Here is a 57,671-nt window from a genome sequence, read left to right as displayed (position 1 = left end):
GTATTAAGCAGTACTTACTTTTCAGAAGTAACTGTTTTTATTACTGAACATTCCTGCAAACAACTCCAATGCATTATTAAACCCTTACATTTGTCCTTAAGAATAAACTGGGTTGTACAGGGTAAGGAATCCAACAGGGCCTTTATACATCAATTTTTCCGTCATATTTTCCAGTCTTCATATACCCACCTGCATATTGGAACATTAGAGCACAATAAGCTGTTGTTTGCCTGGCATTTGCGTAAACTCCGCCATCTGCAGTTAAGCATGACGGTACATTCCATTAATGACTATAAAAGTGTTTTATTCAGAAATATCCGGGATGTTTCTGAAACGATGGCAAAGAAGATCTTGCACAATAGCATTCAGCATTACAGGGTACTTGCGCCGGCAATGGTAAATACATTTAAACAGGCTTTTCCATCAAAACAAGTATGTTTTATTCCCGGTAACTTCAATAAGCCAACGGATCAATTTATTTTTTCAAAAAACGTTTTTACCATTATCATTCCAGGCACAGTGGAGGCCAAACGAAGAAATTATAAAATGGTAGTTGACTTTTTTAAAATACATATAAAGGATCTTTTAACCTATACTCCCCTTCATATTATTCTTGCGGGCAGTGCAGATTCTTCTTTTGGAAAGGATATAACGGAAGCATTGCACAAACTTACTGATCACGATTTTTTCAGGGTAAGCGCTTTTATGCATATTTTAGAACAACAAGAATATGAAACACTTTATCAGCAGGCGGATATTGTATGGGCGCCTGTAATTTTACACACTAACGGAATGCGGGGAGTAGAAGAAATAAATGCTGTAACCCACTCCCCTGGCTTTATAACGGATCAGATCTATTTTGGAAAGCCTGCAATTATTCCCAAAGGGCTGCAATTGCCACCACAGTTTGCCGGCTGCAACTGGGAATATGAAAATGAAAACGACCTGCTTGCCATTTTTACTTCTATCTTGTCCAACAAAAGCACTTTAATGGAAGCAAGCCGCAAAATAAGAATTGCCTGTAACTATTTTAGAGCGGAAAACTTCACAGGAGCTCTTAATAATTTGTTAGCCGAAGATTGAGCGATGCTCTTACTTCAGGGCATCAATAATCTGCGTGAAATCGGCAGCAATTAATGAAGCACCGCCTACCAGGCCACCATCTACATCGGGTTGAGAGAATATCTCTTTTGCATTATTGCCTTTTACACTGCCTCCATATAAGATCGGAATTTCACCTGCAATAATATCGCCATACTTCCCCGCAAGCACTTTGCGAAGATGCGCATGCATTTCCTGGGCTTGTGCCGCAGTAGCCGTTTTGCCGGTGCCTATTGCCCATATAGGCTCGTAGGCAATCACAACTTTTTGAATCTGCTCTTCGTGCAGGTTAAAAAGACTTTCCTTCAATTGTTTTTCTACATATCCGTTTTGCGCGCCCGATTCCCTGATTTGTAACGGCTCCCCGCAACAGAAGATGGGCGTTAAACTATAAGTTAAAGCCATAGCTACTTTTTCCTCGAGCATGGCATTGGATTCTCCAAAATATTCGCGCCTTTCCGAGTGGCCCAATACAACATATCCCACACCTATGGATTGCAGCATTTCGGCCGATGTTTCACCGGTATATGCACCCCTGCTCTGTGTATAACAGTTTTGCGCAGCAGTAAAAAAGTTCCGTATTTCCGATATTTTATTTTGGGCAAATTGCAGGTAGGGAAAAGGAATGGCAAAAACTACTTTTTGATGTGCCTGTAAATCGTGTGGCACTTTTAATATTTCATCTAATAAATTTTCAGCCTGATCAAACGTCAGGTTCATTTTCCAGTTGGCTGCGGCTATTTGTTGTCTCATTATATGGTTTGTTTATAAAGATGTTCCAGAATTTGTATGTCGGCCGATGTTAAATCATGCTGTTTCAGTTTTTTCCAGTTGGCAATATGTTCAATTGCTTTATCAAAAATATATCGCTGCGTATAACCCCAGGTAAAATTGGGGAGGTGCTTTGGAGCAAATCCCTGTCCAAATATATTAGAGGCTATTCCTGCAAAAGTACCGGTATTAAACGAAGTATTAACAGCACTGCGGCTATAATCACCCATTAATAATCCACATTTTAATCCAACGGCTACACTATTTTTTTGTCCCTTATTTATATAAACAACAGAAGCATCATTTCTTACATTGGAATTGGATGTGCCTGCGCCCAGGTTACACCATTCCCCTATTACAGCGTCACCCAGGTAACCATCATGCGCTTTATTGCTATAACCCATCATCACAGCGTTTTTAATTTCGCCCCCGGCCGTACAATAAGGGCCAATGGTAGTAGCACCATATATCCTGGTTCCCATTTTTAATACACTTCCCTCCCCTGTTGCAAAAGGTCCGCGAATCATACAGCCCTCCATAATAATGGTATTCTTTCCCAGGTAAACAGGTCCTTCCGATGCATTAATGAAGCAGTGCGATATTACCGCCCCATCTTCAATAAAAATATTTTCCGGTGCAGTCCAACCATTCATGTTAGTAACAAACTGCTGTAACCTGTTTGCAGTGATCAATGTAAAGTCGCTTCGGATCAATTCATCATTTAGCTGAAAAATATGCCAGGGGGATATCAATTTTTTTAAAGGAAGATCATATGAAATGCATTTCCTGAATTTTTCAGGAATAATAGTGCCCATATTCCATTCTTCCTTACCGGCCGAAACTCCCGCAATGACCTCTCCATCCTTAACGATAGCTTCATTCAACTGCAAATTCATGATAAGGGCTGTCAAATTTTCATCCGCAATAACAGAGGCATTTACTAATATATTTTCCCCGCCCGGCAGGCTTGCATATACCGTCTGCAGGTAGGGTTCCGTAAGGATATATACTTTTTGCTTTGTAAGCTTTTCCCATCTTTCCCTGATTGTAAGAATGCCCACCCGTATATCGGCTATGGCGCGGATATATGTAAATGGATATAAGAGGTTTCTCTGCGATGTGTCAAATAATATGATCGGCATGCCGGAAGAATGGATTCAAATTTCCTTTGTAATATCTGAAATCTCAAATTTGATTGGGATTTCAGGATGCTAAGATAGCAAGGCTATGTGAAAGAAATACAGCAGCAGGTCCAAAGCGCAAAATGTTTGTTCGTTCAATGTGGTGCTACTGTGAAGAACAAAAAATCCCCCCGGCAAAGCGGAGGGATCATCATTCGTTTGGACGAAGAAATTATTTTTTCGCGTATTTCTTTTTGAATTTATCAATACGTCCTGCTGTGTCAACCAATACCTTTTGTCCTGTAAAGAAAGGATGCGAAGTATTAGAAATTTCGAGTTTGATCAGCGGATATTCATTTCCGTCTTCCCATTTAATGGTTTCTTTTGAACCAGCTGTTGAACGGGTAAGGAATGTATACCCGTTGCTCATGTCTTTGAAAACTACAAACCTGTAATTTTGCGGATGGATACCTTGTTTCATGATTATCAATGTTTTAAGGTCGCACGGATTTTGCCGTACTGTTTAAAAGAAGCGCAAAGGTAAATGGGAACAGGTTAAATGCAAAATTATATTTGTTTCTGCTTTTTTGCTACCCTGAGGTTGAGCACTTCTACAAAAACCGAGAATGCCATTGCGAAATAAATATATCCTTTAGGGATGTGCTGGTCAAGCCCTTCAGCTATTAATGAAATACCTATCAGCAACAGAAAGGACAGTGCCAGCATTTTTACCGTTGGATGATGGTTTACAAAGTTGCTGATGCTTTCGGCCGAAACGAGCATGATCAATACCGCAATAACCACAGCCGCTACCATTATTTCTATATGATCTGCCATGCCTACAGCAGTAATTACAGAATCAAGTGAAAAAACAACATCTAATAATATTATTTCTATGATAACCCTGCTGAAAGAGATGATCTTCGGGGTTTTAACCACTTCCCCTCCATGACCCTCTACTTTGTCATGAATTTCAGTTGTGCTTTTGTATATCAGGAACAATCCCCCCACAATAAGTATAATATCCCTGCCTGATATTTTTAATTTTTCGAATAAAGCGCCTTCCTCCATACCAAACCATTCGCCTATACTAAAAAGAGGAGAAGTTAAGGTCATTACCCAGCTAATGGAAAGCAGTAACAATACTCTTGTAATCATGGCAAGGGCCAATCCTACTCTCCTGGCTTTTTTTTGCTGATGTTGGGGAAGCTTCCCGGAAATGATAGAAATAAAAACAATATTATCAATGCCCAGCACAATTTCCAGCACAGTAAGCGTTAGCAGCGAAATCCATGCTTCGGGGTTAGTTAACCATTCCATATTTGAGTGAAATTATTCAAAAATAAGTTCGGTAATCTGATCTTCCTAAAAAAGTTGAAAGATTCATAAAAAGATATAATGGTTACCCACCGAAACCGGTTGATGAGGAGGATGTGCCGTAAGTATTCCTCATTCTAAATTACCTGGGGTTTCGCCTTCTTTAACAGGAGCAGAAATGCGTCTAACCCCGCTTTCTTGTTGTCATCAAATACATAACTGACGTTATACTTATAGTACTGCTTTAAATCAAATAATTTATAGGGATTTTCCTGCACTACTTCGTCAATATGCATTAAACCAAAAGCATTGGCCTCATTAAAAGCATGGATAAATCCATCCGGCAGGGGTTTATTGGATATCCATGCAGCAAATACAAAAGGCAGCCCGGTAAAGTCTTTCCAGGCCTCGCCAAGATCATAGATATAAGTTGATTTTTTTCTTTGTTCAAATGCCCTGTCGCCTATCACTACTCCTGCGGTTGTGCTTGTTATCCTGTGGCGGAATTCCTCTTCTTTAACATCTTCGAATACCGGCGAAATTTTCCAGTATTTTTCCAACAGGATCTTTGCCAGCGCCACAGATGTTTTAGACTGGTAGTCGAGCAAAACCGTTTCAACGCGATTTATGGGAACTTCACTGAACAAACAAACCGTAGCCACCGGTCCATTGCATCCGATACAATAATCCGAAACCATGTAATACTCCTTCATTTCCGGAATAATTGCTACCGGCACTATTCCCAGGTCCACTTCGCCGGTTAGAAGCATTTGTGCGAGTTTTGAAGGAAAAGTTTCTACGAGCTTTATATCATTGATAACAGAGGAATGTTTAATACCGTATAAAAAAGGTTTTACATTCAGATAATCAATTATTCCAACGCTTATTTTATTTCTCATGTTCGTTTTTCAATTAAAAATCCCATATACACAATCCATTCAGCTCCGATAAAAAAAACTCAACTTTTTCATGTAGGTTTGCCCGCAAATGTAGGGCAATCCCGTTTTATTATTTCTTCAAATATTACAGAGAATGGATTTATCAGCGCTTACTGCAATTTCACCTGTGGATGGCAGATACAGAAACCAGGTTCATCATTTAGACCAGTATTTTTCTGAATTCGCATTAATCCGCTACCGTGTTCTTATTGAAATAGAATATTTTATTGCTTTAAGCGAAAAGAAATTTTTTGCACTAAAGCCTGCCCAGGTTAAATTATTGAGAGAAATATACCTTCATTTCAGCACCGACAAAGCAACGGAAATAAAGAATATAGAAAAAATAACCAATCACGATGTAAAAGCAGTGGAGTATTACCTTAAGCAGGAGCTGGATGCATTGAAGCTCGGGCGCTTTAAAGAGTGGATACATTTTGGGCTTACATCGCAGGATGTAAACAATACCGCTATTCCGCTGCTGTGGAAAGAATCCTTAGAAAATGAGTATTATCCTGCAATAGCCACGCTTATGCTGCAAATAAAAAAAACAGCCGCAACCTGGAAAAATATACCCATGCTGGCCCGCACACATGGACAGCCCGCTTCGCCTACCCGCTTAGGTAAGGAGTTTATGGTATTTGCCGAACGGTTAAGCCAGCAATTGCAATTGCTGCAATCCATACCTTACTCCTGCAAGTTTGGAGGCGCTACCGGTAATTTTAACGCACATAATGTGGCTTATCCCAGAACAGACTGGATAAAATTTGCCAATGATTTTTGCAGTAAATCGCTGGGTCTGCAACGCCAGCAATTTACCACGCAGATTGAGCATTACGATAATATAGCTGCTCATTTTGATGGCATAAAACGCATCAATAACATTTTGATTGATTTTTGCCGTGATATATGGACCTATATTTCTCTAGAATATTTTAAACAGAAGGTAAAAAAAGGAGAAGTAGGGTCTTCCGCCATGCCTCATAAAGTAAACCCTATTGATTTTGAGAATGCAGAAGGAAATCTTGGAATGGCAAATGCACTACTGGAACACCTCTCGTCAAAATTGCCCATATCCCGCCTGCAACGCGATCTTACCGATTCAACAGTACTGAGAAATATAGGCGTTCCCTTTGCACATACTATACTTGCATTAAAATCTTTTGATAAAGGAATGGGGAAATTGCTGTTAAATGAAGCTAAAATAAAGCAGGACCTGGAGCAGAACTGGGCAGTAGTAGCCGAAGCCATACAAACCATTTTGAGGCGCGAAAACTACCCCAATCCTTATGAAGCATTAAAACATCTTACCAGGGGCGCAGAAGATATCAATCAAAAAACCATGCACCGTTTTATTGATAAGCTTAAGATTTCTTCATCGCTCAAAAAGGAACTGAAGTCCATCACTCCTTTAAATTATACCGGAGTGAACCCTGATTTCTAAAACTTATTGCTCACCTGCCATTTCCATGATGATTTTCCATTCTTTTTCTGTAACGGGTTGCACCGAAAGGCGGCCCAGTTTTACCAATGCCATGTCGGCCAAACGCTTGTCGGCCTTGATTTGAATAAGTCCAACAGGCAATTTTAGTTTTCTATACGGCTTTAAGTCCACTACCACCCATGTATCATCATCAGCCGTAGGGTCGGGATAATGCTCCTTTGCTACTTTGGCTATCCCTACAATTTCCAACCCCTCGTTACTATGATAAAATAAAACTTCATCCCCTTTCTTCATCGCTTTAAGGTTATTGCGTGCAGCATAATTGCGTACACCGTCCCAGAAGGTCTGCTTATCTTTTACAAGCTGTTCCCAACTGTATTTAAAAGGTTCAGATTTTACAAGCCAGTATGCCATAACGGTAATATAAATTATAAATTCAAAATAGCAAGAAACAAATAAAAATACAAAGTTCGAAATCTAAAATTCGAAATCCGAAGGAAACGCCAAGAACCAAATCGCAAAAAACAAATAAAATTAAATTTCAAATCCCGAAAGCCCTGCACCCTGTAACCTGTAACTCTTACCCTTACCATCCACTGGCCAGTACATCGGCAATGTGCATGGTTTGAAGCGATAATCCCTTGCTTTTAATGACTCCGTCAATGTGCATCAGGCAGCTCAGGTCGGTTGATATAATAAAATCAGCGCCGGTATTTTTGGCATTTACAACTTTCTGATCACCCATCGCAACAGAGATTGTTTCAAATTTAACAGCAAAAGTGCCGCCAAATCCACAACAGGTTTCCACATCGTTCATTTCTACCAGTTCCAGGCCTTTTACATGATCCAGCAAGCGGCGCGGGCCCGATTTAATATGCAATTCACGCAGGGCGGCGCATGAATCATGATAAGTAGCTTTTCCATGCAATGCTGCGCCCAAATCCTCAACTTTGAGTATTTCGGTAAGAAATGCACTGAATTCAAACATCCTTTTGCCAGTGTCTTTTACTTCGTTATGAAGGGAAGAATTATCAAATAAACGGGGATAGTAATTTTTTACAAACCCTGTGCAGGATGCACTTGGTGAAACAATATAATCAGCGCCTGAAAAATCTGTAATAAATTTATTGCAAACATCGCGTGCATCATCCCAAAAACCAGCATTAAATGCCGGCTGTCCGCAACAGGTTTGACTGGTATTGTACTGAATATTACAACCCAGCTTCTCCAGCACTTTTATCATATTAAAAGCTGTTTGCGGATACAACTGGTCTACAAAACAGGGTATAAATAATTGAACATCCATATTGCCATTATTCCTCCTGTATCATCAGTTTAAAGGTTCTTATCAAATGATGCCTTCAATGCTATCATTTTTAATGCAGTAACAGCAGCCTCCTCTCCTTTATGACCATGCCTGCCGCCGGATCTTTCCTGTGCCTGCTCATCCGTGTCTACAGTAAGCACGCCAAAAACAGAAGGAACGGGTAAAGTAAGATTAAGCTGAACAATACCATCCGTAATTCCTTTGCATACATAATCGAAATGCGGTGTGCCGCCTCTTACCACGCAGGCCAACGCAATAAATGCATCTGGACGATTTTTTGCCTGCAGGTGTGCCTTCCAGTAACTTATTATTCCGTAAGGCACTTCAAAAGCGCCGGGAACGGTAACTACCCGGTAAGCTACCTGGTGCTGGTTTAAAATACTTTTGCACCCCTCTTCCAGCTTGTCTACAACAGATGCATTCCACTCGGTGCGCACAATAACAACACAGGCACCCTTTGGTAGAATGCCTGTATCTAAAACATATAAATTACTGTTGGTTATTTCAGCCATTATCAAAGTAAATAATAAGAACCAAAAAACAAATCACAAAAACAAATCCGAAGCCGGGAACCCGAAATTCGAAGGAATACAAAAACCCAAAGAACAAATAACAAGAACCAGACCTGTCCGCCGTGGCGGATAAAATTCAAATTTCAATCCGAAACTCACCCCTAACCACTCACTATTCAAGTATTCGTCCTATCGTTAATAGTTATTCACTTAACAGCTGACAACTGAAATCTGAACCCATCTCAAATCTCAAATTTCGAATCTCCAATTATTCGGTTGCTCCTAATTTTCCAAGATACTTTTCGGCCGTAAAGCCTCTTTCCGTTCTGGGATATTTATCTTTTAACTGGCGGAAAAGCTCAATTGCCTCTTTATTTTTTCCCATTACTTCGTACAGGCTGGCTGCCCTGAACAAGTATTCCGATGACAATGCCTGGTTTTGTTCAAAAGTAGTGCTTGCTTTTTTATAGTTCTCCAGCGCTTCGGTATTCTTTTTTAATTCCGAATAAGCATCTCCCATAAGTCCGTATACCAAAGCCTGTGTTTGCACAGAACCGTTAGCATCAAAATCTTTCAGATATTTTAATGCATTATTATAATCTCCCAATTGCAGGTAAGTTTCACCTGCATATAATTTTGCAAGATTACCAGAGGGCGTTCCTCCGTATTTGCTGATCACTTTTAAAAAACCCGCATTTCTTCCATCGCCGTTCAATGCCAATTGCAGTGAGTCGCTGGCAAAATATTCCTGGGCTTTGGCAATAGCTTCAACTGCCTTTTTTTCTTCAGGAAGTTTAAACCAATATTTATATGCAAAATAACCACCTACCAGCACTATAACAGCACTTAAGAGAATAAGGATGCTCTTATTATTTCTTTCCCAAAAATCCTGTGCGTTTAACAGCCTGTCTTCGTGCTTAACCGCTTCATGTTTTTTTATTGCGCTCATTTTATAATTCAGTATTCTTTTAGAATTGTAATTTTGACTTGTTTAGTCCATTATAAATGGATAGTCTTTTTGTATGTAAATGTCTTTTAATAACTCATCATCATCCGGCCAAGGGCTTTCTTCAGCAAATTTTACTGATTCGTCCACTTCTTTTTTCACTCTTTCATTAATAACTTCAATCTCCTCTTCCGTAACGTTGAAAGCTTTGATCAATTTACTTTTTGTGTATTCAATAGGATCGCGCTGTTTGTATTCCTCTACTTCCTCCTTAGTACGGTATTTTGCAGGGTCACTCATGGAGTGGCCTTTATACCTGTAGGTTTTTATTTCAAGTAATGTTGGCCCACCGCCTTCCCTGGCTCTCTTTACAGCACGTCCAACAGCTTCATGCACAGCTTCGGGGCTCATTCCGTCTACCGTATCACCGGGCATATCATATGCATCAGCCAGCTTGTAAATATCCATTACATTGGAAGTTCTTTGCACTGAGGTACCCATTGCATAGTTGTTGTTCTCACAAATAAAAACCACAGGCAGTTTCCATATCATAGCCAGGTTAAAGGTTTCGTGCAATATGCCCTGGCGTGCGGCTCCGTCTCCAAAAAAAGTAAGAGATACATTATCGGTACCCTTGTATTGTTCAGCAAAAGCCAACCCTGCTCCTGTTCCTATTTGTGCGCCTACAATGCCATGCCCCCCAAAAAATCGTTCCTTCATTCCAAAGAAGTGCATGCTGCCGCCTTTTCCTTTTGAACATCCTGTAGCTTTGCCGAATAATTCGGCCATGCACGATTTGGCACTTACTCCTTTTGCGATAGCCAATCCGTGATCACGATAGGCTGTAATAAAAGGGTCTTCGGGTTTGGTAGCTGTCATACAACCTGCCGCTAACGCTTCCTGCCCGATGTATAAATGACAAAAACCACGGATCTTTTGCATTCCATACAATTGCCCGGCTTTTTCTTCAAACCGGCGCAGCAAAAGCATCAATTCATACCAATACAGGTAGGTTTCCTTTGTAAATTTTACAGTTTCTTTTGTTGTAGCGCTCACGTTGCAAAATTGAGCGGCAAATATATGTGTTAAATCTCAAATTCTGAATTTCAAATTCTAAGACTGATCTCATCAAAATTCTTATTTTCAGCTTTATTTTCAGGATTCAATATAGATTTGCGCCTTGTTTAAACTGGAGAACATATCATTAGCACAATTCCGGAATTACGGGCAGGCCACTTTTACCTTTTCTCAAAATGTAACCGGCTTTTGCGGTAAAAACGGCAGTGGAAAGACCAATCTGCTGGATGCAATTTATTATATGTGCTTTACCAAAAGCTATTTTGGAAAAACGGATATACAAAATACACAACAGGGAAAATTGGGCTTCCGGCTCAACGGGCAGGTTACCGTAGATGGCAAAAGTCATAATATAATATGCGTGCTGCGCGAAAACGGTAAGAAAGAATTTGGCGTGGACAATGAAAATTATACAAGATTTGCTGTTCATATTGGTAAATTTCCATGCGTAATGATTGCGCCCGACGATGTGGCGATTATTACGCAGGCAAGTGAAGAGCGGAGGAAGTTCATAGACTATACCATTTCACAGTTGGACGCTGCTTACCTGCAAACCCTGATTGACTATAATAAATTATTGCAGCAGCGGAACAGTTTACTGAAGCAATTAGCAGAATCAGGAAATATGGATGAAAGCCTTATGGAGGTTATTTCTGCCCAGCTTGTAGTTGCCGGTAATTTCATTTACAGGAGTCGCAAGGCATTCCTCGAAACATTTATACCTGTTGTTCTGGAATTGTATCATTCGATTGCAGAATATAAAGAAAAATTAACAATAACCTACAAAAGTCATTTAGAATCAGCAGACTTTAAAGCATTATTAATAAAAAACAGAACCAAGGATATAGCGCTTCAACGCACAAGTCAGGGAGTGCACCGCGATGATCTTGAGTTGGGCCTGGAAAATTACCCGTTTAAAACAACCGCTTCGCAGGGGCAAAGAAAAAGCCTGTTGTTTGCATTAAAGCTCGCAGAGTTTGAAGTGCTGCTGAAACATAAAGGATTTCCCCCGCTTTTACTACTGGATGACGTATTTGAAAAATTAGATGAAGCACGTATGAAAAACCTGCTTGTTAAAGTATGCGTGGAAAATAAGGGGCAGGTTTTTATTACAGATACCCATTGTAGCCGCTTAAAAGAAGCGCTGGAGCAATTGCAGGTAAGCCATGAAATTAGATCCCTGTGATGGTTACCCGAACAGATCACTGCTCAGATACCTGTCGCCCCGGTCGCAAACAATAAAAACGATAACGCCGGAGGAAATTTCTTTGCTCAATTTTAGTGCAGCCGAAGCGGCTCCGCCGCTACTCATACCGGCGAATATGCCCTCTGCTTTAGCGAGCTGCCGGGTAACATCTACTGCTTCGGATTGAGAAACATCCATAATCCGATCTACCCTTTGCGGTTCAAAAATTTTAGGCAGGTACTCTTTTGACCATCTCCGGATACCGGGAATAGACGACTCTTCGGTAGGCTGACAGCCGATTATTTGTATTGCAGGATTTTTTTCTTTTAAATACCGCGAGCATCCCATGATCGTTCCCGTGGTTCCCATGGAACTTACAAAATGAGTAACAGTGCCTTTTGTATCATTCCATATTTCCGGGCCGGTTGTTTTATAGTGAGCCATTACATTATCAGTATTGGCAAACTGGTTAAGCAGATAATAATCTCCTTTGGCAGCCTTTTCCTCGGCATAATCCCTGCACGCTTCTATACTTTCGAGCAAAGTAACTTTTGCACCATATGCTTCCATAGTCAAAACCCTTTCCCGCGTAGAGTTAGAGGGCATCGCCAGCTCAACTTCCATTCCAAACAGGTTAGCGGTAAATGCCATAGCTATGCCGGTATTTCCGCTTGTTGCTTCTATTAGCTTTGTGTGTTTATTTATGTCCCCCCTGTCGAGCGCGCTTTTGATCATGTTAAATGCCGGACGGTCCTTTACGCTTCCACCGGGGTTATTGCCTTCGAGCTTGGCTAATATTTTTACACTGCTATTGACATTTAATTTCTGGAGTTCAACAAGGGGGGTATTGCCTATTAAATCTGCTACGCTTGTCATTATACATTATTTTTGATCTTTCTTTCTTCTATTATTATTTCAGAGTTGTGGTATACAAATGATCCGGCGGGAACACTGTGCGTAAGCCATACGTTGCCACCAATAATACTATTATGACCGATAACGGTATCGCCACCCAATACCGTTGCGTTGGAATAAATAATAACATTATCCTCTACGGTTGGATGACGTTTCATGGAAGCCATGCTCTTATCCACACTTAAAGCTCCCAGGGTAACGCCCTGGTATAATTTCACATAATTACCAATAATTGCTGTTTCTCCAATTACTATCCCGGTACCATGATCAACATAAAAATATTCCCCGATCTCTGCGCCCGGATGTATATCAATACCCGTTTTTGAATGTGCATATTCCGTGAGTATCCTGGGCAATAGGGGTACATCGAGCGTTAACAGCAAATGTGCAATACGGTAGAAACACAAAGCATAAAAACCCGGGTAAGCCCTGATCACTTCAAATTCACTTTTTGCCGCCGGATCTCCATTTAAAATTGCTTCTACATCCGTATTTAGCACGCGGTACAGCTCAGGTGCACCTTTAAAAAACTGGTTGGATATTAACTCATTATTGCAATCGCAGCAGGCTTTTGTTGCATTCAGCATATGGGTCAGTGCCGTTTCTAATCGTTTAAATTCTTTATCAATATCTTCCGCAGTATTATAATTGCAGGCAGACAATTCGGGGTATAATAAGCAAATAAGTCCTGACGCCCACTGTGCAATGGTTTCATTGGGAGGAACATCTTCTAAAACCTGTTGCTTATCAAAAATATGCTGACTCAGTTTTTTTGTCATTGAAGTGTCATGCTTAAAATTGTAAAAATACACCTGTGAACCTGCTGGCAGACAAAGGTAAGCGCAATTGATAGTATATTAAACAAAGGAATATGTTTAACGCTTATTTTAATAATTAAGGATGTCATTCTGAACTTAAAAACTTAAGCCAAATTTCATAGATAACCTTGCCTGGATTATGTATAAATCTTATCTTTGCGGTTTGGGTTTTAATTGATAATAATGATCGTTATTTTAGTGTTCTTTTTCGCACATTGGTTTTTATCGTTGTTTTTTCATTCTTTCTTTTTGCACCGCTATGCCTCTCACCAGATGTATACCACATCAAAATTCGGAGAAAAGCTGATTTATTTTTTAACCTGGTTTGCCCAGGGGTCTTCTTACCTTGTTCCCAGGGCTTATGGTGTAATGCACAGAATGCATCATACCTTCAGCGACACGGAAGAAGATCCTCATTCGCCTCATTTTTTTAAAGATATATGGCAGATGATGATGCATACGGCAGCAATTTACAGTGCTTTTATTACGGGTAAAAATGTTCCTGACAAACAATTCACTAAAGAATACCTTCCCGTGTGGGACAAACTCGACCGGTTCGGTACCAGCATGATTACCCGGACCGCGTTTGGTGTTGCCTATTTTGCAGTATATTTTTTCTTCGCCCCCAGTTGGTGGTGGTTCTTATTACTGCCCATACATTTTCTTATGGGGCCTATTCAGGGCGCTATTGTTAACTGGTGCGGGCATAAGTACGGCTACAGCAATTTCGATAATGGCGATCATTCTAAAAATTCCTCTCCCTGGGGAATATTACTGATGGGTGAATTATTCCAAAACAATCATCACTATGCAAAAGACAGCGCCAATTTTGCAAAAAAGTGGTTTGAATTCGATCTTACTTATTTTATTATGCGTGGGTTGAACAAACTTAAATTGATCAGGTTGAAACCCGTTGCAGCAGTTACCGTGAACAGCGGCACGAGGGGTAGTGAAGTGAGTAGTCGGCAGTCAGTAATGATTGAATAATAATAATCAACAATCGGGCATGAACTTGATCTATCAGGTCATAAACCGAAGAGAGGTCTTTGTTACCCTGACGAAGGAAGGGAATTCATCAGCTAACTAACCATTTTTTCTTTTTTCTTCAGCCATTCTTTTTTCCCGGTTCCTTCAAATACATGCCTTTCACTGTGATAGGAAGAGCGTACTAACGGGCCACTTTCAACATAGTCGAAACCCATATCATAACCTGCTTCCGTATATTCGGCAAACTCATCGGGATGCACAAAACGAAGAACCGGCAGATGCCTGTTGCTGGGCTGGAGGTATTGTCCCAGTGTAATTACATCAACACCATTTGAACGAAGATCGCCCATGGTTTGTAATACTTCTTCTTTCGTTTCACCCAAACCCAGCATGATGCCCGATTTGGTTCGCATACCATTTTCTTTGAGATGCTTAAGCACTTCCATACTTCTCCAGTACTTGGCCTGTATGCGCACCTGCTTTGTCATTCGTTCAACCGTTTCAACATTGTGTGAAACCACTTCGGGTGCGGCTTCAATAATACGCTGAATGTTTTCTTTTTGTCCTTTAAAATCAGGAATCAGGGTTTCCAGTGTAGTACCCGAATTCAAGGCTTTCACAGCCTTGATGGTATTGTACCAGATAATGCTTCCCCCATCCTTCAGCTCATCCCTGTCTACCGAAGTAATTACGGCATGTTTTACTTTCATCAGGTATATAGCTTCGGCTACCCGCTGAGGTTCATCCCAATCTACGGCTTCAGGGCGGCCCGTTGCCACAGCGCAAAAGCCACAACTTCTTGTACAAATATTACCCAGTATCATAAAAGTAGCAGTGCCTGCGCCCCAGCATTCGCCCATATTTGGACAATTACCGCTTTCACAAATAGTATGCAGTTTATGGGTATCTACTAAATTCCTTACATTTTTATAGCTTTCACCAATGGGCAACTTCACCCTTAACCAATCTGGTTTTTTAGTGCGTTGCGCTGGTTCCTGGTTAGTAACACAAGCTCCACTCATAATTTAAATTGTAAACGTTTTCCAAAATGCAAAAATAACCGACTTACTTCCGTTTGCCAAATAAGAAGGATACATAGGCGTTAACGAAGAATTTCCTGGAAGGGTTATATGCCATTTGCTCAATATCTTTAAAATAATATTCCACATTTATTCCACCTTCTATTGCAGATACAATAGTGTTAAAGCGATTGTAATCAAAACGCAGGGCTGTTTTAGCATGTAAGCCGGGGGCAAATTTCATTTCATTCCACCCCTTACTTAAACCCGATCCGCCAATGATGTTGGCGGTGCTCAGGAATAAGGAACTGTCTGGGGAATCGTATTTAACATACCGGGTTTCATTTGCCTGGTCCTGTACTTCCACATAATAGGGTCGCAAAAAACCTAGTGACAATCCGCCTGCGCCAATACCGTATACCGAAACACCGTTTTTGTTATTTTTACCACCAATCAGTATTTGTTGCCCGGCGGCAAGCTTTAACTGGTAGAAAATATTTCTCTTCCCATATACAAAAGGATTACCGAAAAATATAAAACCACCGGCATCCGTTTGACGATTGGCTTTTTGCTCTTTACGGTGTTTTTTTTCGTTAAACTCTACCTGGAATATGGTGGCGCGTGTTACGGAATTGGCACGACCCAGTTCATAGGATATGCCCCACCCGTCTGTATTTACTTTTATGCCAAAAGCATTCTGTTTATGAAAAGAAGGTACTCCTTCTTCTTCCAGGCGCATCAGTTCATTTATTTTTTCTCTCTTTGCTCTCCGCTTATCCTCTTTCCTTTGTTCAGCCGTTCTTTGCTGGCTAAAAGCTCCAAGGGTTATACAAATACATATAATTGCTGCAATGATTTTTTTCACCTGGAATATTTTATTGTTCTTTAAACGTAAATTTAAACAAAAATAATACAATGACTTCAACTGTAGTTTACGAAGAAAATCTTCGTACCGTTTGCACCCATTTAAAATCAGGTACCGTTATTGAAACAGATGCTCCTCCGGACAACCAGGGGAAAGGTGAACGTTTTTCTCCGTCCGATCTTGTTGCCACCGCGCTGGCAAGCTGCATGCTTACTATTATGGGCATTAAAGCAAGAGACATGGAAGTTAATCTCAAAGGCGTAAAAGTGGAGGTTGAAAAAATAATGGCCAGTAATCCAAGGAGAATAGGGGGCTTAAATTTAACATTTCATTTCCCCGCCGGCTTTGAGGCAACAGATAAGGAGCAAACGATACTGGAGAAAGCGGCGCTTACCTGTCCTGTATTCCACAGCATTCATCCGGATATAAAAATAAATGTGGTCTTTAACTGGAAAAAAGAAACAGTGCAATCGTGAAATGGTAAAGGTGAGACGTGAAACGAACTCTCACTTCTCACCTTTCACTATTCACCACCATTCACACAGATCGCTTTAAAATAGCAGCCCCTGCAGCACAGTTCAGGCAGCTTTTATTGCAGCAATATGCTTTGGTTAATTCAATGTAAGCCTGCGAATCGTGCGCCGATGCATTTGTCAATCCTAATGCAGTCCATTGGCGGGTAATGTTGTTTTGCTCTGCGGTGGTTTCTTCGAGCCATTGCAGGGCTTTATTTTTATAAGATTGTTCCTGCTTTACATAACCATAAGCAAATACCACCGGAACAATGGTATTAATAATAATATTCTCTATCATTTGCCTGCCCAGTACTTTTTCTTTAAAAGATGAGGTTTCATCAAAGCGGTAGTGATAATGCCAGTAATCATTGGCTGTTACGGTTAATAATGTTTTTAACTGTGCAAGCACTGAAGCCGATTTGACTTTAGAAAAAAGACGGGATGACCGCTGAATAAGCTTTGCCAGTTGGGCCAGCCGGATGCAGGGAAAATTGCCCGGCCGCATCCGCAAAAAATGAACAGGCTGATGTACAGGAAGGAAATTGTATTTCTTCCTGTAAAACAGGTATTCCTTTTGCAGCATCCGGGGATACTCTTCTTCAAAACCGGCATCTAATAAACCTGCCTGCCCCAATAAAAAAGATTCTAACTGATGTATCTGATTTTTATGCTTTGTCAAAATACCAACAGACAACGACCGGGCGATGGCTTCAAAAGCATCACTGTTAACGGTTGCGCCAAAATTTCTTGCCAGCATCCACCAAAACACTTCTTCCCAGTGTCCGTTGGTTTCTTTTAAATAATGTTCAACTGTTTGCGTTTTGCGCTGCAACCGCTCTGCCACCAATCTGGCTTTCCAACTGCTCCAGATCAATTCAGGTACCATGCTTATACTGCCGCTGCAGGGAATGATGGTTTGGGCATACATCAATTCTTCATATCGCTGTAACAGGATTTTAGAAACCCTGTTCTGCAAAACCAACGCGGGTGTATCATTACCCCATTCATCCTGTACGGTAAAGTCATTTTCCCATACCACGTGCAGGATAATATTTTTGTAATTTTTATCCTCATCGTGGCGATGCAGTTTCCAGTCGGAAGCTTTTACATGTAATTCGATATTGCCCGCCCAGGTAGTTGTATTGATCCTGATACCCGCCTCCTGGAAATCAGGCCCCTGGTTGGTATTAAGATGTCCGGGATGAATGATCTGTAATGATTCATTGGCAGTGGTATGCAGATCAGTTTTATTAAAATACTGCATCTGCCAGATAAATTGAAGCAGGCGCTCTGTCATAGGTTATGTAGTGATGGTGTATGATGGTAAGATACAAAGAAATATAAAGAACCAAAAAACAAATCACAAATAAATCTCAAATCAAATCCGAAGCCGGATCCCGCACCTGCGGGACGAAATTCAATATAAAAGCATCAAGAACCAAATAGCAAGAACCAAATTATATACAGATGGTTCGCTCCTTAACATGACAAGCAAATCGGAAGTCATAAATCCGAAATCCGAAGAGAAGAGAAAGGTGAGAGGTGAAAGAAGCTGTATTCATCCCGATGTTAGCAGTTACTCACCTGATAGCTGACGGAAACCTGATACCTATCTCAAATTTCAAATCCTTCCCTGAAACCTGTAACCTGCAACTCATCTCAAATCTTCCAACTCCCTCACTACCCTGCTCACCGGCAAACCCATTACATTATAAAAATCACCGTTAATGCGTTCTATACCCACAACGCCTATCCATTCCTGTATGGCATACGCACCGGCTTTATCGTAGGGCTTGTATTTTTCCACGTAAAAAATAATTTGTTCCCGGGTTAATGTATGAAACCATACTTCTGTAATATCCGCAAATGTTTTTTGTTCTTTACCATTTACTATGACTACTCCTGTAATTACCTCGTGTTTTTTGCCCGACAACATATGCAGGACCCGGATGGCATCTTCCTGGTCTGCCGGCTTGCCGATGATTCTTCCTTCGCATACCACTATTGTATCCGCCGCCAGTACAGGAATATGCTGCTCATATCTTTTATACACCTGGCCTGCCTGTACCGCAAGCGCTTTTTGCCGGGCTATATGAATGGCAGCTTCTTTGGGTGTCAGGTGATCAGGAAAACTTTCATCTGTTGCCTCAGCAATGATATCAAAATCAACTTCCGCCCATTCCAGCAATTGTTTCCGTCTTGGCGATTGCGAAGCAAGCACTATTTTTTTCATGATTGATATACTTTAAAGAAGATCATAGACAGGATACCGGCAAGCATGACAAACTTTACCGCACCGCTCAGGTAATGGTAATCTCCGGCAACCGATGCCACATATAGTTTCCTTGCAATCCATAGCAGTGGAACAATGATCAGCAGTGTACAATATAAAATACTCCACCACCAGCCCAGGTACATGGCATAAAATTGTATGGCCAATAATGAACCTGTAAGTACCATCAGCCATGCGCCTGTAAATGCTTTCGCCACGGGTATACCCCATACCACAGGCATGGTTTTACATCCATAACGGGCATCACCTTCCATATCTTCCATATCTTTTATTACCTCGCGTATAAGTGAAATAACAAAAGCAAAACCCGCGTATAAAAAGGCCAGCCGCATAATCCGCCGGTGTACCTGTTCATCAATGGCAGCCGGCATTTGCCGGCCGGGAATAATACTTGCAGGAAAATAATCAACGAAAAAGAAAACCACGAGCACTACCCATGCGGTAAGCAAAGAAATAATGATATTGCCGGACAGCAGTTTTTTTTTGAAAGTGGTGGAGTATACCCACAACAACAATACACATATTACATTGGAAAAACCAATAAGCCAGTTGCGGGTTATAAAAGAAATATAAAACCCCATTACCACGCCGGCAGTAGAAAATACCCAATGCCAGATAATGGCCCATCTGCGGTGAATATGTTTTTCTACCACAATACGTTCGGGTTTATTTACCTGGTCAATATTCAGATCAAAATAATCATTTATCACATATCCCCCCGCGGCAATGCTAACAGAAGAAGCAACAAGGAAAAGCAACAGGCTGAATTCGTCTGCAAAAAACACTTCCGGATGTATGGCAGGAAAAAGAATGCAGAAATAAAAAAGAAACTGTGTAATACCAATAAATATAAGATTGGGATACCTGATAAGTCTTAAAAATGCGCCAGCCAGTTTCATGGCGTGAAGATAAACGTTCTTTTTACTTTTTGCTTTATCAGAGTTTATAGTCCCAACTGCTATTTGCTCAACACAAAAAAGTTAAAGCACCATAATGCTTTGCGGCTGATCTGCGAGATCCTAATTTAGAATTTGAATTCAACCCGCCTTTGGCTCAGCATAATAGTCCGAAATACTGCCTGACAGCTCAGCATATAATCTGGAGAGCGCCGGGTACGCTTTTAATAGGTATAAATGTTTTGCTATGGTATCCTTGTCGTTCCGTATCGCCGGGCCGGTTTGCATCAATTTGGCAGGATATTGCTCCAACCTGTCAACCGTTTCATGCAGCAGCGGCAATAAGAGTGAAAAATCAAGCGATTCCTTTGCACAAAAATCCTGGGTAAGCGTATACAGGTAATTGGTAAAATTATTAGCGATAACCGCACTCAGGTGCAGCTTCACTCTTAAGGCATCATCCGCAAATTGTACTTTGCCGGAAAGTGATGCTGCAAAGGTTTGAATACTTCGCAATGTGCCTGGTGAGTCCGCATCTATTAATAAAGGCATTTCCGGAACAGCCTGCCTGTCGCTCCGCAAGCTTTGTAAAGGGTATAATACACCATAACTGCCGGCAACGTTTTTCAATACCATCTTACTGACGGAACCTGCCGTATGCACTGCTATACCTTTAATTTTTACCGGTAACCAATTTTCTATACCTGTAAGGACAGTATCGGAAACCGCTATTATATATATATCAGCACCATCGGCAATCTCATAAAAATTATCAATGTACGGTGTATGCAACAATACCCCCAGGGTTTGGGCATGTGCTGCGTTTCGACCAGCAACTTGTACAATATGGTGTCCGCACTGCACGATCTTTCGTCCTAATGCTGTTGCTACATTTCCGGTGCCTATTATAACAATTTTCATTATTGCAAATTAGCGCTAAACTCCTTTATTTTTGTTGTTTGTCATTGATATTCACGCACAAATGAAACTGTCACATAAAATTGCATTGACATATCTCAGGGCCAGGTTACAACTGATCGCTCTTATCTCACCTCAAAAAGCAGCCAAAAAAGCTTTTACATTATTTTGCACCCCGCAACGGGGAAAGCAGCAAAATCCATCTGCCATCATTAAAAAAGCGGAGTTGGTTTCGTTTAGCATGAACAACCTGTCCATTCATGGCTACAGATGGAACCATCCTTCGCCAAAAAAAATATTGATAGTCCACGGCTTTGAGTCTTCCGCACGAAACTTTGATGGATTTGTTCTTCCTTTAACAGACAAGGGGTATGAGATTATTGCTTTTGATGCTCCGGCACATGGCAAAAGTGACGGGAAAGAAATTACTTTACCCATATATGTGCAGGCACTTCAGCATATTGTAAGCGAATACGGGCCATTTGATGCCTATATTGCACATTCCTTTGGTGGATTGGCCATTGCACATCTGCTTGAAACCGTTCCGCATAACGAAAAAACCAGGATCGTTTTGATTGCTCCTGCCACGGAAACCACAACTGCTATAGACGGATTCTTCCATTTACTTCAACTGGATGGAAAAGTAAGACAGGCATTTGACAAATTAGTCAGGGATAAAAGTGGCATACCACCTGAATATTTTTCTATACGAAGGGCCGTGCAAAACATAAGCGCTAATGTATTATGGATGCACGATGAACAGGATGATATAACCCCTTTGCGGGATGTTGAAAAAGTTAAAAATGACAACCATCCACATATTAAATTTATCATTTCCAATGGCTTGGGTCACCGTAAAATATACCGCGACAAGCATACCGTAAACCACATTCTTCACTTTTTATAAATGATGGTTTTTTTTGTTTTTTAATGGTTTACTTTAATATTGCATCAATTAATCATCGAGTTTAAGCAATACCATGGCAAAGAATTTATTGATAGTAGAATCACCGGCAAAGGCAAAAACCATTGAAAAGATCCTCGGCGAAGATTTTGAGGTTAAAAGCTGCTATGGACATATCCGCGACCTGGAGAAGAACGATATGGGCATTGATGTTAATAATCACTTTGAACCCCGTTACATTATCCCGGAAGAAAAAGAGAAGGTAGTAAAAGAACTGAAGAGCCTGGCAAAGAAAAGCGGTGAAGTGTGGCTGGCAACGGATGAGGACCGCGAAGGAGAAGCCATAAGCTGGCATTTATGTGAAGTGCTGGGATTGGACCCCGCAACAACCAAACGGATTGTTTTTCATGAAATAACCAAACCTGCTATCCAGGCTGCTGTTCGATCGCCACGCACACTGGATATGAACTTAGTAAATGCCCAGCAGGCCCGCCGGATATTAGACAGAATTGTAGGATTTGAGTTGTCGCCGGTGCTCTGGCGCAAAATGAGTATGCGCAATAACCTCAGCGCCGGGCGGGTGCAAAGTGTAGCGGTGCGTTTAATAGCCGAGCGGGAAAGAGAGATCAATGCATTCAAAAGCATTAGCACTTTTAAAATAGAAGCATTATTTGCTGCAAAAGACATCAGCAACAAGCCGGTAACTTTTAAAGCCGAAGGCAGCCGTTATTCCGTGGCGGATGATGCCGTAAGTTTTTTACAAACCTGCATTGGTGCAAAATATACCGTAAGGGATATACAGATAAAACCAGCAAAAAAATCTCCTGCCGCTCCTTTTACCACCTCTACCCTGCAGCAGGAGGCTTCCCGCAAATTGGGCTATTCGGTAAGCCGAACGATGCTGCTGGCGCAGAAACTGTATGAAAACGGGCATATTACTTATATGCGTACCGACAGTGTAAGCCTGAGTGAAACAGCGGTAAATGATATTTCCGCTAAAATCAAGTCGCAGTACGGCAAGCAATATGTGCAGGTGCGGAAATTTAAAAATAAAAACGAATCGGCACAGGAAGCGCATGAAGCTATTCGCCCTACCGCAATGGAAACACTTGCTGTTGACGATGCAGATTGCCGTAAGCTGTATGAACTGGTATGGAAACGCACAATGGCCAGCCAGATGGCAGATGCTGAACTGGAAAAAACCATAGCAAAGATCAGTATCTCAACCAATAAAGAGGACCTTACTGCACAGGGAGAAGTGCTGAAATTTGAAGGATTTTTAAAAGTGTACCGCGAAGACAGGGATGAAGAGGATATGAACGAAGATGAAGCTACAGAAGGCATGCTGCCACCCCTTGAAGTAAATCAACAGGTAGAATTTAGGGAAATGAAAGCTGTTGAGCGGTTTTCAAGAGCCGCTCCACGCTTTACCGAAGCGTCACTCGTAAAAAAATTAGAAGAGCTGGGCATTGGACGTCCTTCTACCTATGCACCCACCATTTCTACTATTTTAAAACGCGGGTACGTTGAGAAAAGAGATAAAGAAGGCGTTAAAAGAGATTACCGCATAATGCTGCTGAAAGCGGATAAAATAACAAAACTTACTGAACACGAAACAACGGGTGCAGAAAAATCCAAACTCTTTCCAACCGACCTTGGGCTTGTTGTAACAGATTTTTTGAAACAGTATTTTGATGACATTATGGATTATGGCTTTACCGCCAGGATTGAAGAAGAATTTGATGAAGTAGCGCAGGGAAAAATAAAGTGGAACAAAATGCTGGGCGATTTTTATGCCCCTTTTAAAAAAGATGTAGACAATACTATTGAAACTGCCGAACGCATTAGTGGAGAAAGGGAATTAGGCGTTGACACCCAAAGCGGAAAACCTGTAATAGCCCGCATGGGGCGCTACGGACCAATGGTGCAAATAGGCAGTGCAGCCGCAGAGGGTGAAGAAAAGCCCAGGTTTGCCAAATTGAAAGCTACCCAAAGCATTGAAACCATATCGCTGGAGGAAGCTATGGATCTGTTCAAGCTGCCACGGAACATAGGTAAATTTGAAGATACCGATGTAACGGTAAGTATTGGAAAGTTCGGACCATATATAGCTCACGATAAAAAGTTTTATTCCCTTAACAAAGAATTCGACCCCTACAGCATAACACTGGAAGAAGCCACGCCTATTATTGTTGAAAAAAGAAAAGCCAAAGAGGAAAGGACGGTTAAAGTTTTTGAAAAAGAAAAAATACAGGTTTTGCGCGGACCTTACGGACCTTACCTGAAGCAGGGATTACGCAATTATAAGCTCAGCAAAGAACAGCAGGAAAGAGTTGCGGATCTTACAATAGAAGAAGCCCTTAAAACGATAGAGGAACTTAAGGCCAACCCGCCGAAGAAAACGGCAAGGAAGAAAAAAGCATAATTAAGGGTAATGTCATTACTTTTGATATATGCTTAAAACGCTCCAGATATTAGCTGCCAGTTTTCGGTTAGCCTGGCAGGAATTAAGAAATAATAAATTACGTACGTTCCTCTCATTATTTGGAGTAACCATTGGTATATTTTGCATAATAGGTGTGCTAACCACCGTTGACAGCCTTGAAAAAAATATCAAGGAGGGAATCAACAGTTTAGGTTCTAATACCATTTATATTGATAAATGGGATTATTCCGGAGGTGGGGATGGCGAATACCCCTGGTGGAAATATGTAAAACGGCCTTCCCCCAAATACGATGAAATGCGTTTCATTAGCGCTAAAACCAATGCTATAGACAATATGGCTTTTACCCTCCAGGTTCAGGGGCAAAATGTAATACATGAAAAAGATATGATCCAGAATGTTGCTTTGTACGGAGTAACAGAAGAATTCAATTCCATCCAGCCGTTTGAAATTGAATATGGACGTTATCTGACCTTATCGGATATGGAAAGAGGATCGGCAAACAGTGTAATGGGTTATGAAAATGCTGCTAAACTTTTTGGCTCAGCAGAAAGAGCGCTGGGTAAAACCATAACTATAAAAAACAAAAAAATAAATGTTGTAGGGGTAATAAAAAAACAAGGGAAAAGCTTATTGGTAAGCGGGTGGAATTTTGATGACTGTGTAATTTTATCTTACCGGTTCTTCAGAACCATATTTGAAGAGCGGTACTCGAACCCTACCATTATGGTACAGGGCAAACCCAATGTAACTACTGAAGCTTTTAAAGATGAGCTTCGGGGAACACTAAGGGCAGTTCACCGTTTAAGTCCAGGAACGGAAGATGATTTTTCATTAAATGCAGTAAGCGATTTCAGCGATGCAGTTACCAACCTTTTTTCCAGCGTAAAGCTGGGCGGATGGTTGATAGGGCTATTAAGCCTTGTAGTGGGTGCTTTTGGAATTGCCAATATTATGTTTGTAACGGTAAGAGAAAGAACACCGATAATAGGCTTAAAAAAAGCCGTTGGCGCCAAAAGCAGAACTATTTTATCAGAATTCCTGCTCGAATCGGCGTTTATCTGTTTCATTGGTGGCGCTATTGGTCTGATACTGGTATTTTTAATGGCCCAACTTTTAAGCGGCCCGCTTAATTTTAATGTTTATATTTCTTATAATATACTGGCACTTGCCGTAAGTATTTGTATTGCCATTGGTGTGCTGGCCGGAATAATCCCTGCCACTATTGCGGCCCGTATGGATCCCGTAGTAGCCATACGGTCTAAATAAGCTTTGTTTTCAAATAAACCGGTATCGTTTAATGCCTTTCAGCCTTAGTGTATACCATTATATACTATAGTTGCACTTTTTTCGTTATCGGAACAGGACCATTTTAAAAATAATATTAAAATTATCCTATGATAAAATTTTTATACGTAATGTTCCTTGGCATTACTTCTCTTCTTTTATTCATTTTTTCGAAAGAAAAAGATGACTTTGTTTGCAATAACCAGGCTTCAGGCAAAATAGAACTTATTACAGATTCGTTGGGAAGCTATTTGGGCATAATAACTGAGCACAATAAAATATTACAGCCATCTTCCATGAATGAAGACATTATATTAGCCGCCGGTCAAAGGGTTACGATCTGCTATAATGTGGATTCTTCAAAATATACTCCGGCGGCTGTTTCTGTGCCGGTTAGTATAAAATCAATCAGCTACGTAGAGCAATAGACCGATGCCTTTTATTAGCGCTGAATAGCTGCATAATCCATTATTTTTGCACATGCAAAAAGTTACCGGTGATATTTCCATCCTGGCTATTGAATCCTCATGCGATGAGACTTCCGCAAGTATTTGTTTGAATGGAAAAATACTTTCCAATATTATCGCCTCTCAAAAAGTACATGAACAATACGGTGGCGTAGTGCCTGAACTGGCGTCAAGAGCGCATATGCAAAACATAGTGCCGGTAACGGATACGGCAATACATGAAGCCGGACACCGCCTGGAGGAGATGGATGCCATTGCGTTTACGCAATCGCCCGGTTTGATCGGCTCGTTGCTGGTAGGATCGCAGTTCGCCAAATCATTGGCACTGGCCTTAAACAAACCATTAATTGCTGTGCATCATATGCAGGCACATGTACTGTCTAATTTAATTGATGACCCCAAACCTTCCTTCCCGTTTTTATGTTTAACCGTAAGCGGCGGACATACACAGATCGTTTTGTGCAAATCGCCCCTGCAAATGGAAGTAATAGGTGAAACCATAGATGATGCAGCAGGAGAAGCTTTTGATAAATCGGCTAAATTATTGGGACTTCCTTACCCTGGTGGTCCATTAATTGATCAATATGCAAAAAAAGGAGATTCCAAACGATTCCCGTTTCCTGAACCTCAGATACCAGGTTTTAACTTCAGCTTCAGCGGGGTTAAAACAGCCATTTTATATTTTTTACAAAATGCCGGGAAAAGCTATGTTTTTAAAGAAATATTTTCATCTACTGAAGCAGAAAGAAAATCATTCATTGACGACAACCTTGCAGACATCTGCGCTTCCATACAGGCCCGCATCGTTTCCATTTTACTGAATAAGCTTAAAAAAGCAGCCATTACAACCGGCGTTAAAAATATTTGTTTGGCCGGTGGCGTATCCGCCAATAGTGGCTTACGCAAAGCTTTTAAAGAGATGGGAGAAAAGCAGCAATGGAATACATTTATTCCGGCCTTTGAATACTGCACTGATAATGCCGCCATGATTGCCATTACCGCCTATTATAAATACCTGGAAAAAGATTTTTCAGATTTATCGGTAACTGCAAATGCAAGGGCGGAATGGTGAATGGGCGCCAAAGGAGTTGGATTATTTATTTCTTCCTGAAAAACACCCTCACCGGCACGCCTTTAAAATCAAAATTTGCTCTTAGCTGGTTTTCCAGATAATTTTTGTAGGGCTGTTTGATATCATCGGGGTAATTACAGAAAAATGCAAAACTGGGTACAACTGTGGGTAATTGGGTTGCATATTTTATTTTTATAGAATTGCCTCTTACAACCGGGGCATGATAAGATGCCACAGCTTTCAGCATCACATCATTGAGTTTGGAAGTAGGTACCTTGCGCTGCCGGTTTTCATATACCTGCAGTGCAGTTTCAATTACTTTAAATATCCGGAGCTTATCTTTTACCGAAATGAATAATACCGGCACATCGGTAAATGGAGCCAAACGATTCTTTAATTCTTTTTCATAATCCCTGGCTGTATGCGTTGCTTTTTCCATGAGATCCCATTTGTTCACCAGCAATACAATGCCCTTTCCTTTGCGTACCGCTAAGGAAAAAATATTAATATCCTGTGCCGTAATGCCTTTAGTGGCATCCAGCAACAACAAACATATATCCGCTTCATCCAGCGCCTTTATGGCTCTGATCACAGAATAAAACTCAAGGTCCTCCTCTACTTTATTCTTCCGTCGTATACCGGCAGTATCTATTAATATAAATTCTTTCTGAAATAAATTATAATGCGTATGAATGGTATCTCTTGTGGTGCCGGCAATATCACTTACAATCGTTCGCTCCTCGCCCACCAACGCGTTAAGGAGAGATGATTTTCCCACATTGGGCTGACCGATAATAGCGAATTTGGGCAGTGCATTTTTATCACCCGCTTCGTCATCATCCACATCCGGTATCAGTTTCACCAGGTCATCCAGCAGTTCACCTGTGCCACTGCCGCTGATGCTGGAAAGGAAATGAATATGTTCAAAACCCATACTGTAAAATTCCGTTGCATCCAGCATGCGCTCGGGGTTATCCACTTTATTCACCACCAGGAATACGGGTTTTTTTGACTGTCGCAACATATTAACCATGGCTTCATCCAGCGCGGTAATACCGGTTGCCGCATCGCACATAAATACAATAGCATTGGCCTCATTTATGGCAATGGTTACCTGCTTGCGAATTTCGGTTTCAAAAATATCCGTACTGTCGTGCACAAAACCACCCGTATCAATAAGGTTAAAGCTTTTGCCATTCCACTCAGCCACCCCATATTGCCGGTCGCGTGTAACACCACTTATATTATCCACAATGGCTTTTCTTTCTTCAAGCATACGATTAAAGAAAGTGCTTTTGCCAACGTTTGGTCTTCCTGTTATAGCTACTGTAAAACTCATAAAAATTCAGGTTTCAGGTCTCAGGTTTCAGGTCTCAGGGTGCAAGTTGCAGTCTGCACCTAATACCCGTATTCCTTTAAATGTATATCATTGTCCCTCCATTTGGGCCGCACTTTCACAAATAATTCCAGGAACACTTTGCTGCTCAGAAATTTTTCTATCTCCTGCCGGGATGTTGTTCCGATTTGCCGGATCATTTTCCCTTTTTCTCCCAAAATAATAGCTTTCTGCGATTCCCGGTGAACAATGATCTCCGCTGTTATTTTAATTAAACTTATTTTTTCCTTAAACTCCCGTACTACCACTGCCGTATGATATGGTATTTCATCCTGGAACAGGTCGAATATTTTTTCCCGTATCATTTCACCTACAAAAAAGCGGGTAGGCAAATCCGTTAGATCATCTCCGTCATAAAAAGGCTCCCCTTCCGGTAAGAACTCCAATATAGCACTAAGCAGGAGGTCTGTATTTATTTTTTTAAGCGCTGAAATAGCGATCGTTTTTTTACAATATGCTTTCGCATCAAAAAAATCCGATACCTGCTTTATTTTGTCTTGCTGCGTACGGTCAATCTTATTCAGTACCACAAAAGCGGGAACTTTTAACCTGAGTCCCGAAAAAATAATGTCTGCCTCTTCAAGGTTTTCATTTACGTCTACCAAAAGCAATGCAAGATCTGCATCTTCTAAGCTGCTTTTTACCGAATGCATCATTTTTTCGTGCAATTTGTACCGGGGTTCTATAATACCCGGCGTATCGGAAAAAATAACCTGGTAATTTTCACTGTTTAAAAAGCCTTTGATGCGATGGCGGGTAGTTTGTACTTTAGGCGACACAATGGCCAGCTTCTCCCCTATGAGTGCATTGAGCAAAGTGCTTTTGCCGGCATTGGGTTTACCAAAGATATTTACAAATCCAACTTTCATCAGCATAAAAAATTCCTGCAAAGGTAACAGAAACAAAAATTGTTTGGCTGATTAAATACATACACCTACCTTTGCGCCTCCTTATTACTGAAGCGGATGAGTGAAATAGAGATTTTAACAGTATGCGGGAACAGGGGCTTGGAAAATTTATTATCTTAAAGTCTCGGGGTAGAACAGTCCGCCGCGGCGGATCGGGCTCATAACCACAGAAGTTCTAAAAAATATTAAACTTATATCGCGAGGTAGAGCAGCGGTAGCTCGTCGGGCTCATAACCCGAAGGTCGGTGGTTCGATCCCATCCCTCGCAACAGTTGAAGCGTCACTTAAAGTGGCGCTTTTTTATGCATATTGTTTTATACAGGTCTTATTTTTTGGAAACAGGCCAACTTGCTCTGTTATCACTCTGGTAAAGCCCGATTTTTCCAAAGGGAACCTGCTTAAATCCCCGCTCCAAAGCTGGAGAATCAGCGCTAAGCTGATACCCGCCTTGTTTAGGATTTTTTTGATTGGTAAATAACGGATCAACAATAACAAAACTTTCGGATAAACTATCCTTAACTGCTGAATTTGGCGCAACAACATTATCGTTCATTGTTACATAAGGACGGGCTTTATCTTCAATAGACGTTCTCCAGAAGCCTACGTTTTTATCCCAGGCACCACCCTGGCAAACATTATGTGAAATAACATTGCCTTTGGGAGCTTTAGGTTCATCATTAATGATATTGATCAATTTCGGATACCGTGTACTATATGGAGGTTTGTTATAAGCAATACCTAAAATAGTACCCTTTTCTTTTTCATCCTTAATCCATTCCTCGGGATGATCATGCATCCATCCCAATCCTCTTGCATCAACATGCAGGGAAGGAACACAATCAATAAAGATGTTGTTTAAAACGTTATTATCTCTGCCTCCGCCAATCATCATTGCACGTGTAACCTTATCAAACACATTCCCTATAATATCAACTCCGCAAAATGCATCATCAAGATAAACACCTACGCATCCTTTTCCTTCAAAACCCGAAATATCGTGAAGATAATTGTAGCGGATTATATTCCCCCGCATCGTCCAGTTCCTGCCTGCATATACTGCACCTGCATCGTTCGATTCATAGCAAACATCAGATATTTCATTGTACTCCATTAAATGATCGTTTCCATTGAAATATATGGCCATGTGTGGAATTTGTTTTATAAGATTGTGGGTGGCACGGTTGCCAACTCCGTTAAGAGAAATTCCCGGAAAATATACCCGTTTAATTCTGGCGATATGGTGTATATTATTATTATCTGCAAAACACTCTGCCGGTGTTAGTGTGCTGCGGTCGCCGGCATCAATTTTGATCCCTCCCGAACCCACACCGTATATATCGCAGCCCACCACACCGTTGCGAATTCCTCCGTTAATAACAATACCTTCATCTCCGGCGTTCCTTACGGTACACCCCACAAGTAAAGCCTGATTGCAATCTTCCATTTTAACCACAGTTTCACGGCAACCTTCAAGTATCACACCCTGTATGGTTAGAAATGAAACCTTATTCATGCTTATGATATTTTTATTGACGGAAACAAAAGCATGTCCTTTTTTAACTCCTGATGGTGGATAAAAATAGAGGATACCTTTTTCTCTGTCTACATAATACTCCCCCGGCTCATCTATTTCCGAAAGAAGATTAAACCCATAGAACCATTGACCCAGGCGATATCCATAGGTATGATATGGAGGTGCTACTTCCATGATCTTTTTCTCCGTATCAATTTTGGAAACTTTATGTGATTGTTCACTCCAATCCCAAAACCAATACCCGCTAACCCATGCATCTTTCTCATTTTTCCATTCATTTATCCGCTGGTCTTCATAATTGAACTTACCCACTTTATCGCCTTTTGTTCCTCTTATATCTACCGGATCTTCATTGAGTAACCCCGTTATTTTGACAAATCCCTTATTGGGGTATCGCGAAAGCCACATCGGTTCGTTATTAAAAAATAATTCTATACCCCCACCTCCCGGAGACCCAAAATCATTTATACCTATAGCTGCAAGGTCTGACTGATATATCTTTCCGCGAACATCAGAACTAAATTTATTTAAAACAGCTTCATCTGTAACCAGATCCCATTTCGTTAAATTTTTACCACCTGACAATCGTACTTCTTTACCTTTTTGCCCAACATATATAATACGTGAATGAGCGTCTGCACCACCATCTTCGGCTTCTAACTCAAATGTTCCCGGTAGTTCATAAACACCTGCCCGAATCTCTACGATTATATCTCCTTTGGGAAGCTTTTTTTGCTTTTTCAATATACGAATCGCATCCCGGGTTCCCTCTATGGTTGCAAAGGGACCATCCGTTTTATTTCGGTTGGGCTGGCTAAGCTTTCCAGACCAGTTATCATTTCCAACAGTAGAAACATACAATTTTAAAACAGGTTTTGGTGATGAATTACCTGGGGCACTTATAGCCAATATATTTATTCCTACAAGTGCGATCAATGAAAAACAGAATTTCCATGTTGAAAAAATTTTAGTCCTGGAAAACAACGCTCTCATTTTTTTAATTTTAGTTCCTGATAATTTGTTATTTTAAATAAACACCAAAATGCAACATTCCGGATAAAAGACATGGTGTCATGCCGTTTCATTTGGAAATCCGGAGTCAAATTACGTGGATTTTCAAATAAATAAAAACTTCCTTCAATCATGCCTTTTTGTGGTTTGCCGTTTTGCAAGTATTTTCGCAGATCAATTCAGGTAACGAAAGGGCGATCCCATTTTTTGCCTGGATCCATTCTTTATCAAACACAATTCTGTTATGGCATACGATGTAATTGTTTTAGGCAGCGGTCCCGGCGGATACCCGGCAGCTATCCGTGCTTCACAGTTAGGATTTAAGGTAGCGATCATTGAAAAAGAGAGTTTGGGCGGCATTTGCCTCAACTGGGGCTGTATACCCACCAAAGCGCTGCTGAAAAGCGCACAGGTATATGAATCTATGAAGCACAGTAAAGACTATGGATTAGAGGCCACAGATGTAAAGCACAATTTTGAAGCTGTTATTAAACGCAGCCGTGGCGTAGCCGATAAAATGAGCAAGGGTGTGCAGTTTTTAATGCGGAAGAATAAGGTAGATGTGATCATGGGGTATGGAAAAGTAAAAGCGAAAGGACAAATAGAAGTAAAAGCAGCGGATGGAAAAACGCAGGTAGTAGAAGGCAAATACATCGTTATAGCCACAGGCGCACGTTCACGCCCGTTACCGAGCCTGCCTATTGACGGTAAAAAAATAATTGGCTACCGCGAGGCCATGTCTTTGCCACAACAACCCAAAAGCATGATCGTTGTGGGCAGCGGCGCCATTGGTGTTGAGTTCGCTTATTTTTACAACAGCCTGGGTACTAAAGTAACTCTTGTTGAATTTTTGCCCAGGTTAGTGCCGGTTGAAGATGAAGAGATTTCAAAAGAACTTGAAAAGCAATTTAAAAAACAAGGTATAGAAGTTTATACCAGCAGTGAAGTGACCAGTGTTGATTCAGGCGGTAGTGGTGTAAAGGCCAAAGTAAAAACAGGCAATGGTGAAATTACCCTTGAAGCAGATATTGTTTTGAGTGCAGCAGGTATTGTAGCCAATATAGAAGACATCGGGCTTGAGCAACTGGGCATTAAAACAGAGAAGGGTAAAATAGTAGTAGACAAATACCAGCAAACCAATGTGCCCGGCATTTATTCTATTGGCGATTGCAGTCCCGGCCAGGCATTGGCGCATGTTGCCAGCAAAGAAGGAATTGTGGCTGCCGAACACATGGGCTACAACGAAAAGAAATACCCGCATCTTCCTGAACCATTGGATTATAATAATATTCCCGGTTGTACCTATTGCACGCCCGAAATAGCATCCATTGGTTACACCGAAAAAGCTGCAAAAGATGCCGGTTATGAAATTAAAATAGGTAAGTTCCCATTTATAGCCTCGGGCAAGGCAAGCGCCGCGGGCGCCACGGATGGTTTTGTTAAAGTAATTTATGACGCCAAATATGGGGAATTCCTGGGCGCACACATGATCGGTTACAATGTAACAGAACTGATCGCCGAAGTATCTGTTGCACGTAAATTAGAAACCACCTATCATGAAATACTGAATGCTTCGCATCCGCATCCAACCATGAGCGAAGGCGTTAAAGAGGCAACTGCCGCCGCTTACGGGGAGGCGATAGATATATAAATAAGGGGGAAGAGGCGAGTAGTAAGTGGTAAGTTGCAAGATGCGGTTGGTACCCGAAGTAAGGAGGTTCAGACCGCATCTTTGCGTTGCTCCCTCTCAAGGAGTGAAAGGTGAAAGATGACCGGTAAGAGTGAAACACTATTCACTATTGACTATTCACTTTTTCACAAAATATAAAGCGGTTTCATCACATCAAACCCCGCTTTCATCACATTTTAATAATAACATAGCTTATCTGTTTTACTATTGCAAAAACTTAACGGTTTATGCAAATAAAAAAATTAGAGCCCTGGGGAGCAGTAACCCTTCTCCTCATTTATATGTTTGTAAAAGCATATGAAAGTGTAAGCTTTTCTTCCGATGCTTTATTACATAAATATGGACAGGCGGCTATCCGCTATCATCTTGTTTTTGATTATTACAAGTATTACCTGATCCCACAGCTTGCAATTGTTGTTGTTATTGCGGCTATCCTTTTTGCATTGAATTTTAAAATCATTCCACATCAGCTTGAGAAAAAAAACTACCTGGCTGTTGCCGGTTCACTTTTCACATCGTTTGTGGTGGTATTCCTGTCAGCATTTATCTGCAATACCTGGTTACGTTATTCCCTGTATGCCGTATACGCTACAAAAAAGGGAGCCGATATGCAGGTAATGAAAGAATCATTTGGACAAACCTTACTCATTTTCCTGTTATTTATCGCTTATTACCTGTGTAAAATGCTGGCAGTGTGGTTGCACAATGAAGTATTAAAAAACAAACCAGTCTATAAAAAGTTATTCACCGAAGTTATTGCAACGGGTTGGTCATGGATAATGCTGCTCGGCTTTTCCTTTGTTTTCAGGGAATATATTTTTCGATGGGTTCCTTCGTTTGTTCTTGTGCTTCTCCCCTTTTATATCACCCTTTTCTTTTTATCGGCTTATTTTTTTTTACCGCGGTTCGCTGTACATGCCAAAAGAAGAAAGCTGCTATTCCCTTCTTTGCTCATTATTATTGTTTTTGGCCTTCCATTGTTTGTATTATTTGTTGAGCTTTCCGGCGCAGCCAGAAATGAAGGAGTATTTTTTTCCGTTGTCTTTTTTATTTTAGGCTTACTGATAGTTACCTGGTTTTTAGCCAGGTTCCATTTTGATCAGCAAAGAGAAAAATTAAAAGAAATACAATTCCTTAAAAAAACCGTTTCCCAAAAAAGCGCCGATATAGATTTCCTGCGCTCTCAGATCAACCCTCATTTTTTATTCAATGCCCTCAACACCATTTATGGTACTGCCCTGCAGGAAAATGCCGACCGGACGGCTGAAGGTGTGCAGAAGCTGGGAGACATGATGCGGTTTATGCTCCAGGAGAACCAGGAAGAAAAAATACCGCTGGACAAGGAGATCAATTATTTAACAAATTATATTGATCTCCAAAGACTCCGTACACTTACATCGCCTGATATAGCTATAGATCTGACCATAAAGGATAAGGATTGCCGTCACTACATTGCTCCCATGCTGCTCATTCCTTTTGTAGAAAATGCCTTTAAACATGGTATAAGCCTCAAAGAAAAATCATGGATAAAAATTAACATATCGTGTGATACTGAAAATCTTTATTTCGATGTTTATAATAGCGTTCATCTTAAAAAGGAAGATGATCCCGAAAAAGACCGGTCCGGAATAGGACTGGAAAATGTAAAACAACGTTTATCACTTTTATATCCCGGGCAACATGAATTACATATCAGATCAACAAACACAGAATACTTCGTCCACCTCACCATCCAATTATGACAATGAAATATCTTCATGGGATAAAATATTGTGGTGGATGGCTGCAGCCGACGCCAGGCTAATGAAAGATTGCGGACCAGACAGGTTTCGTTATACCGTAATTGGTTACACGGTAATGGCTACCTGGATCTTTGCCACTTTGGCCTGGGGCTATTTCTTTTCTACTTTATTTGATGATATCCTGATCATTTTACCTGCTGCCATTTTTTTTGGATTTGTGATCCTTACTATAGACCGCGGACTCATTGCCGGCATTAACAGCAATGGCGGGAAGAACCGCTGGCTATCGCTATCCGTAAGATTGGTACTTGCGCTTACCATCGGCTTCTTTTTATCGCAGCCTGTAGTATTAATGCTTTTTAAAAAAGATGTGGATGCGCACCTGCCTGTGGTAAAAGAAAAGAAAATTGCAGCATATACCAAACAAATACGAGAGGAAAATACAATACCGCTACAGGAAGCCAAATCAGAAATTGACCGTATCCGCAATGAGCAAAAAAACCGGGAACAGGAAATTCTTGATCTGAAGAATGCCTATATCCGTGAAACAGACGGCACCGGTGGTTCGGGAAAGATTGGCGAATACACAATAGCTCGTGTAAAGAAAATGGCCCACCTGAAAGCGGAAGAAGATATGATAGCCTGGAAAAGAACGATGCAGGCGCCTTTAGACAGTGCACTGGCACAGGAAAAGAAATTAGAAAACAACATACAGGCACGTATAGGCGAATTTGAAACAGGATTGTCAGACGGCTTTCTGACCCGCATAGAAACCTTAGACGACCTGATGCTAACCCACCCTCCTGTAAAATACCGGTACAGGCTGGTGATCATGCTGATTATGCTGATAGAATTGATGCCCCTGCTTACCAAGCTCATGATGCCTTCGGGATTGTATGAAGAAAAAGTGCAGGACGCCGTGTTGCAGAAGAAACTGGCCTGGCAAAACAAAAGAGCAGCCTTTCATGAAGTAGAAAAAGAATTTTATGAAAAAGCACTGGCCTCCGACAAACAATTGCAAATTGAGGTAATGGCTGAAATTGACGCATACCGCCGTAAAGAGGCTGAAAATTATTTTAACCAATGGAAGCAAAATCCGGGCAAAGTGCGGCAGTTCTGGGAGCAGTTGAAAAGCAAACTATTGTATTTCAGCAGAAATTAAACAGAAAGGGAGTCCTTTTTTACGGGTAGTGCCAACGCTACTATATCAGGTAACAGCAAATAGTGCCATGACAAACGCGAAACCTGCCAGCCGGCTGGTGCGAGACGTGAAAGTTCATTTCACATCTCACGATAATATACAGACATAATTTGATTGACTAAACACCAGGATGCTATCGTTTGCTGTTATCCTCATTAAAAATCTTTACACATATTATTTATGAGACAATTTTTTACTACAGTCTTTATTCTACTTATTACTACAGGATCAAACGCGCAAACCTGTACCTTATCCGGACGTGTAATAAACTTTAAGGATACTACCCTAACCCTGAACCTGTTGTACGCAGGCGCCCATTACCACAACCAGTCTGTTGAAATAAAATTAAACGCCGGCGGTAAGTTTAAGCAAACCATCGCTTTACCCTACCCGGTATTTGCATTGTTGAAGTATAATGAATTTGAACGAAGACTATTACTAAGTCCGGGCCGGAATTTGCATCTTTCATTTAATGCTTTGCAAAGCGAAGAAAATATACTGCTGGCCGGAACTGCAGGTAAAGAAAACAACTTGCTTAATCAATTAAAAATCGAAGATATCCCCTTTTTTATGCAGGGTAAATGGGAAGAAAATGTGTATGCTAAAATGCCGATAGACTCCCTGGAGGCAGGTGTATTGCAAGTGGTGCGTAAGGAATATGCAGCAGCCAGAATAAAAATCGAATCAACCCCTGTTCCTGGAAATCTTCAACAAATTTTATTAAAGGAATACAAGTATGTTAATCAATGTTTTCTGTACGATTTTGCCGGCAACTTTATGCGATGGGCCAAAAATAAAGACCAGGAACAATTTTTAAACAAGGTAATCAGCCTGGAACCTTTGCCTGACAGCGCTACTTTAGTAAGTTGTTTATACGCGAATATGATGCTGGACAACTATACTAGGTACCAGCTAATGAAAGCGGGAGAGGATTTCCGGAAAGACTCCGTGACGGCAAAGCACCGTATTGAATCGCTACTGCAAATGCCATTCGCGGAAATCAATAAACAGGCGGAGCAGTATGGCGAACGCTATATACTTTCCTGGTTATATGCCAGGCAAAACCTTCCGGAAAAGATACAGGACAAAGTATTGTTCAATAAGATAATGGAAAGCTGTAATAATAAATTATTTTCAACCGCAAAAGCTTTAGAAGATACACTTCAGCGTTATTATCCAACCAGCAGCTATTTTTCAATGGCAAGGCTGGAAGTAAATAAATTGCGGCAATTATTTGAACAGCAATCGGGGAATACGAAAATCGTTTTTCATACAGGAAAAAAAATAAAATCTTTGAAGGAATTTGTACAGGCATACAAAGGGAAGGTGGTTTATCTTGATATTTGGGGTACATGGTGTGGTCCCTGCCGCGTGGAAATGGGATATGTACCTGAGCTTAAGAAAAGGTACGCGGGAAAGGATATCGTATTTGTTTACTTAGATATGGATGATGACAATAAAGAAAACTTATGGAAAGAAATGGCTTACCTGTATGAATTGGAAGGTGAGCATTACAGGCTGAACAATGACGAGATACAAAGCTGCTGGAAAGAAATTGAAAATGAAGGAGGAGTAACCAACCGCTACCCTACTTATGTGTTGTTTGACAGAGATGGAAAGATGGTAAAAGCCAATGCGGAACGGCCGGGCAGCAGGGAGAAATTGTACAAGCAGTTGGATGAAGTTTTGTAGTTTTATTCAACAATTCAAAATGAAGATACCGGCTGCATCAAACCTTTAGGCTTACATTCTTAAAATGCTTCACACTATCGCCATAGACGATGAACCCATTGCACTGGAAGTGGTTAAATCGCTTTCAGCAAAAGTGCCTTTTGTAGATTTACAGGCTTGCTTTACCAATGCTTTTGAAGCACTTGCCTATTTACAGCAACAAAAAACAGACCTGATCTTCTTAGATATTAAGATGCCGGACATCAGCGGCATTGACTGGCTGAAATCAGTTGTGAAGCCTCCTATGGTAATTTTTACTACCGCCTATAGCGAACATGCTGTAGAAAGCTTCGAGCTGGATGCGGTTGATTATCTTTTAAAACCATTTTCACTTGCCCGTTTTTTAAAAGCAACCAATAAGGCCAATGAATTGTACCGGTTAAAATCTTCCGCTTCCGTTCAGGAAATCAACCCTGATCATGTATTTATAAAAAGCGGTTACGAGCAGATCAGGATAGACTTTGATGATATCGTATACCTGCAGAGTGCGGGAAATTATGTTCACTTTATTCTTGCTGAAAATAAAATACTTTCCAGGCTTACCATGAATGAAGTAGAAGCCTTGCTTCCTGCTGCTCTATTTACCCGTATTCATCGCTCCTATATTGTTGCCAATAACAAAATTACCCGCATGGATAAATACAATATCCGGATAGATGATATTTGCCTGCCGGTAGGCCCGGGTTACAGTACGGCATTGGAGCAAATGGTAAAGTGACCGTTCAGTCGGGCGGGGCTTTTTTGGTTACTTTTTTTCCGCAAAAAAACGACAAAAAGCAAAAGATAAATAAATTTCAAATGCGACATCCGAAGTGATAAATTCGAAATTCGAGAGAAAAGTGAGAAGAGAAAGAAGCGGTATTCGGCCTGTCGTTAACAGTTACTCACCTGATAGCTGAGAGCCGACGGCTGATTGCAAAATATCAAGAACCAAATAACAAAATACAAGAACCAAATAAAAATCAAAGCTCAAATCCGAAGCCAAATTCAACTATAAACCATAAACTTATAAACAACAAACAGGCTCCATCTCAACTTTCAAATCATAAATCTCAAATCCGCCAATGCCCAACCCCTACTTTCAATTCAAGCAGTTTACCATACAGCACGATCAGTGCGCTATGAAAGTGTGTACCGACGCATGCATACTGGGCGCATGGTTCGCGGAAAAGATACCGCAGGGAAGTAAAGTGCTCGATATTGGTGCGGGCTCAGGACTTTTAACACTGATGCTGGCACAGAAAGTGAAAGCACAATTTGATACCATTGAAAAAGACGCGCAGTCTTTTAAACAAATGACGGAAAATATTGAGCGGAGCAAATGGAAGGATACGATCCATGCGTTTATGGGCGATGCTACTACTTATGCGTTCCCGCAGTTATATGATTTCATCATCTGCAATCCACCGTTTTATGAAAATGATCTGAAGTCGGGTAATGAAAAGAAAGACCTGGCCAAACACGATACCGGTCTAACATTAGAAGCGCTTGTAGAGGTTATTGATCAAAACCTGACAGCCTATGGGAGTTTTGGCGTACTCCTCCCCTTTCATCGTACAGCACAATTTGAACAACTTGCTTTGAACAAAGGATTGTATTTATCTGAAAAGCTTCTCGTGAGGCAAACGCCCCAACACGATTATTTTCGCAGTATTCTGCATTTTACACGTCATAAAACAGATTCCTTACATGACTATGAGCTTATAATAAAACAAAAAGACGGAAGCTACAGCAATGCGTTTACCACCTTGTTGAAAGACTACTATTTGTATTTATAAAGGCATGAAGCCACAAAGCGTTTTCCTTTGTGACCTTGTGACTTTGTGGCTATTTTTTTTTATGATCGTCTTCGTAAGTATTTTTATTTTTTGAGCACCCCAACATAATCTTTCAAATACTCATATGGTGGGCTAAGCTTTCCCTTGTCAACAATGGTGGCTCTTTTTATCATTGGTGATCCATCTTTTATAAGATCTTCCAATATATATTTTATCAACTGCTCACCAAAATACCGGGAGGCATCACGCGGCAATTCATTGGGCAGGTTGCCCACTGCAATAATATCAACAGAATCCTCCTGGTATGGCGCCGTTTTTTCAAAACTTTTCCTGCTTACTCCATATACCGGGTCTTCAATGGTTTGATCGCCAAGATTAATGGGAACAGATCCGTTAACATCATCGGTAATATCGGCAATGGTTTGAATGATAAACCTGTCGGAGCTTATGGCTTCCTTTTCAAAAAGGCGGGGCATTGTTTCGTCCCAATATACACCATTTAACAAGATATCAGTTTGCATAGAATAAGGCAAAAAAGTGCAGGCATATTGTTCAGGATGCTCATGAAAATCAATGCGGGTATAGGTATCCGTTTGTTTATGCCGGTACAGATCGGCTCCTTTTAGCTGTGTATATACAGGATAAGCGAATCTGCGGCTCAGGTATTCATCGGGCTCCACTTCATGAATACCTACAAGATTCATGATTTCAAGAATACCATGAGCCACACGTCCTGAACCGGTTACTGCAATCTTTACATTGGGTATCCGCAATCCGAAATAAGTATGTATCAGTTCCCGGAAGCTTCTTTGCCGGTAAACGCGTTCGAGGTTATACAAACCGGTGCGTTTGCCATAAGCCATCAAACCATTGTGCGCTCCCACTACTCCTGCAAAAAAACCAAAACCAATAATACGTTGCCCATCCTCATGCTCAAGGCATTCATAATCTATAAGCGTTATTTTTTTGTCAACTATTGCCCGGAGTAATTTTTGATTTTGCGGTTGTTTCTTTTTTGTATGGGAAAAGAAAAGATAGGTTTTGCCTGGCAGCAGCATATCAACGGGCACTTCTTTGATGCCAAAAAAAACATCACAATCGCTCATGTCTTCTTTTACTTCAACACCCGCAGCAGCATATTCTTTATCGGTAAAACAACGGTGAGGTGAGCTTTGAACAACAATCTTCACATCAGCAATCTGTTTATGTATCCATTTGCATTGGGCGGGAGTTAATGCTACGCGGTTGTCTGCAGGATGTTTACCTTCTTTTATTAGCCCTATTCTGATCATACAGGTAAATATAAATGGTAAAAAGAAGCTATGCTATCAATTTTATTGTATAACGGAAATTGGCAAAAAAATTATTGCTATTCGTAGCGGAATATGTAATATTGCAACCCTTAATAAAGCATCTCTTGTTTAAGGATTTGTTTAATTGTTTATCGCCCGGATGGCGGAATTGGTAGACGCGCCAGACTCAAAATCTGGTATTGGCAACAATGTGCAGGTTCGATTCCTGTTCCGGGCACGTTAAAAGGATGTAAATCAATGATTTACATCCTTTTTTATTTTTTGCAACCGGTCGAATAGTGCCTCTTTTACTGCAATCCAAGATATACTTCAGCAACTGATAACTATATCCCCGTTTTGGCGCAAGAATGAGGCGTAGGAAAAAAGCTGGGGTTCTCGTGCCGTGTAAAAAAAAGAAAGTCATTATTTCATACTTTAAACGGTTCATTGCTGGAATGTTTACTCCAAATTAAAAATAAAAGTTGGTATGTTATGCAAGGTATCCACAAGATGCAGTCTTGATTGTTAAACAAATATCACCTGTTATTGCGATTTGAGCACATATACACCATGTGAGAACTTGAGCTAAAACCATATCAAAAATAATATTAACTTTCAGGGAAAGCCGTTCAATGAAAGATAATCCAAAATCATCATTACGATTGATCGTCGATAAGAACAGCTACTTTCAAAAAATTTCAGAAAGAATTAGTCTGGGAGAAATCTTATTAAACGAGCAAGTAAAAACGGTTAGGGATTATAATAAATTTTTGCAAGATGTTACTGATTGGGAAAATTTTAATCGTCAACTTATAAAGGCCTCTTTCAATGTATATAACAATAGTCACTATTTAGAATATCTAAGACAAAACGTAGTCATCGATTTACTTACGATTATGCCTCAAAATGAAGGGATTGATGACGTGGCAGTAGGGAGTTCATCCCTTGATACTGCGACAAAAGGTTTAAGAAATTCACTCCATTGGTTAAGTCATCATATAAAAATTATTAATTACTTGGAAGACGTTAAAAATGTCTTCGATTCGAAAGCAAAAAATGCTCCTGAGTTAACTGTTCAATATCACCACTACGAAGACAACTCAGTAACGGCAGGAGGAAATATTACTGGCAATGTATTGACGGGAGCAAAAGATTTTGAGATTAAAGAGTCCTTCAATGGCAATAGAGCGAGTAAGGGGGTGAGGGAAGAACAAAGTTGGTTAATAAAATATTGGTGGGGGCTTGTTATCCCTTTAGCTATCGGACTAATCTTGTTAATGATCGAATATAAATGGCTTAGTAAAAAGTAGCTTTTAACCTTTTAAAAATTATAAATCAAATACAAATGATTCAATCCCACCTTGACCCAGCCATTTACCTTCTAACGCTGTTAAAACAAAATGATGGTGTATACAATTTTATCCAGTTAAATGGAAGGAAGTTTAAAAATGAAACAGAAAGATTTGCAGTGAGAGATGCCTTGATCGAAAATGGATCTATAGTAAAAGTCCTTGGAGCTATAGGACAAACTTATCGACTTACCGAAACAGGGGAAGAATATTATTTCGAACTCTGCTGCAAGAAAATAATAGAACAACTTTTAAAAGCCGATGGCTTTAGGAAAGTATCAGATATTTTAAGTGAACTCTCGATTCAGGATAAGGATGAAAAACTCTCATCAGCCATTGAATCTCAGCTATACAAAGATGGACTTGTATTCGCTACTGAAAATGATGGAGTTTGGTTAAAAGATAAAGATATTGCGTCTGTTTGGAACAACTATAAACTTCGGGCTCAACACACTTTCACTTATCAGCATCATGATAATTCAATAAACGCAGGAGGAGACATTACAGGAAATGCGATAACCGGAGCAAAAGATTCGAGTTTCAATAATTCGTTCAATGACAATACAATTACTATAAAGGAGGAAGAGAAAAACAAAAATTGGTTCAGCAAACATATATGGGAACTGATTATAGCTGTTGTTGGAGGAGTTATAGTTGTTATTATTGCGAAAAATTGGTTAGCTGGATGAGACGATAACTAATGCAATTGCCAGATGTCTTAGCACTTGAATTACTCTATCTCCGTTCTGGCGCAAGAATGAGACATAGGAAAAAAGCGCGGATTTCTTGTGCCGTGTAAAAGAAAACTGAAAATGAGGTAAAGATCTCAAAGGCTGGTATCAATGGTGAATAGTATATTCACTTAAATCTGTAATGGCGGGTTTTGAAACTAAGCCTGAGGATTGGAAATACAGTAGCACTCGTGATTTTGGGAGATGAAAGGATTAATTGATTTAAAATGTAGTTCATAAATATGGCACAAGAAGGCCGGGTTACAAGCTGCGCCTCATTCTTGCGCCAACATTGGGTGAACAGGTCATAGGATGCAGCGGGCATACCTGGGAATTCTACTATTCTTTGTTTGAAAGGAATTCGCTTGATAATGCCGGTATGAAAATAATCCAGACAATTCATTACGGAACAAATTATCAAAATACTTTCTGGAACGGAAAGCAAATGGTGTATGGCGATGGTGATGGAAAAATATTTGCTTCGTTTACATCAGATATTGATGTTATAGGTCATGAATTGACACATGGCGTTCAGCAGTTCGAAACCAATCTTGAATACAAGGACGAGAGCGGAGCATTGAATGAATCGCTTGCCGATGGATTTGGCATAATGATCAAACAAAAAGTGCTGAACCAGGATGCAGGGACTTCGGACTGGCTGATCGGGGAAAATGTTTTGAATTGGAGATGAATATGCAATCCGTTCGATGAAAGCACCGGGCACGGCATATCAAAACCACCCCGAGCTCGGAAGCGATCCCCAGCCTTCACATATGAGCGGGTATACAAATGATCCTTACGACAACGGGGGCGTACATCTTAATTCGGGTATTCCCAATCATGTTTTTTATCTTGCTGCAACAGCCGTTGGCGGCTATGCATGGGAAAAAGTGGGAAGGGTTTGGTATGCCGCTATGTGCGATAAAGCATTGGTACCTTACAATACTGGTTTCAGCCAGTTTAAAGAAGCTACGCTAAACAAGTCGGTTTCGTTATTTGGAGAAGGAAACCAGGTTACCAATGCCATTGGTGACGCGTGGAATAATGCAGGTGTTTAAGTGCAAAAACATGCTAAAATGAAATTGAAGCTCATCCGTTCAGGCGGTTTTATGAACAAAGCAGTAACAACTGAAGAAGACCTGGGCAGCTATCCGGCTTCTCTGCAGAACCGTATTGCGCAAATTTTTTCCAGTACTATTGATAACAGCAGCGATGCAAACGGATCAAAACAAGCTTACCGGGACAGTTTTCAATATTTTGCTGAATACAACGGCAGGGTGATTCCGCTTGACGTTCTGGAAAATGATCTCATGCTGGCTAACCTTGTGAAAAAACTAAAGGAACGATTGCATTTTTAAATAGCAAAGAGGCTGCAATGATTGTGGCAGCCTCTTAAAAAATCTAATCGCTGATCATTATATTTTCCCCGACAATTCTTTACCGGCTTTAAAGCGGGCTACCTTCTTTGCTTTAATTTTAATAACAGCGCCTGTTTGCGGGTTACGACCGTTACGGGCAGCACGTTTGGAAACAGAAAAAGTGCCAAATCCTACAAGCGTTACTTTATTACCTTTTTTCAAAGTCTTTGCCACTGCTTCAGTAAATGAATCCAATGCAGCACCAGCCTGCTTTTTGGTAATGGCTGCGTCAGCGGCAATCTTTTCGATTAATTCTCCTTTGTTCATGATAGTATATATTTATTGGGTTAGAATGCAAATATAGTTGAAGTAAACACTTCTGATCGTGTAAATAGCTTTTTTTCTAAGAATTTTGGGGGCAACGAAAGTCCCATTAAAATGAGCCCCTTGGTTTGCCGTCCGATCATCGATTGATTAATGCACTGTATTGTGCACGCCTTCCCCAACTTCTTCTACCAGCTTTTTATTAAATGCCTCCAGGTCCTTAGGGCTGCGGCTGGTTACCAATCCATTGTCCACTACAACTTCCTTATCTTCCCAAATCACACCTGCATTCTTCAGATCGGTGCTTATAGAATGAAAGGAGGTCATATTCCTTCCTTTCAGCATGCCCGTTTCAATTAACAACTGAGGGCCGTGACAAATAGCTGCTACCGGCTTGCCGGCCTGCAAAAATAATTTTGCAAAGTTTACGCAATTGCTGTCTCTCCGCATAAGGTCCGGATTGATAACACCCCCGGGAATAACCAGGGCGTCATAATCATCAGCGTCTGCATTTTCCAAAGGCTTATCCACCTTAAGTTCAATACTCCAGTTGCCGTCTTTCCACCCCTTAACTTTTTCTTTCCGGGGAGAAATAATATGTACTGTAGCCCCTGCCTGTTCCAATGCTTTTTTAGGGCTTGTTAATTCGGATTCTTCAAACCCATTTTCAGTTAAAATAGCCACCTTTTTGCCTTCAATATTTTTCATAAATAAATGATTTAAATGTTAGGATTATTGTTTCATTACGTTAAAAGACTGATGTTACCGGCATGTCTTCCGGCCGGGGTTCTTCATGCTTTTTACCGCTAATGAAATTGAGAAGATCTCTATTTAAAAGCTCCCGGTGCGTATAAAATAAACCATGAGGTGCGCCGTCATAAACAACCAGCTCTGCGTGAGGAATCATGCCTGCTGTACGTTTGCTGCTCACTTCAAAAGGAACTATTTTATCACTGTCGCCATGAATAATAAGCGTGGGAACGGATATCTTATCCACGTCATTCCTGAAATCGGTGGCGGAAAAACTTTTTATACATTCTATGGTGGATTGTTGCGAAGCTTTGGATCCCAATTGCAGGTAATAATTTAACAATGGCGTGCTAACGGGTTTGTTTAAAAAACCCGCACCAAAGAATTTTTTTCCAAACTCATCAAGATAACCCATCCTGTCGTTTTGTATTCCTTTTATCATTTCATCAAATACCTCTGCATCCACACCTTCTGTATTACCGGCCGTTTTTAAAAAGAAAGGAACAACAGAACTGATCAGTACAATACCCGCTATCCGCTCCTCTCCATACTTACTAATGTATCTCACCACTTCTCCTCCGCCCATGGAAAACCCCACAAGAATGGCATCTTTCAGATCTAATTTAACCATCAGCTCATGCAAATCACCTGTTAAGCTGTCGTAATCATATCCTTTCCATGGCTTACTGCTTTTACCAAATCCACGGCGATCATATTTTATTACGCGATGACCGGCATTTACCAGGTCGGCAAGCTGGTATTCCCACATTTCACGGCTCAGGGGCCACCCATGAATTAATATTACCGGTTGCCCATTGCCGTATGATGAATACGCAATATGTATCTCTTCCCCCGTTTTTGTATCGGTAAACTGAATGGATTTCATAACTTTTTTTTTAAATGAAATAATACTTTACCATGTATGATTTTAATGAAGCTGTATCTGTATCACACAAACTGTACCACATGAAATTAAAGGGTGAATAGTTGCATCGCAGTAGATAGTGAGGATAATTTTCCACTCATCCGATAGCCATTGTAACAACCTTTGCTTAACAACATGCAGGCCAGAATGATAAAAAGAGGGCTAAAAAATATAATGCAGCACCTTACCAAATTAAATTAATTTCATTTTTAAAATGGCAGAATCATTTATCCTTACAGTTTCCGGCTTACAGGAAGAAAGAGCATTTGAAGCCGAACTGCAGGTATATGGATACAGCCACAGGATTGTGGTGTTTATAGAAAATGAAGCAATAACTTTTGAACCCGATGAAGAGGGCAATTATCGTGCGGTTTTTAAAGAAGAGGGTAAAAAATTAAATATAGATAAAGCATTGCTACAGGCTATAGCAACCCAGCTTGAAAAAGATTTGAAATAGTAATGCACGAGTATTAACCAGTTTTTTAAACCCGCTGTTTCTACTTTTATCATATCCTGAATCTCACTTCGTGTTTCCACGAAATGAGGGAGTGTCCGTTCCTAAGGATTTAATTTTTTAACCTCAGACATGGTCCATTTTTGTGGATATCCCCATCCGGGTTTATTGATGTCGCAAAAATCACCCATTTCTTCCATGGTCTTGTTCAACAGGGAGTCCATGGACATGAGTTTGGCCCGATACCGGTTTTCTTCCGCGAGATTATGCATTTCGAACGGATCGGTATTTAAGTCAAACAATTGCACAAAAGATTGTCCATTTACATTGTACCGTATCAATTTAAGATCACGATGCACGATAGCCCGTTGCAAATTCAGGTAAGCAAAAAGCAGATGATCTCTTCCATTAAAATTTCCATTGCCAAATGCGCTTATCATTGACTTTCCTTCAACAGAGTCCGGAACAGGAATGCCGGCTAATTCACATAAGGTGGGGTATATATCATTCAGGTATACATATTTGTTTATCAATTTTCCCGCGGGTATGCCCGGCCCTTTAAAAATTAATGGTACCCGTATAGCACAATCATACAGGTTTTGCTTTCCCAATAAACCGTGTTGCCCCATAGCCAATCCATTATCACCTGCAAATACAACAATGGTATTTTTATCTTTTCCTGTTTTCTTCAATGTTTCTAAAATTCTTCCCACCTGTTCATCCGCTTCACTGATCATGCTGTAGTACCTTGCAATTTCTTTCCTTATTGCTTCCTCCGTACGTGGAAAAGGCAGCAGAGTTTCATCCCTTATCTGCAATTCACCATTGTCAAAAGGATGCCGCGGTAAATAATTCTCGGGTAATGAAACATCTTCCATGCGATAATGATGTCCATACCATGAAGGAGCTGTACGCGGATCATGGGGTGAGGTAAATGCCACATACATCAGGAATGGCTGCGGATTGTGCTGTTGTTTCTTTAAGAAGCTAATTGCAGCGTCTGCAAAATAAACGGAGGAGAACTGATCTCCCCAAAACGGATTATTGTATAAACCGTTCCTATCGTAATGGTTTAACCTCGGCCTGTATTGCCCTCCCGTTGCGGGCGGATGCATACCACCAAAGAAAATATTATCGCCGAGAGCGAACGACCGGTTAAAAGAGCCTTTATCCTGGTGCCATTTGCCGGTTTCAAAAGTAATATATCCATTACTCCGGAACAGTTCCGGGAAAGTAATATCCGATACCGGAATGTATTGTCCATCTTCATGAAGACTAAAAAGATTTTTACTGGTTAGTAGCATGGCTCGGCTTGGGCAGCAAATGGCTCCGCTTAAACCTCCCTGGATATGGGCCTGGGTAAACGCCGTGCCTCCTTTTACCAGTTTATCCATATTGGGTGTTATGATCTCCTTGTTGCCCAATGCCCGAATGGTACGGTAATGCTGATCATCGGTAATAATGACAATAACATTTGGCTTCGTGGTAACGGGCTGTTGTGCCTTAATCGCTTTAAAAGGAATGAAAACGGAGAGAAAGACAAGTACTGTAATGATCAATTTTTCTGCCATGATTATTCTGTCATATAGATACGTGCTTTGATTTGTGTATTCACGAACTCCCTCATGTAACCACTATAATTCGCCTTTTATTTTTTATTTTGTAAAGTAAGCGACTTGAATCTCCGCGTCAGGTCAGTTAAGGATCTTTCAACCCCCATCCGTTCCAGTGAGGAAGCGCCAACAAAGCCGTGTACATCGGTTTTATCTAATATTACACGTACATCTTCAGGTGTATTAATAGGTCCGCCATGCGCCAGGAAAAAGATACCGGGATTTACCTTTTTCCCCGCTTCCATAATTTCACGGGTGCGTTCTATGGCATCATCCATTGTACAGGAAGCACCTGTAACGCCTACCGATCCGCCTACGGTAGTACCTACATGCGAAATGATAGCATCAGCCCCTGCTTCCGCCATCTGCATGGCTTCTTCCGCTTTAGCGACGTACACAATAGAAAACAAATCCATTTTAGCAGCAAGCCTCACCATTTCCACTTCTTTATCAAAACCCATCCCCGTTTCTTCCAAAACCTGCCTGAAATGCCCGTCAACAATACAATGCGTAGGAAAATTATTGACGCCCGAAAAGCCCATTTCCTTCACTTTTAATAAGTGATGCCACATCCTGCGGCGGGGATCGGAACCATGCACACCGCAAATCACGGGAATTTCTTCCACCACTGGCAATACTTCAAACTCACCGATATTCATCGCTTCAGCATTCGCATCACCATAAGCCATTAACCCTGCTGTAGAACCATGCCCGGCCATACGAAACCTGCCTGAGTTATATATAATGATCAGATCTGCACCACCCTTCTCAATAAATTTAGCGCTAATGCCAGTGCCAGCCCCTGCGGCAATGATGGCTTTGTTTTGATCAACCGTTTTTTGTAACCTTTCCCTCACTTCCTGTTTTGTATAAGGGTTTCCTTTTCCTGTCCATGGATTTGCCATAATTATCTGTTTGAGTTATATGTGTTTTCACTTTTCTTCAACATCGGAATCCTGGTTCGTGAAGACACGAATCAGGGCTGGGATTTATGTTTTTACTTTCGGAATTCCGGTTCGTGAGACACGAACCGTGGCGATACTAATGTGCGCCTCTGTTCCTACTGTTCCTATGTGTGTTTTTTTCACAAATAGAGTAAACAACATGGAACTACTCCTGCCGCTTTTTCATCACACTTAACAACGCACTCACCAGCATAGCCGAAAATTCCCGGTCATTGATATGTGCATCTGCTTCAATAACAGCTATCGTTGCTTTGGTATTTTCTTTTATGGCATCAAACAAAACCCGGTTAATTTCCGGGCGGTAAAAAATTCCTCCTTCCGCATCTACCTGGGATATCCCTTTTGCCGGCAATACCACTGTTACCGGTGCAGGCGAACGGTTGATTTTCTGCGCCAGCCTTTCACCCAGTATTTTATTCTCCTCTTTATTCGTCCGCATTAAGGTTACATCCGGCGCCCAGTTATACAATTCCCGTGATTGGTATTGTGCCGGAAGGGTATCTGGCTGCGCAAAATTCACCATATCCAAACAGCCGGGTACCACCACCTGGGGAATGCCCATGTCGGCGGCAGCGTTCAGCCTGTCAGGCCCAGCACTGCAGATACCCCCGCATAAATCATCCGCCAGCTCGGTAGTGGTAACGTCTAAAACGGCATCAAAACAACCTTCGCGGATGAGCGATTCCATTGTTTTACCTCCAACACCATTGGCATGAAAAGCCAGTACTTCATAGCCCTGCTTTCGCAGCAGCTCGCTGCACTGGTTTACACAGGCTGATGTATTGCCAAACATGCTGATCGCAATGGTACCTGCAATTGTATCCTCTTTTTCTTCTGTTATTTCCGACATAGCACAAATTGCCGCTGCTGCCCTCCTGATTAAAAGCCTGCTGATACTATTCAATCCTGCCACATCAACAATGGAAGGCATTAAAGTAATATCCTTGCTTCCCATTTGCCTTGACAGATCTTTTGCAGCCAGTGTACTTAAGCAAAGTTTGGGTATGCCTAATGGGATTTCCTGCATAGCAGAAAGCGCTATATATGTTCCTCCCCCGCCCCCCATGCCGATCGCTGCTTTAATTTTGTTTTGCGCCACTAATTTGGCCGCAAGCTTCGCTGCTCCTTTGCCCATTATGTCTACTGCTTGTCCGCGGTCATTCGCTTCCCTCAATGCTGCTATTGAATAACCTTCTTCCAGCGCTACCAGGTCTGATTCAATATCAACAGGAAAATCTTTTGTTGTTCCCATAACCCCGGTATTCATCGTTATCACTTTTTCTCCCTGCGCTACAATACAGTTACGCAGAAACAAAAAATCCTCACTCTTGGTATCAAAACAACCCAGTATTAAAATACATTTATTACTGTCCAACATGCTTTATTACAAATTGAAATTATAATACAATTAAACCTGTGGCACATCAATATCAAATACGATCACACGCTCTAATTTAGGCACAACAAATTCCTTTACCTTTTCATGAACAGGATGCGGAAGATAGGCGTCACGCGATTCTAATGTATCAAACGTCATAACAAAGCCGTGGGTAAAATCTTCGTTTAATCCTTCAGTACTGTTGTATTCGCCATATTCCATATCCAGTAATCCTTCAATTTTTCCTACCATATCTTTCATCGTACGAAAGCACTGATCTATCTGCTCTCCGTTGATTCCCGCTTTAAATTTAAACACGCCGAAATGTCTCACCATAGTTATTTTTTTAGTCTGGAATGTAATTCCTGATGTTTAGCCGCAGATTCGCAGATCAAACCCACGGATATGCAACGTCCTTTATTATAAAATAGAAATACCAGCCGTCGTTTAATCAACCGCTAAGATCAAAGTTTATTTAAGCGTACGTATATAAGCAAGCAGATCCGATACCTGTTTATCGGAATAGTGATCAATCAGTCCCTTGATCATAAATGAACGCCCACCCAAAAAACCCTGGCTTTGGATAGCACCGGCCTCAACAAAAACCTGGCTACCACCCATAAAAGCGATGGTAGCGCCCCTGTCATTTTTGTTGACAAGATAACCTTCTATGGTGCTGCCATTTTTTTTGGTAACACGGTAAACAGCGTAATTGGATTCCACCGCTGCATCGGGGTCGAGGATAGCGGTAAGCAGCGCTTCATTTTCACGGTTTGCCGAACCATCCAATGCCGGTGCGATATTTTTTCCTTCGCTGCCCACTTTATGACACAACAGGCAGGTTTGAAAAAGCACTTTCCCTGCTTTTGCATCGCCTCCTTTCTTTTCGGCAATAGCCATATATTTGGTGAGCTTTGACCTGAAAGCCTTTCTTTCCGCTTCATACCTGTTTTTTACGGCTTCCCAAATGGCGATGGCACGCGTGTCTTCCTTATTGCTGTTGCGGATGCGTTCAGCCGAAGGTAAATCAAACGAAGCCAGTGCAAGTTGTTTCTTTTCATACATGTCCATCAGCAATGCTGCCCCTTGCCCCGATGCCGATAAACCTTTTACAAGCTCACTCTTCTGCACTGTGTTAAGTTTCGGAACCCATTGTTGTGCTGCACTGAGTGCTGATGCCTTGTTTGCTTTTGCCAAACTGCCAAGTGCCGCGGCTCTGACACCAAAACCGAGCTTTTGATTTCTTACAGCACGGGCAAAAATATCTTTGTTGAGCGTTGGATTGTTTTCTAATGCCTTTAATGCTGATTGTACTGTTTTTTCAGACGATTGATCATTGATCCGGACAATAACGGCATCCCGTACCTGTTCAATATTAAAACGATCAACGGCATCCAGCGCCAGGTTAACATCCGTTTCTGAACGACTGCGCAATAATTTAGCTACCGGCTCCCGGAGCATAACAGCCAGTTCCGGCGATTGTAATTGTGACTGGTTTTGTAAAGCAAAACCAGTGTATAAAGCGGCATTATCTTCATTATGAATAACTGGTTCTACAGTTTCAAAAATGGTTTTATTGTTCAGCATGCCCGCAACAAATACAAAGCCGGGCTCATCCAGCTTGCTGATACCCAGTCGGGGCCATATTTTCAGGAAAGCGGTTTCTTTTTGCCCGGCAGGCAATGCCTGGATAGCCCAAAGCAAATGATCACCGCTCATTTTTTCCGCAGCGGGACTATTAAGATAGACCTGTAATTCATTGGGATATTGCTCTAATGCTTTACGGGCAAGGAAACGTTCAAAATTTCTTTCATAGGCACCGCCCATGGCATTGCCTTCAAGGGGCGGTTTTGAAGCGCGAACCAGTATATCAATGGTAGCCTCATCTGCCGCTCCCAATTCATCAAGCGTACGAAGCACCTGTGCACGTACCATGGGATCTTTGTCTTCAACTACGTTTTTTAAATATGCGGCTACCACTACTGTGCCGGGTGAAAAGCTGCTTAAAGAGCGCACGGCCTCACGGCGCAAATCGTCCAATGGACTTTGCAACAATGCCTGCAATAATGCAGCGTCATAATGTTTGATCCCTTCCAGCGACCATAGCGCGTGAATACGGGTAATTTCATCCTGTTCCGCATCTGCAGCCAGTTGTACAAGCGGCTGTTCTAATTTTTGCGTTTCCGCCAATGGTCTGTCGGTGATCTGGTGCCATGCTGCACGTTTTTCCCAAAGCGAAGGCGACTGCAATCCTTTGACCAGATCCTCCGTTTTAATAGTATAATAATTGGGAACAGCACGGGTTTGCTGACTTTTATGGCGGATGCGCCAGATGCGGCCATGTGATTTATCCCTGTCGGGATGAGTGGTTGGAATTTCATTATGAGAGATGATCTTATTATACCAGTCGGCTATATACAAACAACCGTCGGGGCCAAACTCCATATTTACCGGGCGGAACCATTTGTCTTTGGAAGTAAGCAGGTCGGGCAAATGTTTTGCACTTACAGTTCCATCCACATTACGGGTAATTTGAACAGCGTTAACCGTGCTGGTAATGGGGTTGGCCAAAAAAGCCACATTCTTCCATTCAGCGGGGAACGATCCCGAAAGGTCATCGGGGAAAGCCAGCCCGGATATACCGGTACCGCCTACCCGAAATTCGTGCAGTTCGGGCATCCATGGCTGATAGGTACGCAACCGCTCGTTTCCAATGCCGGGAAATCCAGTGCCCGGTTCCATAGGAACAATAGAATAACCCAGGTCATTGGCTTCGCAACCGTACCATTGACCATTGTTCCTGAGCTGATAGCCCCATATATTATTCAAACCGGCATTCACCAGTTCCATCTTTTTGGCATCCATTGAAAAGCGGGCGATCTTACTGTAATCCATTCTCAGTTTTACATCACTCACTAAGGAAGACACTTCTCCCTTATTGAGCGCTCCATGGCTGAAATTGATCCAATTGCCCGGCGCCCTCATCAGCACATGCGCCATGGTATGTGTATCGGTAAAGCCAAACCCCGTTAGCAATGGTATGCGCTCATCGGCTTTACCATCGTTATCACTGTCGCGCAGGAAAAAAAGTTCCGATCCCTGTGCTACATAAGCTCCGTCTTTATAAGGCAGTATGCTCATTGGGATCGTAAGTCCATCGGCCCAAACCTCCGTTGTTACGGGTCCGTTACCATATAACCCGGAAAGCACGAGTACCTGGTCTGTGCCTTTTGTTTTACCCTGGTACAGGTCAAGTATGCGTTTAAAGCCCGGATGATTGCGCTGCGCCTCAGGATCATCCATCAGCTTTAATAATTCATTCCACTGAATATCTGCAACCGGATCAAGCGGATACATTCTTGCTGTTTGCGTCCACAATCTTCCGGCGTCATCAAATGTGAGGTCAATCGGGTTAACAATACCATCTCTTTCACTGGCTACCAACTCTACCACAAAACCTTCAGGCACGCTAAAGCCTGCCAGTTCTTCTTCGGGTGTATTGATCCGGTCGGGCGGAATATTTTGCGTTCTTTCTGATGGTGGTGCTGAAATAAAAAACAGACTTGTAAATACAAGGAAGATACCGGGAAATTTCATGTGTTGAAAATTGTAAATAATAAAAGATCAGGGTTATGTGGTGCTCTTCTGTTATAGCAACTATTGCTGTGTCAAACGTGAAACCTGCAGCCGGCAGGTGTGAGAAGTGTGAATAGTGAATTCACCATTCACTACTGCCTGTTCACTTCTTTCAAATCATACTTACCATTCAGTAATCGTAAGATCGCGAAACTCAACAATACCAGCGCCTCCGCTGTGTATTTGAACGGCAATCACACCTTTAGAGGGAATTTTGGGATCCTTCTCCGTGTATTCGCAGGTTTTAACGCCGTTAATGTAAAGCTCATGATTATTGCCTTTAACCCTTATGATATAACTGTTCCAGCCATCGGGCTTTAACAGGCGCCGCAAAATGCTCAGATCTCCGCCAACCAGTTTACCGCGGCGATGCTCATCATAGATATCTCCCCAGTAACCATTACCAATATCGGCCTGGTAACCCACGATTTCCCCGTTAATTATTTTTGAGCGATATTGAATGCCGCTATTGATCATACCCGTCTTTTCATCGCCTGATAAACGAAACAGGCAACGGAATTCAAAATCACCATATTCCTTTTCGGTATGGAGGTAGGTGTTTGAGGGTATTTTATTGATGCCATCGCCACACATCATCACACTGTCTTTAACATACCAAAGCTGCTGATGAGCAGGGTCAACGGTTTTCCAGCCGGTAAGGGTTTTGCCATCAAACAGAGAAACAGCCTTAACAGATGACTCCTGTGCAGACAAACCGGCACTATAAAGCAATATCCATACAATCATTTGCAGGGATAAAAATAATCGGAACAGGTTTCTTCTCTTTACAGCAAAAATGCATTTCGATTTCATAATGCTTACAATTTTTATACAATGGATTTAGTTCAGATGTCCGGTTATTCAATTCATAATATTACTGAACATTGGTGATATACAGATGTCATTGTTGCTTTAAAATTGCTTTTCGTAAAAAATATTTTATAATTACTGATGTGTGCCTGCTATGTCTTTTACGGCAATTGCACTGGAGCGACTTTTAACCGTGACCGATGATATGCATAAAAAAGCCACCAGGTTTAACGGGTGGCTTCCGGCTTTCGCCTCAGATATTTTTATGGAATAAGCCCGGTTAGGCGATACTAACCGAAGGCTTCCATGAATATTCTGCAGATTTCATGAATACCTCCTTTTGTTTGGTGAGTTGGAATGATGAAATTACGGATTTTTTTTAAAATACGAACAGCAGTAAAGGAAGCTCGAAGCCGGAGGGCTTTCAGCTATGAGAAGATTCTTTCATTAATAGTCCAGAATCTGAAAGCTGTGCCATTCACATCTCACGTCTCACCACGTGAAATGATAAACGATAATCGTGAAATCATTCACTATTCACTACTCACACTAACATACAACCATATTTGCCTCACTTAACACTACCCTGCGCGCCCTATAATAAAAAGCAATACCACAAATACTATAATAAAAACCGCCCACCCTGCAATGGCCCTATAACCCGGTGCTGGCAATTCTTTCAGCAACTTTATGCCCGCCGGCACAAACGCGATGCAAAGCCCTGCGGTGGCTATAACAGAAACAACTGAACTTCCTTTCAGCACACCCATCATCAATGCCGACATCAGAGCAAGCGCAACAGAACACCATATATTAAGTATTCCGGAAAGATAAGCGCCGATGGCAAGTATTGTCCATCCTGTAAGAATAAGCAGGGAAAGCGTGGAGATAATATGTGGCGCCCCATAAGCATCTGCCACAGCCTTTGTTGCCGTTTCAATTCCCTGCACATTCACCAATTGAAAAGCAAGATGATCGGCGCCGGCATGAAAGGTCCTGGCAAACAGCCCAAACACAACAAAAATGCCACCCCAGGTTGCCCAACCCGGCTTTTTATTTCCAATTAACTGAACCAGCGTTATAACCGCAGGCCAAAGAAGAATATTTCCGGCCAGGAAAAAACTATACGCCCAAAACATCAGCGATGGATTTTCCTTATATGCCTGTAACTGGTCGGGAAAGAAAAAGTTATACCGTATCCGGAGCAGTACCCCGGTAAGCAGCAATAAGGGCGCAAGGATCATGGTAATTCCGCCAATCCATGGTCCCGGAAACCAAAAGGCGCGGGGATTTGTTACTTGATAAGACATATGGCAGCCTATTTGTCTTTTATCTTGATCGAAGTCATCAGCTTTTGTCCACGCAGTAATATTTTCAGCCCTCTCCTTTTTAAAGAGATGTCGGGGTGCTTTTTTACATGTTCGTCCATATTTTTTTTGTACGAAGCAATAATTTCCCTGTAAGAGAGGATGCCGATAATACTATTGTTGTTTTCTTTTGATACTACCGGCAATACGTCTGTATTTTCTTTTGCCATAATCTCTACCGCCGTACGCAGGCTGCTGCCAATACCAACAGAAATATTTTTGCGTTTAATAAGCGATCCCACCCTGCTGTCATCGCTTTGAAGATTACTGAATATGGTAGAAGAACTCAGTATCCCTTTATATTCACCTTCATTACTGGAAATAATGAAATAGTTGCTGTTGTAATCCGGCTCTTTACTGAGCCATTCCTTTACTTCTTTAACCGTGTTATCTTCACTCAGCACCACACCGTTTTCTTTGATAACCTGTTCCACGGAAATTTTTTCCAGGATATCAGGTTCATACGAATGCGGGGTTTTAACGCCTCTGCGTGCAATTTTTTCCGTCATTATGGTATTCTCCATTATAAAGAAGGAAACAAAATACGAAGCGGCGCAGGCTGCCAGCAATGGCAATAATGCATTGGATTTT

55 protein-coding genes and 2 tRNA genes (2 of these 57 running past the window's edge) are annotated in these 57,671 nt (G+C 41.3%); 24 read left to right on the top strand and 33 right to left on the bottom strand.

From position 1 onward, the window contains the following. On the top strand, window positions 1-1,083 hold the 3' portion of the coding sequence (locus FRX45_RS15080) for a glycosyltransferase (protein WP_152269272.1). Its footprint begins 60 nt before the window's first position; 1,083 of the gene's 1,143 nt are visible here — the last part of the coding sequence; the start codon falls outside the window, past its left edge; the stop codon is at window positions 1,081-1,083. A 9-nt stretch (window positions 1,084-1,092) separates the two neighbouring features. On the opposite strand, the gene tpiA is transcribed toward FRX45_RS15080, so the two are convergent. The 5 genes from tpiA to FRX45_RS15055 all read right to left on the bottom strand — a co-directional run bounded on the left by tpiA (window position 1,093) and on the right by FRX45_RS15055 (window position 5,209). Continuing rightward, window positions 1,093-1,854: a triose-phosphate isomerase gene (gene tpiA, locus FRX45_RS15075; protein WP_152269271.1), complete on the bottom strand. Its 762-nt coding sequence runs from the start codon at window positions 1,852-1,854 to the stop codon at window positions 1,093-1,095. After that, window positions 1,854-3,014, bottom strand: coding sequence for a putative sugar nucleotidyl transferase (locus FRX45_RS15070; protein WP_152269270.1), 1,161 nt, complete (start codon window positions 3,012-3,014; stop codon window positions 1,854-1,856). Before FRX45_RS15070 ends, tpiA begins: the two co-directional genes overlap by 1 nt. 211 nt (window positions 3,015-3,225) lie before the next feature. Next, window positions 3,226-3,474 carry a type B 50S ribosomal protein L31 gene (locus FRX45_RS15065; protein WP_152269269.1) on the bottom strand — a complete coding sequence of 83 codons (249 nt, stop codon included), beginning with the start codon at window positions 3,472-3,474 and terminating at the stop codon, window positions 3,226-3,228. Window positions 3,475-3,560: 86 nt separating this feature from the next. Further along, a complete protein-coding gene (locus tag FRX45_RS15060; RefSeq protein WP_152269268.1) occupies window positions 3,561-4,313 on the bottom strand; it encodes a TerC family protein in 753 nt (250 codons plus the stop codon). Between the two features lie 134 nt (window positions 4,314-4,447). Beyond that, on the bottom strand, window positions 4,448-5,209 hold the full coding sequence (locus tag FRX45_RS15055) for a menaquinone biosynthetic enzyme MqnA/MqnD family protein (RefSeq protein ID WP_152269267.1): 762 nt from the start codon (window positions 5,207-5,209) through the stop codon (window positions 4,448-4,450). Window positions 5,210-5,342: 133 nt separating this feature from the next. Here FRX45_RS15055 and purB point away from each other — a divergent pair, with 133 nt between their 5' ends. Continuing rightward, window positions 5,343-6,689, top strand: coding sequence for an adenylosuccinate lyase (gene purB / locus FRX45_RS15050; RefSeq protein ID WP_152269266.1), 1,347 nt, complete (start codon window positions 5,343-5,345; stop codon window positions 6,687-6,689). Window positions 6,690-6,692: 3 nt separating this feature from the next. On the opposite strand, the gene FRX45_RS15045 is transcribed toward purB, so the two are convergent. The 5 genes from FRX45_RS15045 to pdhA form a co-directional block, all read right to left on the bottom strand. Continuing rightward, complete coding sequence (locus FRX45_RS15045) at window positions 6,693-7,103, bottom strand: EVE domain-containing protein (protein ID WP_152269265.1); 411 nt, start codon at window positions 7,101-7,103, stop codon at window positions 6,693-6,695. Between the two features lie 172 nt (window positions 7,104-7,275). Continuing rightward, window positions 7,276-7,995: a (Fe-S)-binding protein gene (locus FRX45_RS15040; protein ID WP_152269264.1), complete on the bottom strand. Its 720-nt coding sequence runs from the start codon at window positions 7,993-7,995 to the stop codon at window positions 7,276-7,278. A 29-nt stretch (window positions 7,996-8,024) separates the two neighbouring features. After that, window positions 8,025-8,528, bottom strand: coding sequence for a 6,7-dimethyl-8-ribityllumazine synthase (gene ribH / locus FRX45_RS15035; RefSeq protein WP_152269263.1), 504 nt, complete (start codon window positions 8,526-8,528; stop codon window positions 8,025-8,027). Window positions 8,529-8,796: 268 nt separating this feature from the next. After that, the gene (locus tag FRX45_RS15030; protein WP_152269262.1) at window positions 8,797-9,477 is read right to left on the bottom strand and encodes a tetratricopeptide repeat protein; all 681 of its coding nucleotides are present in this window, start codon (window positions 9,475-9,477) and stop codon (window positions 8,797-8,799) included. Window positions 9,478-9,519: 42 nt separating this feature from the next. Beyond that, window positions 9,520-10,464 (bottom strand): pyruvate dehydrogenase (acetyl-transferring) E1 component subunit alpha, encoded by a 945-nt coding sequence (gene pdhA, locus FRX45_RS15025; RefSeq protein ID WP_152269289.1) that lies wholly within the window; start codon window positions 10,462-10,464, stop codon window positions 9,520-9,522. A 190-nt stretch (window positions 10,465-10,654) separates the two neighbouring features. On the opposite strand from pdhA, the gene recF reads away from it, so the two are divergent. After that, the gene (recF, locus tag FRX45_RS15020) at window positions 10,655-11,737 is read left to right on the top strand and encodes a DNA replication/repair protein RecF (protein WP_152269261.1); all 1,083 of its coding nucleotides are present in this window, start codon (window positions 10,655-10,657) and stop codon (window positions 11,735-11,737) included. Between the two features lie 3 nt (window positions 11,738-11,740). Here recF and cysM read toward each other — a convergent pair whose 3' ends face one another. Continuing rightward, window positions 11,741-12,613 carry a cysteine synthase CysM gene (gene cysM, locus FRX45_RS15015; RefSeq protein WP_152269260.1) on the bottom strand — a complete coding sequence of 291 codons (873 nt, stop codon included), beginning with the start codon at window positions 12,611-12,613 and terminating at the stop codon, window positions 11,741-11,743. Further along, on the bottom strand, window positions 12,613-13,431 hold the full coding sequence (epsC, locus tag FRX45_RS15010) for a serine O-acetyltransferase EpsC (RefSeq protein WP_152269259.1): 819 nt from the start codon (window positions 13,429-13,431) through the stop codon (window positions 12,613-12,615). Before epsC ends, cysM begins: the two co-directional genes overlap by 1 nt. Before the next feature lie 222 nt (window positions 13,432-13,653). Between epsC and FRX45_RS15005 the strand changes: the two genes are divergently transcribed. Continuing rightward, window positions 13,654-14,457, top strand: a complete 804-nt coding sequence (locus FRX45_RS15005) for a fatty acid desaturase (protein WP_152269258.1) — start codon at window positions 13,654-13,656, stop codon at window positions 14,455-14,457. 92 nt (window positions 14,458-14,549) lie between these two features. Here FRX45_RS15005 and lipA read toward each other — a convergent pair whose 3' ends face one another. Further along, a complete protein-coding gene (gene lipA, locus FRX45_RS15000; protein WP_152269257.1) occupies window positions 14,550-15,479 on the bottom strand; it encodes a lipoyl synthase in 930 nt (309 codons plus the stop codon). A gap of 43 nt (window positions 15,480-15,522) precedes the next feature. Next, a complete protein-coding gene (locus tag FRX45_RS14995) occupies window positions 15,523-16,341 on the bottom strand; it encodes a hypothetical protein (protein ID WP_152269256.1) in 819 nt (272 codons plus the stop codon). Between the two features lie 50 nt (window positions 16,342-16,391). On the opposite strand from FRX45_RS14995, the gene FRX45_RS14990 reads away from it, so the two are divergent. Beyond that, complete coding sequence (locus FRX45_RS14990) at window positions 16,392-16,817, top strand: OsmC family protein (protein WP_152269255.1); 426 nt, start codon at window positions 16,392-16,394, stop codon at window positions 16,815-16,817. 61 nt (window positions 16,818-16,878) lie between these two features. Here FRX45_RS14990 and FRX45_RS14985 read toward each other — a convergent pair whose 3' ends face one another. The 4 genes from FRX45_RS14985 to FRX45_RS14970 all read right to left on the bottom strand — a co-directional run bounded on the left by FRX45_RS14985 (window position 16,879) and on the right by FRX45_RS14970 (window position 20,966). Then, on the bottom strand, window positions 16,879-18,153 hold the full coding sequence (locus tag FRX45_RS14985) for a DUF2851 family protein (protein WP_152269254.1): 1,275 nt from the start codon (window positions 18,151-18,153) through the stop codon (window positions 16,879-16,881). 357 nt (window positions 18,154-18,510) lie between these two features. After that, window positions 18,511-19,089 (bottom strand): Maf family protein, encoded by a 579-nt coding sequence (locus FRX45_RS14980; RefSeq protein ID WP_193311714.1) that lies wholly within the window; start codon window positions 19,087-19,089, stop codon window positions 18,511-18,513. Continuing rightward, window positions 19,086-20,048: a geranylgeranylglycerol-phosphate geranylgeranyltransferase gene (locus tag FRX45_RS14975; RefSeq protein WP_152269252.1), complete on the bottom strand. Its 963-nt coding sequence runs from the start codon at window positions 20,046-20,048 to the stop codon at window positions 19,086-19,088. The genes FRX45_RS14980 and FRX45_RS14975 overlap by 4 nt, the downstream gene beginning before the upstream one ends. A 138-nt stretch (window positions 20,049-20,186) precedes the next feature. Continuing rightward, a complete protein-coding gene (locus tag FRX45_RS14970) occupies window positions 20,187-20,966 on the bottom strand; it encodes a Rossmann-like and DUF2520 domain-containing protein (RefSeq protein WP_152269251.1) in 780 nt (259 codons plus the stop codon). Window positions 20,967-21,027: 61 nt separating this feature from the next. Here FRX45_RS14970 and FRX45_RS14965 point away from each other — a divergent pair, with 61 nt between their 5' ends. The 5 genes from FRX45_RS14965 to tsaD all read left to right on the top strand — a co-directional run bounded on the left by FRX45_RS14965 (window position 21,028) and on the right by tsaD (window position 27,137). Beyond that, window positions 21,028-21,870 (top strand): alpha/beta hydrolase, encoded by an 843-nt coding sequence (locus FRX45_RS14965; RefSeq protein WP_152269250.1) that lies wholly within the window; start codon window positions 21,028-21,030, stop codon window positions 21,868-21,870. Window positions 21,871-21,943: 73 nt separating this feature from the next. Next, on the top strand, window positions 21,944-24,292 hold the full coding sequence (topA, locus tag FRX45_RS14960; protein ID WP_152269249.1) for a type I DNA topoisomerase: 2,349 nt from the start codon (window positions 21,944-21,946) through the stop codon (window positions 24,290-24,292). Between the two features lie 28 nt (window positions 24,293-24,320). Beyond that, complete coding sequence (locus FRX45_RS14955; RefSeq protein ID WP_152269248.1) at window positions 24,321-25,580, top strand: ABC transporter permease; 1,260 nt, start codon at window positions 24,321-24,323, stop codon at window positions 25,578-25,580. 128 nt (window positions 25,581-25,708) lie between these two features. Further along, window positions 25,709-26,026, top strand: a complete 318-nt coding sequence (locus tag FRX45_RS14950; RefSeq protein ID WP_152269247.1) for a hypothetical protein — start codon at window positions 25,709-25,711, stop codon at window positions 26,024-26,026. Between the two features lie 52 nt (window positions 26,027-26,078). Then, a complete protein-coding gene (gene tsaD / locus FRX45_RS14945; protein WP_152269246.1) occupies window positions 26,079-27,137 on the top strand; it encodes a tRNA (adenosine(37)-N6)-threonylcarbamoyltransferase complex transferase subunit TsaD in 1,059 nt (352 codons plus the stop codon). A gap of 25 nt (window positions 27,138-27,162) precedes the next feature. On the opposite strand, the gene der is transcribed toward tsaD, so the two are convergent. Together der and era are read right to left on the bottom strand one after the other, a co-directional pair. Continuing rightward, window positions 27,163-28,476, bottom strand: coding sequence for a ribosome biogenesis GTPase Der (gene der, locus FRX45_RS14940; protein WP_152269245.1), 1,314 nt, complete (start codon window positions 28,474-28,476; stop codon window positions 27,163-27,165). Between the two features lie 59 nt (window positions 28,477-28,535). Beyond that, entirely contained in the window at window positions 28,536-29,402 is an 867-nt protein-coding gene (gene era, locus FRX45_RS14935) for a GTPase Era (RefSeq protein WP_193311713.1), read from the bottom strand. Between the two features lie 236 nt (window positions 29,403-29,638). Between era and FRX45_RS14930 the strand changes: the two genes are divergently transcribed. Next, window positions 29,639-29,710: transfer RNA gene (locus FRX45_RS14930), tRNA-Met, on the top strand. A 56-nt stretch (window positions 29,711-29,766) separates the two neighbouring features. Here FRX45_RS14930 and FRX45_RS14925 read toward each other — a convergent pair. Next, complete coding sequence (locus FRX45_RS14925; protein WP_152269244.1) at window positions 29,767-31,968, bottom strand: right-handed parallel beta-helix repeat-containing protein; 2,202 nt, start codon at window positions 31,966-31,968, stop codon at window positions 29,767-29,769. A 262-nt stretch (window positions 31,969-32,230) separates the two neighbouring features. On the opposite strand from FRX45_RS14925, the gene lpdA reads away from it, so the two are divergent. From lpdA to FRX45_RS14895, 6 genes are all read left to right on the top strand, one after another. After that, window positions 32,231-33,637, top strand: coding sequence for a dihydrolipoyl dehydrogenase (gene lpdA, locus FRX45_RS14920; protein ID WP_152269243.1), 1,407 nt, complete (start codon window positions 32,231-32,233; stop codon window positions 33,635-33,637). 266 nt (window positions 33,638-33,903) lie between these two features. Further along, window positions 33,904-35,418 (top strand): sensor histidine kinase, encoded by a 1,515-nt coding sequence (locus tag FRX45_RS14915; RefSeq protein WP_226805397.1) that lies wholly within the window; start codon window positions 33,904-33,906, stop codon window positions 35,416-35,418. Next, the gene (locus tag FRX45_RS14910) at window positions 35,357-36,580 is read left to right on the top strand and encodes a DUF4407 domain-containing protein (RefSeq protein WP_152269242.1); all 1,224 of its coding nucleotides are present in this window, start codon (window positions 35,357-35,359) and stop codon (window positions 36,578-36,580) included. The genes FRX45_RS14915 and FRX45_RS14910 overlap by 62 nt, the downstream gene beginning before the upstream one ends. A gap of 219 nt (window positions 36,581-36,799) precedes the next feature. Next, the gene (locus FRX45_RS14905) at window positions 36,800-38,311 is read left to right on the top strand and encodes a TlpA family protein disulfide reductase (RefSeq protein WP_152269241.1); all 1,512 of its coding nucleotides are present in this window, start codon (window positions 36,800-36,802) and stop codon (window positions 38,309-38,311) included. Window positions 38,312-38,375: 64 nt separating this feature from the next. Continuing rightward, entirely contained in the window at window positions 38,376-39,068 is a 693-nt protein-coding gene (locus FRX45_RS14900; protein WP_152269240.1) for a LytR/AlgR family response regulator transcription factor, read from the top strand. 346 nt (window positions 39,069-39,414) lie between these two features. Next, complete coding sequence (locus FRX45_RS14895) at window positions 39,415-40,128, top strand: tRNA1(Val) (adenine(37)-N6)-methyltransferase (RefSeq protein ID WP_152269239.1); 714 nt, start codon at window positions 39,415-39,417, stop codon at window positions 40,126-40,128. Window positions 40,129-40,211: 83 nt separating this feature from the next. Here FRX45_RS14895 and FRX45_RS14890 read toward each other — a convergent pair whose 3' ends face one another. Continuing rightward, complete coding sequence (locus FRX45_RS14890) at window positions 40,212-41,420, bottom strand: NAD(P)-dependent oxidoreductase (RefSeq protein WP_152269238.1); 1,209 nt, start codon at window positions 41,418-41,420, stop codon at window positions 40,212-40,214. A 154-nt stretch (window positions 41,421-41,574) separates the two neighbouring features. Between FRX45_RS14890 and FRX45_RS14885 the strand changes: the two genes are divergently transcribed. The 6 genes from FRX45_RS14885 to FRX45_RS14860 all read left to right on the top strand — a co-directional run bounded on the left by FRX45_RS14885 (window position 41,575) and on the right by FRX45_RS14860 (window position 44,858). Then, window positions 41,575-41,658, top strand: a tRNA-Leu gene (locus FRX45_RS14885). Between the two features lie 394 nt (window positions 41,659-42,052). Continuing rightward, entirely contained in the window at window positions 42,053-42,730 is a 678-nt protein-coding gene (locus FRX45_RS14880) for a hypothetical protein (protein ID WP_152269237.1), read from the top strand. 35 nt (window positions 42,731-42,765) lie between these two features. After that, the gene (locus FRX45_RS14875) at window positions 42,766-43,458 is read left to right on the top strand and encodes a hypothetical protein (RefSeq protein ID WP_152269236.1); all 693 of its coding nucleotides are present in this window, start codon (window positions 42,766-42,768) and stop codon (window positions 43,456-43,458) included. Window positions 43,459-43,792: 334 nt separating this feature from the next. Then, window positions 43,793-44,191 carry a M4 family metallopeptidase gene (locus FRX45_RS23725; RefSeq protein ID WP_193311712.1) on the top strand — a complete coding sequence of 133 codons (399 nt, stop codon included), beginning with the start codon at window positions 43,793-43,795 and terminating at the stop codon, window positions 44,189-44,191. Further along, a complete protein-coding gene (locus FRX45_RS23720; RefSeq protein WP_317163128.1) occupies window positions 44,181-44,558 on the top strand; it encodes a M4 family metallopeptidase in 378 nt (125 codons plus the stop codon). Before FRX45_RS23725 ends, FRX45_RS23720 begins: the two co-directional genes overlap by 11 nt. 18 nt (window positions 44,559-44,576) lie before the next feature. Continuing rightward, window positions 44,577-44,858 (top strand): hypothetical protein, encoded by a 282-nt coding sequence (locus tag FRX45_RS14860; protein WP_152269233.1) that lies wholly within the window; start codon window positions 44,577-44,579, stop codon window positions 44,856-44,858. A 57-nt stretch (window positions 44,859-44,915) separates the two neighbouring features. On the opposite strand, the gene FRX45_RS14855 is transcribed toward FRX45_RS14860, so the two are convergent. From FRX45_RS14855 to FRX45_RS14845, 3 genes are all read right to left on the bottom strand, one after another. Beyond that, window positions 44,916-45,185, bottom strand: a complete 270-nt coding sequence (locus FRX45_RS14855; protein WP_152269232.1) for an HU family DNA-binding protein — start codon at window positions 45,183-45,185, stop codon at window positions 44,916-44,918. A gap of 147 nt (window positions 45,186-45,332) precedes the next feature. Then, window positions 45,333-45,890 (bottom strand): type 1 glutamine amidotransferase domain-containing protein, encoded by a 558-nt coding sequence (locus FRX45_RS14850; RefSeq protein WP_152269231.1) that lies wholly within the window; start codon window positions 45,888-45,890, stop codon window positions 45,333-45,335. A 40-nt stretch (window positions 45,891-45,930) separates the two neighbouring features. Next, a complete protein-coding gene (locus FRX45_RS14845) occupies window positions 45,931-46,818 on the bottom strand; it encodes an alpha/beta fold hydrolase (RefSeq protein ID WP_152269230.1) in 888 nt (295 codons plus the stop codon). Window positions 46,819-47,071: 253 nt separating this feature from the next. Here FRX45_RS14845 and FRX45_RS14840 point away from each other — a divergent pair, with 253 nt between their 5' ends. Next, complete coding sequence (locus FRX45_RS14840; protein WP_152269229.1) at window positions 47,072-47,314, top strand: hypothetical protein; 243 nt, start codon at window positions 47,072-47,074, stop codon at window positions 47,312-47,314. Window positions 47,315-47,415: 101 nt separating this feature from the next. On the opposite strand, the gene FRX45_RS14835 is transcribed toward FRX45_RS14840, so the two are convergent. The 8 genes from FRX45_RS14835 to FRX45_RS14800 form a co-directional block, all read right to left on the bottom strand. Beyond that, the gene (locus FRX45_RS14835) at window positions 47,416-48,882 is read right to left on the bottom strand and encodes a sulfatase-like hydrolase/transferase (RefSeq protein ID WP_152269228.1); all 1,467 of its coding nucleotides are present in this window, start codon (window positions 48,880-48,882) and stop codon (window positions 47,416-47,418) included. Window positions 48,883-48,959: 77 nt separating this feature from the next. Further along, a complete protein-coding gene (locus tag FRX45_RS14830; RefSeq protein ID WP_152269227.1) occupies window positions 48,960-49,829 on the bottom strand; it encodes a phosphoenolpyruvate hydrolase family protein in 870 nt (289 codons plus the stop codon). Between the two features lie 205 nt (window positions 49,830-50,034). Beyond that, window positions 50,035-51,267: a Tm-1-like ATP-binding domain-containing protein gene (locus tag FRX45_RS14825; protein ID WP_152269226.1), complete on the bottom strand. Its 1,233-nt coding sequence runs from the start codon at window positions 51,265-51,267 to the stop codon at window positions 50,035-50,037. A 30-nt stretch (window positions 51,268-51,297) separates the two neighbouring features. After that, window positions 51,298-51,603: a Dabb family protein gene (locus FRX45_RS14820; protein ID WP_152269225.1), complete on the bottom strand. Its 306-nt coding sequence runs from the start codon at window positions 51,601-51,603 to the stop codon at window positions 51,298-51,300. 135 nt (window positions 51,604-51,738) lie between these two features. Beyond that, window positions 51,739-54,864, bottom strand: a complete 3,126-nt coding sequence (locus FRX45_RS14815; protein WP_152269224.1) for a DUF7133 domain-containing protein — start codon at window positions 54,862-54,864, stop codon at window positions 51,739-51,741. Between the two features lie 162 nt (window positions 54,865-55,026). Continuing rightward, window positions 55,027-55,716, bottom strand: a complete 690-nt coding sequence (locus FRX45_RS14810; protein WP_152269223.1) for a 3-keto-disaccharide hydrolase — start codon at window positions 55,714-55,716, stop codon at window positions 55,027-55,029. Between the two features lie 578 nt (window positions 55,717-56,294). Then, entirely contained in the window at window positions 56,295-57,023 is a 729-nt protein-coding gene (locus tag FRX45_RS14805; RefSeq protein ID WP_152269222.1) for a hypothetical protein, read from the bottom strand. 8 nt (window positions 57,024-57,031) lie between these two features. Then, window positions 57,032-57,671 carry the final stretch of a chloride channel protein gene (locus tag FRX45_RS14800; RefSeq protein WP_152269221.1) on the bottom strand. 1,256 nt of this gene lie beyond the right edge of the window, so only the last 640 of its 1,896 coding nucleotides appear in the window; its start codon lies beyond the right edge, outside the window; its stop codon occupies window positions 57,032-57,034.

The organism is Agriterribacter humi, assembly GCF_009192765.1.
Lineage (GTDB): Bacteria > Bacteroidota > Bacteroidia > Chitinophagales > Chitinophagaceae > Agriterribacter > Agriterribacter humi.
This window is presented reverse-complemented; position numbering and strand designations above follow the sequence as displayed.

Bases quoted from the DNA above. Each gene is read 5' to 3' on its own strand.
- tpiA (WP_152269271.1), bottom strand. From the start codon at position 1,854: ATGAGACAACAAATAGCCGCAGCCAACTGGAAAATGAACCTGACGTTT.
- FRX45_RS15070 (WP_152269270.1), bottom strand. From the start codon at position 3,014: ATGCCGATCATATTATTTGACACATCGCAGAGAAACCTCTTATATCCA.
- FRX45_RS15065 (WP_152269269.1), bottom strand. From the start codon at position 3,474: ATGAAACAAGGTATCCATCCGCAAAATTACAGGTTTGTAGTTTTCAAA.
- FRX45_RS15060 (WP_152269268.1), bottom strand. From the start codon at position 4,313: ATGGAATGGTTAACTAACCCCGAAGCATGGATTTCGCTGCTAACGCTT.
- FRX45_RS15055 (WP_152269267.1), bottom strand. From the start codon at position 5,209: ATGAGAAATAAAATAAGCGTTGGAATAATTGATTATCTGAATGTAAAA.
- purB (WP_152269266.1), top strand. From the start codon at position 5,343: ATGGATTTATCAGCGCTTACTGCAATTTCACCTGTGGATGGCAGATAC.
- FRX45_RS15045 (WP_152269265.1), bottom strand. From the start codon at position 7,103: ATGGCATACTGGCTTGTAAAATCTGAACCTTTTAAATACAGTTGGGAA.
- FRX45_RS15040 (WP_152269264.1), bottom strand. From the start codon at position 7,995: ATGGATGTTCAATTATTTATACCCTGTTTTGTAGACCAGTTGTATCCG.
- ribH (WP_152269263.1), bottom strand. From the start codon at position 8,528: ATGGCTGAAATAACCAACAGTAATTTATATGTTTTAGATACAGGCATT.
- FRX45_RS15030 (WP_152269262.1), bottom strand. From the start codon at position 9,477: ATGAGCGCAATAAAAAAACATGAAGCGGTTAAGCACGAAGACAGGCTG.
- pdhA (WP_152269289.1), bottom strand. From the start codon at position 10,464: ATGCTTTTGCTGCGCCGGTTTGAAGAAAAAGCCGGGCAATTGTATGGA.
- cysM (WP_152269260.1), bottom strand. From the start codon at position 12,613: ATGACAAGCGTAGCAGATTTAATAGGCAATACCCCCCTTGTTGAACTC.
- epsC (WP_152269259.1), bottom strand. From the start codon at position 13,431: ATGACAAAAAAACTGAGTCAGCATATTTTTGATAAGCAACAGGTTTTA.
- FRX45_RS15005 (WP_152269258.1), top strand. From the start codon at position 13,654: ATGATCGTTATTTTAGTGTTCTTTTTCGCACATTGGTTTTTATCGTTG.
- lipA (WP_152269257.1), bottom strand. From the start codon at position 15,479: ATGAGTGGAGCTTGTGTTACTAACCAGGAACCAGCGCAACGCACTAAA.
- FRX45_RS14990 (WP_152269255.1), top strand. From the start codon at position 16,392: ATGACTTCAACTGTAGTTTACGAAGAAAATCTTCGTACCGTTTGCACC.
- FRX45_RS14985 (WP_152269254.1), bottom strand. From the start codon at position 18,153: ATGACAGAGCGCCTGCTTCAATTTATCTGGCAGATGCAGTATTTTAAT.
- FRX45_RS14980 (WP_193311714.1), bottom strand. From the start codon at position 19,089: ATGAAAAAAATAGTGCTTGCTTCGCAATCGCCAAGACGGAAACAATTG.
- FRX45_RS14975 (WP_152269252.1), bottom strand. From the start codon at position 20,048: ATGAAACTGGCTGGCGCATTTTTAAGACTTATCAGGTATCCCAATCTT.
- FRX45_RS14970 (WP_152269251.1), bottom strand. From the start codon at position 20,966: ATGAAAATTGTTATAATAGGCACCGGAAATGTAGCAACAGCATTAGGA.
- FRX45_RS14965 (WP_152269250.1), top strand. From the start codon at position 21,028: ATGAAACTGTCACATAAAATTGCATTGACATATCTCAGGGCCAGGTTA.
- topA (WP_152269249.1), top strand. From the start codon at position 21,944: ATGGCAAAGAATTTATTGATAGTAGAATCACCGGCAAAGGCAAAAACC.
- FRX45_RS14955 (WP_152269248.1), top strand. From the start codon at position 24,321: ATGCTTAAAACGCTCCAGATATTAGCTGCCAGTTTTCGGTTAGCCTGG.
- FRX45_RS14950 (WP_152269247.1), top strand. From the start codon at position 25,709: ATGATAAAATTTTTATACGTAATGTTCCTTGGCATTACTTCTCTTCTT.
- tsaD (WP_152269246.1), top strand. From the start codon at position 26,079: ATGCAAAAAGTTACCGGTGATATTTCCATCCTGGCTATTGAATCCTCA.
- der (WP_152269245.1), bottom strand. From the start codon at position 28,476: ATGAGTTTTACAGTAGCTATAACAGGAAGACCAAACGTTGGCAAAAGC.
- era (WP_193311713.1), bottom strand. From the start codon at position 29,402: ATGAAAGTTGGATTTGTAAATATCTTTGGTAAACCCAATGCCGGCAAA.
- FRX45_RS14925 (WP_152269244.1), bottom strand. From the start codon at position 31,968: ATGAGAGCGTTGTTTTCCAGGACTAAAATTTTTTCAACATGGAAATTC.
- lpdA (WP_152269243.1), top strand. From the start codon at position 32,231: ATGGCATACGATGTAATTGTTTTAGGCAGCGGTCCCGGCGGATACCCG.
- FRX45_RS14915 (WP_226805397.1), top strand. From the start codon at position 33,904: ATGCAAATAAAAAAATTAGAGCCCTGGGGAGCAGTAACCCTTCTCCTC.
- FRX45_RS14910 (WP_152269242.1), top strand. From the start codon at position 35,357: ATGAATTACATATCAGATCAACAAACACAGAATACTTCGTCCACCTCA.
- FRX45_RS14905 (WP_152269241.1), top strand. From the start codon at position 36,800: ATGAGACAATTTTTTACTACAGTCTTTATTCTACTTATTACTACAGGA.
- FRX45_RS14900 (WP_152269240.1), top strand. From the start codon at position 38,376: ATGCTTCACACTATCGCCATAGACGATGAACCCATTGCACTGGAAGTG.
- FRX45_RS14895 (WP_152269239.1), top strand. From the start codon at position 39,415: ATGCCCAACCCCTACTTTCAATTCAAGCAGTTTACCATACAGCACGAT.
- FRX45_RS14890 (WP_152269238.1), bottom strand. From the start codon at position 41,420: ATGATCAGAATAGGGCTAATAAAAGAAGGTAAACATCCTGCAGACAAC.
- FRX45_RS14880 (WP_152269237.1), top strand. From the start codon at position 42,053: ATGAAAGATAATCCAAAATCATCATTACGATTGATCGTCGATAAGAAC.
- FRX45_RS14875 (WP_152269236.1), top strand. From the start codon at position 42,766: ATGATTCAATCCCACCTTGACCCAGCCATTTACCTTCTAACGCTGTTA.
- FRX45_RS14860 (WP_152269233.1), top strand. From the start codon at position 44,577: ATGAAATTGAAGCTCATCCGTTCAGGCGGTTTTATGAACAAAGCAGTA.
- FRX45_RS14855 (WP_152269232.1), bottom strand. From the start codon at position 45,185: ATGAACAAAGGAGAATTAATCGAAAAGATTGCCGCTGACGCAGCCATT.
- FRX45_RS14850 (WP_152269231.1), bottom strand. From the start codon at position 45,890: ATGAAAAATATTGAAGGCAAAAAGGTGGCTATTTTAACTGAAAATGGG.
- FRX45_RS14845 (WP_152269230.1), bottom strand. From the start codon at position 46,818: ATGAAATCCATTCAGTTTACCGATACAAAAACGGGGGAAGAGATACAT.
- FRX45_RS14840 (WP_152269229.1), top strand. From the start codon at position 47,072: ATGGCAGAATCATTTATCCTTACAGTTTCCGGCTTACAGGAAGAAAGA.
- FRX45_RS14835 (WP_152269228.1), bottom strand. From the start codon at position 48,882: ATGGCAGAAAAATTGATCATTACAGTACTTGTCTTTCTCTCCGTTTTC.
- FRX45_RS14830 (WP_152269227.1), bottom strand. From the start codon at position 49,829: ATGGCAAATCCATGGACAGGAAAAGGAAACCCTTATACAAAACAGGAA.
- FRX45_RS14825 (WP_152269226.1), bottom strand. From the start codon at position 51,267: ATGTTGGACAGTAATAAATGTATTTTAATACTGGGTTGTTTTGATACC.
- FRX45_RS14820 (WP_152269225.1), bottom strand. From the start codon at position 51,603: ATGGTGAGACATTTCGGCGTGTTTAAATTTAAAGCGGGAATCAACGGA.
- FRX45_RS14815 (WP_152269224.1), bottom strand. From the start codon at position 54,864: ATGAAATTTCCCGGTATCTTCCTTGTATTTACAAGTCTGTTTTTTATT.
- FRX45_RS14810 (WP_152269223.1), bottom strand. From the start codon at position 55,716: ATGAAATCGAAATGCATTTTTGCTGTAAAGAGAAGAAACCTGTTCCGA.
- FRX45_RS14805 (WP_152269222.1), bottom strand. From the start codon at position 57,023: ATGTCTTATCAAGTAACAAATCCCCGCGCCTTTTGGTTTCCGGGACCA.